Genomic DNA, 57,671 nt, shown 5'->3' with positions numbered 1-57,671 from the left:
CGCCGCGCTGCTCGCCAGGCGGGCCGTGCGCCGACGCGTCCGGAGCTCCCCGCTGTGGCCGCTGCCCGCGCTGGAGAACCCGGTCTCGGGCCACTCCGGCCGCCGCCCCACCACCACGCGCCGCCTGTTGATCAGCGAGCGGACCGCACCCGCCGACGGCGTGGTCCAACTCCGCCTGGAGGGGCCCGACCTGCCGGCCTGGCAGCCCGGCGCGCACCTGGATCTCCTGCTGCCGTCCGGTCTGGTCCGCCAGTACTCCCTCTGCGGGGACCCGGCCGATCCCGGCACGTACACCATCGCGACCCGCCTGGTGGAGGACGGCCGGGGCGGCTCCCGCGAGGTCCACGCGCAGCTCCACGAGGGCGCGGAGGTCGAGGTCCGCGCCCCCCGCAACCGCTTCCCCCTCGTCGAGGCGCCCGGGTACCTCTTCATCGCGGGCGGCATCGGCATCACTCCGATCCTGCCGATGCTGCGGTCGGTCGCCGCGTCGGGCGCCGACTGGCGGCTGCTGTACGGCGGACGGTCCCGCGTCTCGATGCCGTTTCTGGACGAGATCGAGAAGCTGGGCGCGGACGGCGACCGGGTGACCGTCGTCGCCGAGGACGAGGCGGGCCGTCCGGACCCGGCCGCGGCCCTGGCGGACACGGCGCAGGGCACGGCCGTCTACTGCTGCGGTCCCGGGCCCCTGATGGACGCGGTCGCCTCCGCCCTCCCGCCCGGCCGCACCCTGCACCTGGAACGCTTCACGGCGGCGGCCGCGTCATCGGCCGGCTCCGGCCCCTTCGAGGTCGAACTGCGCCGCTCCGGCCGCACGGTCCGGGTGGCGGCCGGCCAGTCGGTGCTGGCCGCGGTGCGCGAAGAGCTCCCGTACGTCTCGTACTCCTGCGAACAGGGATTCTGCGGTACCTGCCGACAACGTGTCCTGGAAGGCGAGATCGACCACCGCGACGATCTCCTGGCGGACGCGGAGCGGGAGGACTCGATGCTGATCTGTGTGTCGCGGTGCCGGGGGAAGCGGCTGGTGCTGGACCTGTAGCGGGGGTGGCCGGATGTCGCTCCATGACCCGGACGGCCCCGGCCCACCACCGCTCCCCCACCGCCGCACTCGGTACCCTGTCCACCATGACGACCGGGGTGCGGCGCAGGATGGGCGTCGAGGAACGCAGACAGCAGCTGATCGGTGTCGCGCTGGAGTTGTTCGGTCACCGCTCCCCGGACGAGGTGTCGATCGACGAGATCGCGGCCGCGGCCGGGATCTCACGGCCGTTGGTCTACCACTACTTCCCCGGGAAGCAGAGCCTGTACGAGGCGGCGCTGCGGCGGGCGGCCGACGAGTTGGCGGCGCGGTTCGTGGAGCCATGCGAAGGACCGCTCGGGGAACGGCTGTTGAGGGTGATGGGGCGGTTCTTCGACTTCGTCGACGAGCACGGTCCGGGGTTCTCGGCGCTGATGCGGGGCGGGCCCGCCGTCGGGTCGTCGACGGCGAACGCGATGATCGACGGGGTCCGGCAGGCGGCGTACGAGCAGATTCTGGCCCATCTGGGGGTCGAAATCCCCCCGGCGCGGCTGGAGTTGGTTGTGCGGTCGTGGGTGTCGCTGGCCGAGTCGACGGCGCTGATCTGGCTGGACGGGCGGCGGATTCCGCGCGAGGAGCTGGAGACGCAGCTGGTGCACGACTTCGCGGCGCTGGCCGCGGTGAGTGCCGCGTACGACACCGAGATGGCGGGCATCGTGCTGCGGGTCCTCTCGCAGGAGCCGGCGGACGGGCCGTTCGGGGAGCTGTTGAACCGGCTCTCCGCGCTGGCACCCGCCGTACCGGCCGTTCCCGCGCAACGGCCGGCGTGAGCGCCGGCGCGGCTCGCCGCGCGCGGGACAGGCGGGACTCTCCCCACACGCCCTGGCGCCGTTCGGTCGTACGGGGCCGGGGCTCGCTCCGCCTCGCGCCGCAGAGCGATCCGGAGGTGTGCGCCGCACGGCCGGCGCAGGAGTTGCTGGATTCCGAGGACGGTGGCGGCCCCGCCGACGAGGACGGCCGTGGCGCTCGCCGCCGCGGCGGAGCGGGCCGCGTTCTGTCCGGACGGCGTCCGGCGGGGCCCCGGGGAGGCGTGCGCCGTGTGCACGGCCGCGTGGGTGCTGGGCTGTCGCGGCTGGTCGTTCCGGTGGGGCCGGCCACGCTCTACATGAGCAGTTCGCCCTGGAGCGCGGCCGCCAGGCCGACCTCGGCGTTGTCCGCCCGGCCCCGTTCGAAGGCGCGCTGGTAGGCGGCGTCGCCGACGGCCGCGCGGGCCTGGCGTTCGCAGGCCTCGCGCAGCGGGCCCAGTTCCGGGGTGCCGCGTTGCGGGTGGCCGACCATGCGCCAGTAGACCTGCCCCGTGCCGTAGACCCGGGCGGCGCGGGCACCCGCGCCCTGGGCCGCGATCGCCGCGGCCAGGATGTCCAGGCCGAGCGCGATGCCGAATCTGTCGCGCATGCGGTGCTTGCCCGCGAGCATCGAGCGGGCGTAGGTGGCGGAGGAGTCGGCGTCGCCCCGCAGCAGGGCGATCAGGGCGAGTTGGTAGTCGACGTAGCTACGGGTCCAGCACTCGTCCTGGGCTTCGCAGGCCGTGCGCAGGTCCATGGCCGCCTCCGCCGCCTCGTCCAGCCGGCCCAGGCTGGTGAGGGCGAAGACCGTGATGAGGTGGCAGCGCAGCCGGTAGGCCGATTCCAGCGGGGTGGCGGCGCCCGTGGAGCGCAGTACCCGGTCGACCTGGCGCAGGCTCGCCTCGGGGCGGCCCGTCATCAGATGGGTGAGGCCGCACAGATAGGCGGCGGCGAGGATCCCTTCGTCGGCCCCGTCGCGGGCCGCGGCCCTGGTGCACTCCCTGCCCAGGCGCCGGGCGGCCGGGTAGTCGCCCTGGAGCATGACGGTGATGCCCAGCACCCACAGGGCGCGGGTGCGGTGGGGGCCCTCGGCCGGTCCGACGTCCAGAGCGCGCTGCGCGTAGTCACGGGTCTGCGGCAGATGGCCGCAGCAGCACCAGAAGAAGCCGATCCGGCCCGCCATCTCCTGGGCGGCCGCGGTGTCGTGGGCCAGCAGGTGGTCGAGGGCGGCGCACAGGTCGGCGTGCGACTCGGCGATGCGGTGGTACCAGAAGATCTGGTCGTCACCGGTCCAGCCCGCGTGGGCGTGCCGGGCCAGGCTGAGGAAGCAGGCGGCGTGCCGGTCGGCGGCGGCCCGTTCCTCGCCGAGTTCGGCGAGCCACATCCGCCCGTACTCGCGGATGGTGTTGAGCATGCGGTGCCGTACGCCGTCCCGCCTGACGACGGACTTGGCGACCAGGCCCTTCAGCGCCTCGGCCACACCGTCCTCGGTGAGCGGCCCCTCGGCGCAGACCCGGCGGGCCGCGGCCTCGTCGAAGTCGCCGCGCAGGACGGTCAGCCGCGCCCAGAGCAGCCGTTCCAGCGGGGTGCACAGCTCGTGGCTCCAGCCGATGGCCGTGCGCAGGGTGCGGTGGCGCGGCGGCCAGAGCGAGTCGTCGGTCGGTACGTCGAAGCGGGAGCCGATCCGGGCGGCGACCTGTTCGACGGTGTCCCGGCCGAGGGCTCCCGCCGCGAGTTCGACGGCGAGCGGGATGCCTTCGAGGCGGCGGCAGATCTCGGCGGCGGCCTCGGCGTTGCCCGGCGCGTCGAGGTCGAGGTCGGGGGCCGCCGCGGCCGCCCGGTCCCGGAACAGGGTGAGGGCGTCGCCCGCGCCCTCGACAGGCAGCGGTTCCACCTCGACGAGCTGCTCGCCCCTGAGACCCAGGGGCTGCCGGCCGGTGGCCAGCACGGTGAGGCCGGGTGACGTGGTGAGGATCTCGCCGAGCAGATGGGCGCACGCGGAGCGCAGATGCTCGCACGAGTCGAGGACCAGCAGCAGTTCCTTGTCGACGAGCCACTCGCACAGGGCGTCGATGGGCATGCGCAGGGTGTGGTCGGAGAGCCCGACCGCGTCGGAGACGGTCGCGAGGAGCAGCCCGTCGTCGTGGAGCGGTGACAGATCGGCCCACCACGTTCCGTCGCGGTACGCGTGCGCCGCCTGCCGGGCCGCGCGGACCGCGAGCCTGGTCTTGCCGACACCGCCGCTGCCGGTGAGGGTGGTCAGCCGGTACGTGGCGAGGGCGTGTTCGAGCCGGGCAAGTTCCGCTTTCCGTCCGACAAAGCTCGTTGTCTCCTCGGGGATGTTGCTCGCCATGGTCACCGTCGCTGAAACAGGTGGACCGGCCGGTCCCGGCCCCTGGTTCCGTACGGCTCAGGCATGGGAGAGCACCTGGCGTACCGGAAAGGGGCCGGGACCGGCCGGGGGTGGGAGGGCGCGCCCGGAAGTGCGGTACTGCTGGCACTGCCTGGCGGCTACTGCCTTCCCACGTTAGACCCATTGCGGCTCAGCTGAGGGAGAACACCGCCACTGTACGTCCCGGGACGGTGAAGCTTCCTGAACTCCGCGCGTACGTGGACTCCTTGACGGTAGGATCCGCGCCCGCAGCCTGGACGGGGTGCAGGGCGTACCGCTTCCCCGCCAGGCCGGCGATCGTCTGGGTCTCGGTGCCGGGGGCCGCGTTGAGGACGACCACCAGCTTTCCGAGCCGCATGGTGATCACTCCCGGTGTCTCGTCCTTCCCGGAGAGCGGGAAGGACAGGGCGGACTGCACCTGCCCGGTGGTGGAGAGGCCGAAGTCCTTCTCCGTGGACCGGATGGTGAGCAGGTCGCGGTACGCGGCGGAGGCGCCGTCGATCTGCGCGCAGCCGGGGCTGAGCGCGGCATCGGCCAGCAGCGGCTTCGCATGGGACCACATGGACCCGTTGTCGGCCGCCGGGGGCAGTCCGCGACCGAAGCCGTTGCCGTCGCGGCAGTCCCAGTGCAGGGCGTTGAACCAGTCGCCGCTGTCGTAGGAGTTGCGGTCCAGGGACTTGGAACGCAGCAGGTCGGTGCCCGCCTGGGAGAGCGAGGGCCCCTGCGAGAGGGTGGCCGTCGCCATCGCCAGGACCTGCATACGGGCCCGGGCCGCCGCCGAGGTGCCCGCCGGGAGCTTGAAGGCGAGCGCGTCGTACAGCGATTCGTTGTCGTGGGCGTCCGCGTAGGCGAGGGCGTCACCGGGGGCCGCCGCGTATCCGGCCGGGGCCCCGTTGTAGTCGACGCCGGAGCCCTTGACCGCGGTGCCGGACGAGTCGGTGAAGGTGAAGTCGGCGAGGTTGCCGGTGAGACCGACCTTGATCAGGTCCTGGTAGTGGAGCAGCCGGGCCTTCTGTTCGGCCTTCGTGCCGTTGGCGGCCGAGGTGTTCGGGTCGGTGTAGAGGCCGCTGGCGAAGCCCTGCACGCGCGGGTCCTCGTCGAAGGGGCTGCCGCCGCGGACGGCGTCGCGGGACCGGTCGGAGAAGGTGGCGATGCCGGTGCCGGCCATGTTCTTCTGGGTGGCCTGGACGAAGCGGGCGTCGTCGGCGATCTCGCCGAAGTTCCAGCCCTCCCCGTACAGGATGATCTTCTTCCCGTCGACGCCGTCCTTCGCCACGGTCAGCGCGTCCAGCGCCCTGCGGACCGCGAGGATGTTGGCCTTGGGGTGGTGGCCCATCAGGTCGAAGCGGAAGCCGTCGACCTTGTACTCCTTGGCCCAGGTGACGACCGAGTCCACGACGAGCCTGCCCATCATGGTGTTCTCGGGCGCGGTGTTGGCGCAGCAGGTGGAGGTGGCGACGGTGCCGTCCTCCAGCAGCCGCTGGTAGTAGCCGGGGACGATCCGGTCGAGCACGGACTTGCCGTCCTGGCCGGAGGCGACGGTGTGGTTGTAGACGACGTCCATGACGGTCCGCAGACCCGCGCCGTTCAGCCCCTGCACCATCTGCCGGAACTCGACGGTGCGCCGGGTGCCGTTGGGGTCGGAGGCGTAGGAGCCCTCGGGGACGGTGTAGTGCAGCGGGTCGTAGCCCCAGTTGAAGCCGTCCTTCGCGGCGGCTTTCGCCACGCAGGCCTGCTGCTCCTCGGAGTCGGGGGCGTACACGGCAAGGTCGCAGGCCGGTTTCTGCTGCGCCGACTTCTTCTCGGGAATGGTGCCGATGTCGAAGGCGGGCAGCAGATGGACGTAACCGGTGCCGGAGTCGGCGAGCCGCCTGAGGTGTTTCATCCCGTCGGAGCGGGTGTCGGTGAAGGCGAGGTACTCGCCGGGGTGCTTCGACGTGCGGTCCGCGATCGAGAAGTCGCGGATGTGCAGTTCCTGGATCTGGGCGTCACGCAGCGGGACGGCGGCGGGCTTCCGCAGCCCGGACCAGCCGCGCGGCGCCAGCTTCGGGTCGTCGAGGTCGACGACGAGGCTGCGGGCGGAGTCGGTGGTCAGGGCGGTGGAGTAGGGGTCCGTGACCTTGTTGGTGACGATTTTCTGGACGGTGGGTGCCCAGACGTCCACCGCGTAGCGGTAGGGCTTGCCGGCCCACTTCGCCGTGCCCGTGACGGACCACACGCCGGTGCGGTCGTCGCGGCGCATCGGGACGCTCCGGCCGTCGAGTTCCAGGGCGACGGTACGGGCAGTGGGCGCCCAGACGGACAGCGTGGGGCGGCCGTGGTGGAAGACCGGGCCGAGCGGGGCGGTGGCCGCGTTCTTCCCGTAGAGGTCGTCGAGCACGCCCGCGCTCTGCACGCCGGTGGCGGCGAGCAGGGCGCCGTTGGCGGCGCGCTGGGTGGCGATCAGCTGGCCGCGCAGCGCCTCGCGGACCCGGTCCCGGTCCCGGACGTCGACGGTGAACGCCGGATAGTCCTTGAGGTGCGGGTACTTCGCCTTCTGCGCGTCGGTCAGCGCGGACGGTGCGAGCCGCAGCCACTGTCCCTCGTCGGAGAGCGCCCCGTCGACGACGGAGATGCCGCCGCCCGGTGCGTAGACGAGCTGCTGGCTGGTGGCTCCGGTGGCCTTCACCTTCCATACGACGGTGCCGGAGTCGATCCACTGCGCCTCGGCCCTGGTGAGGTCGGGCGCGGGTACACCGCCGGTCTGCGGCAGCAGGTAGCCGGGCGTGGCGCCGAGCATCCAGACCTCGTGCCCGTAGGTGGCGAGGTCGAGGGACTGGTCGCTGGGGAGGTCCTTCTCGTCGCCCTTGTGCAGGATGTAGCCGAGCGAGGTGGCACCGTCGGTGAGCGGTACCTCGAAGGTGGCGCCGGAGGCGTCCTTCTTCACCGGCCGGAGCGGCTCGGCCCAGTCGGTGGGGTTCTTGGCGCCGGTCCAGGTGTGCAGCCCCCAGCCGTCGTAGTCGCCGTCGGCCCGGTAGTAGTGCAGGACGGCCTTGGTGGTGTCCTGCGGCGGGTAGGCGCCGTCGGGTGCCGTGTCGGCCTGGCCGTCCTTGTCCTGCTCGATCCAGACCTGACCGGTCTTCCCGAGGTCGACGGTGCGCGGCGGCCCGTCGGCGGTGCCGGACTTCTCCACGGTGTACGGGAACGAGGAGGCGCCCTCGTCGAGCTTGATCCATGCGAAGGCGCCGTAGGCGTCCCGTCCGGTGAACCCGGCCGACGTGCCGCCCGCCTTGAGCTGCCATCCGTCGTAGTCGCCGTCCGCACGCCGGTAGTGGACGACGGCGTAGTCGCGTGCGACCGCGACGGGCTTCTCGGGCGCGGGTGCCTGGCCCGCGGTGGACGAGGCGAGGGCACTCGCCGTGCGGCCGGCGCGGTCGACGGCAACCGCCTTGTACCGCAAGGGGGTTCCGGCGGCCACCGTGTCGCCCACGGTCTGCGTGACCTTGTACGGGGCGTGGTCGGCGGAACCGAGAGTGACCCACTTTCCGTTGCCGGTCTGGGCGGCGAAGACGACCCGGTTCAGCTGTCCGCCGTCGACGTCGGCGGAGATCTCGACGGTGCCGGTGGCTCCGGCGGCCGGGGCCTTCAGGGTGATCGAGGGCTTGGCGGCGGGTTCGCCCATCGCCTTCTCGGCGCGCAGCACGATGGTGGACAGGGCGGGCACGGTGACGGTGACCTTCCTGTCGGCGCCGCTGCGGAGGGTTCCCGAACCTCCGTACAGCGTACGGAAGTTCATGCCGGCCGATGCGGTGGACAGCTCGACGGTCCTCGGCTCGTCCCCGTTGTTCGCGGCGACTACGTACTCGCGGCCCTGCTCGGGATCCGTACGGGAGAACGCGTACACGGAGCCCTGTGCGTAGCGCTGGGTCTGGACGCCGTCGCGCAGGGCCGGGTTCTTCCGGGTCAGCTCGGAGAGCGCGGCGATGTTCCGGTAGAGCGGGTGGGCCGTGTCGTAGGCGTCCGAGGCGTGGGTGCGGTCGGTGCCCAGTTCGTCGTCGTCGAGGTAGTCGGCGGTCCTGGACGCGAACATGGTCTGGCGGGCGTCCTTGTCGCCGCCCGCGCCGGTGAAGCCCTGCTCGTCGCCGTAGTAGACGACGGGGTTGCCGCGGCTGAGGAACATCAGCTCGTTGGCGAGCCGTGCGCGCTTGACGAGTTCCGCGTCGCCGGCCTTCGGGTTGTCCTGCTTCAGGAACGATCCGATGCGTCCCATGTCGTGGTTGCCGAGGAAGGTGACCTGCTCGTAGGCGTTGGCCTTGTCGGTGGTGTACCGGTAGTCGTCGCCGAAGACGGCGGCGAGTTCCGGGGCCGGGGCTCCCTGCGAGGCGTACTTCCTGGCCGCTTCCTGGAACGGGAAGTCGAGCGTCGCGTCGAGCCGGCCCCGGGTGACGTAGGGCGAGGTGATCGCGGTGTCGGCGGAGTACACCTCGCCGAACATGAAGAAGTCCTTGCGCCCGCGCTTGGCCGCGTAGGCGTCCAGCGCTGTCGCCCACTGGGTCCAGAAGTCCAGGTCGACGTGTTTGACGGTGTCGATCCGGAAGCCGTCGATGCCGAAGTCCCGGACCCACTTCTCGTAGATCTTCTCCATGCCGGAGACGACCTCGGGCCGCTCGGTCCACAGGTCGTCGAGCCCGGAGAAGTCGCCGTACGTGGTGGACTCGCCGGCGTAGGTCGAGTCGCCGCGGTTGTGGTACATCGCCGGGTCGTTGAGCCAGGCCGGGACCTTGCTCCCGGTGTTCTTCGGTGTGTACGGGAACGAGTCCGCGTCCACCTTCGCCAGGCCCTTGCTGTCGTCGAACGGGCGGCCGTCCCTGTCGAGGTACGGGTAGGCGCCCTTCGGCCGGTAGCCGTAGCTCTTCTCGGCGTAGTCGACGGTGTCCGCGGTGTGGTTGGTGATGACGTCGAAGAAGACCTTCATGCCCTTGCCATGGGCCCTGTCGATCAGTTTCGACAGGTCGGCGTTGGTGCCGAAGTGCGGGTCGACCTGGGTGAAGTCGGTGATCCAGTAGCCGTGGTAGCCGGCCGACGCGTCCTTGCCGGTGCCCTGGACGGGGCGGTTCTTGAAGATCGGGGCGAGCCAGATGGCGGTGGTGCCGAGGCCCTTGATGTAGTCGAGCCGCTCGGTCAGGCCCTTGAGGTCACCGCCCTGGTAGAAGCCCTTGTCCGCGGGGTCGTAGCCGGTCTCCAGACGTGAACCGGTGAGCCCGCCGCGGTCGTTGGAGGTGTCGCCGTTCGCGAACCGGTCGGGCATGACGAAGTAGAACTGCTCACGCGTCAGATCGTGACGGGCGGGCTCGGCCGCCAGCCGGGCGTCCGAGGGCGGGCCCGGAGGTCTCGGCGCGGCGGACGCGGATGCCGCCGGGACGACGGGGAGGAGCGCGGCGCAGAGTGCGGCGACGGCTCCCCGTCTCAGGGTGGAACGGGACACGGTCGGGGTCTCCTTGTGTGCGGGGTGGGGTTCTCGGGGCGGGCGGACAGGCCGCCTGCCGGACCGGGGCGCCTGGGCCGGCCCCGGTCCGGCCACCGAGGTCAGCTGCGCCAGACGTCGCTCGTCAGCGTGGCCTTCCCCGACGGCGGCACGGTGGCGGTGCGGTTCGCGCCGCTCTCCCAGGTGACGTTGCCGCTCGCGTCCTTGCGGAGGTACTTGTACGCGAACGGGGTTCCCGCGGGCATGGCCGCGTCGAGCTTCCAGACCGGGTACGCCGCCGGGTCCAGCTTCAGCGCGCTGCCGGTGTTCCAGTCGCCGAGGGCGGGCTGGTCGCCGGTGACGTAGATGTTCTCGCCGAGCCGGGTCGTGGCGTCGACGCCGAAGGAGGCGCCGGAGGAGCCCGCACCGGGGTCGGTGCCACCGCCGCCGCCCGAGCAGGTGCGCGCACCCGTGTGCAGCGCCACGGCGGTGTTCGCGCCGAGGGTCGCGGTGAACCGGCCGGAGCCGTCGACGGTGACGCCGTTGCCGGACTGGACGTCGCAGTAGTCACCGGCGGGCAGCGACGTCTGGAACGTACGGGTCAGCGAGGAGCCCTCGTGGTTGATCGCGACATACGCCTTGGAGCCGCGGCCGAACGCGATCTGGTCGCCGCCGTTGTCCCACCAGTCGGTGACGGCCTCGCCCCGCGCGGTGTTGCGGAAGCCGACCATGGAGGAGATCTCGCGCCAGGCGTGCTGGCACTTCCAGCCGTCGCTGTAACAGGCGTTCACCGTACCGCCGTTGGGCGGTCCGGCGTCCTTGTCGGTCCACTCGTAGCCGGAGTGGACGTCGGGCGAGCCGTACGGCCAGGCCAGCATGAAGACGCTGGCGAGGGTGTAGTCGGCGCCGTCCTTGTAGTTCAGTGTGTCGCCGCCGCGCTCGGTGTCGTGGTTGTCGACGAAGACCGCGGCCTTCGACGACGGCATGAAGCCCCAGCCCTCGCCGAAGTTCTTCAGGTGGGCGAGGTTCTCGTTCTTGAAGACCTGCTTGAGGCTGCGGGCATAGCGGAACTCCTGGACGTCCCCGGTCCCGGTGTACTCGTCCGGCTGGACGGCCTCTCCGGCCCCGTAGATCGCCTCCTGCTTCCAGTAGGCGCCGGGGTTGCTCAGCCGGGACTTGATGTCGGCGAGATCGGCCGCGGGCATGTGCTTGGCGGCGTCGATGCGGAAGCCGTCGACGCCGAGGGAGAGCAGGTCGTCGAGGTATCCGGCGATCCTGCCGCGGACGTATTCCTCGCCGGTGTCGAGGTCGGCCAGGCCGACGAGTTCGCAGTTCTGGACGTTGGCCCGGTCCTGGTAGTTGCTGATCTGTGCCGTGCAGTCGTCCATGTCGGGCGCGGAGTACAGGCCGGGGTAGTCGTACTTGGTGTACGAGGAGCCGCCGGTGCCGGTGCCCGATCCCGACGACATGTGGTTGATGACGGAGTCGGCGACGACCTTGACGCCCGCGCTGTGGCAGGTGCCGACCATGGCGGCGAAGGAGGCGCGGTCGCCGAGCCGTCCGGCGATCTTGTAGCTGACCGGCTGGTACGAGGTCCACCACTGGCCGCCCTGGATGTGTTCCTGGGGCGGCGAGACCTGTACGTAGCCGTAGCCGGCCGGGCCGAGGGAGTCCGTGCAGGCCTTGGCCACGGAGTCGAACTTCCACTCGAAGAGGACGGCGGTGACGTCCTTGCCGCCCGGCGTGGATGCCTGGGCGGTCGCGGTGGGGGTCACGAGGGCGGCGGCGCCGGCCATCAGGGCGAGCGCCGCGGACAGTGGTCTGCGTGCCATGTTTCCTCCTGCTGTGGGGGGAAATGCGGGTGACGGTGCAGCCTCACGTGGCAACGCGCCATGCCCTCAAGGCTCCTGAAGGTTCTTGCTGCAAGAATGCAAACCTTGCCGCAGCCGAGACCGTACGAGCCTGTCCGGCCCCGGTCAACCCTCTGGACACCACCCGCTCACATCCGCGAAATCCAGCAGCTTTCTTCCTGCAAGGACTTACGCAAAACATTGCAGCGCTGTTAGGTTTCTCCCGACTCCGGTCCGGTCGGCCGGGGGTTCGGCGACCCCGGACCCCACGCGCCCGGCCGGCCGGGCCGGTCACGACAGGAGAGGCGCCGGGAGTCGCTCACTCCCCGCCGGCCCGTTCAGGGCCGACTCCGGGCGCCTCTCCGGTACGCCCTGCCCCCTTCGGGCCTGACCTCTTCGGGCCTGACCTCTTCGGGCCTGACCTCAGACACCGCGGACCGGGGCGGTGGACCCCCGTACCACCAGCTCCGGCTGGAACACGTACTCCGTACGCTGCACGGGGCTCCCGCCGACCTCCTCCAGCAGGGCGCCCACCGCGGCCGCCGCCATCGCCTGCACGGGCTGGCGCACCGTCGTCAGCGGCGGATCGGTGAAGGCGATCAGCTGCGAGTCGTCGAAGCCCACCACCGACACGTCGCGCGGCACGTCGAGCCCGCGCTCCCGGGCCGCGCGCACCACGCCCAGCGCCATCAGGTCGCTGCCGCAGACGATGCCCGTGCACCCCCGGTCGAGCAGCGCACCGGCCGCGACCTGGCCGCCCTCGACGCCGAACAGCGCGGAGCAGACCAGGAGTTCGGCCTCGGCCCGGTCCAGGGCCAGCAGGTTCACGGCGGCCTCGACGAAACCTTCCCGCTTGCGGCGGGACGGCACATAGCGCTGCGGCCCGATGGCCAGGCCGACCCTGCGGTGGCCGAGATCGGCGAGGTGGCCGACGGCCATCCGCGCGGCGGCGGAGTCGTCGGGCGAGACGAACGGGGCGCTGATCCGTTCGTTGTAGCCGTTGATCAGAACGAACGGAACGCCGCGCTCGGTGAGCGCGGCGTACCGGGCCGGGTCGGCCGACATGTCGGCGTGCAGCCCGGAGAGGAAGACGATCCCGCCGACGCCCCGTTCGACGAGCTGCTCGACGAGCTCGTCCTCGGTGGCGCCACCGGGCGTCTGGGTGCAGAGCACGGGGGTGTAACCGTGCCCGGCCAGTATCTGCTCGACGGACTGCGCGAACGCCGGGAAGATCGGGTTGGTGAGTTCGGGTGTCACCAGTCCGATCAGCCCGGCGCTGCGCTGCCGCAGCCGTACGGGGCGTTCGTAGCCGAGGATGTCCAGCGCCGCGAGCACCCGCTGCCGCGTGGTGTCCGCGACGCCCGGTTTCCCGTTGAGCACCCGGCTGACGGTCGCCTCGCTGACCGCTGCCTGGCCGGCGATGTCCGAAAGCCTCGGTGCACCGCCGGTTCTGGGCAGAGGGACGGTCACACCGTCCACCACACCGTGGTGTCCGCGGGCAGCTCGAACTCGGCGCCGTCGGTGACGACCGGGGTGCTGGACAGCAGGACGGTGCCGCGTACGGGGATGCGTACCGGGCGGGCCGTCGTGTTGACGGTGCAGACGAAGCCGGGGCGGGCGAAGATCAGCAGCCCCTCGGGGGCCTGGAGCCACTCCACCGCGGTACCGGCGCCGAGCCCCGGGTGCACCCGGCGGGAGGCGATCGCGGCCCGGTACAGCTCCAGCGTGGAGTGCGCGTCGCCGGTCTGCGCCTCGACGCTCAGCGCGCCCCAGCTGTCGGGCTGGGGCAGCCAGCTGCCACCGCTGCCGAAGCCGTACGAGCTGCCGTCGCGGGTCCACGGGATCGGCACCCGGCAGCCGTCGCGGAAGCCGTCCTGCCCCTCCGCGCGGAAGAACGACGGGTCCTGGCGGACCTCGTCGGGCAGGTCGGTGACGTCGGGCAGGCCGAGTTCCTCGCCCTGGTAGACGTACGCGGAACCGGGCAGCGCCAGCATCAGCAGGGTCGCGGCGCGGGCGCGGCGCAGGCCCAGCTCGGGGTCGCCGGCCGTGCGGATCTGGGTGCCGAGGCCGGGCGGGTTGGCGAACCGGGTGGTGTGCCGGGTGACGTCGTGGTTGGAGAGCACCCAGGTGGTGGGGGCGCCGACCGGACGCATGGCGTCGAGCGAGGTGTCGATGACCTTGCGGAGCTCGGCGGCGTCCCAGGCGGTGGACAGGTACTGGAAGTTGAACGCCTGGTGCATCTCGTCGGAGCGCACGTAGTTGGCGGTGCGCTCGACGGTCGGGGTCCAGGCCTCGGCGACGGCGATGCGGTCGCCGGGGTACTCGTCGAGGATGGTGCGCCAGGAGCGGTAGATCGCGTGGACCCCGTCCTGGTCGAAGAACGGCATGACGTCGTTGCCGAGCAGCTTGAGCTGGTCGTGGCTGCCGAGGTCGGGCAGACCGGCGGCCTTGACGAGGCCGTGGGCCACGTCGACCCGGAAGCCGTCGACGCCCATGTCGAGCCAGAAGCGCAGGATCGAGCGGAACTCGTCGGCGACGGCCGGGTGTTCCCAGTTGAAGTCGGGCTGCTCGGGCGCGAAGAGGTGGAGGTACCAGTCGCCGGGGGCGCCGTCCGGGTCGGTGGTCCGGGTCCAGGCGGGGCCGCCGAAGATGGACTCCCAGTCGTTGGGCGGGAGTTCGCCGTCCGCGCCCTTGCCGGGGCGGAAGTGGTAGCGCTCGCGCAGCGCGGAGCCGGGCCCCTCGGCGAGGGCGCGCTTGAACCAGTCGTGCTGGTCGGAGGAGTGGTTGGGCACCAGGTCCACGATGATCCGCAGGCCCAGGTCGTGGGCGTCCCGGATCAGCGCGTCGGCGTCCAGCAGGGTGCCGAACATGGGGTCGATGGCGCGGTAGTCGGCGACGTCGTAGCCCGCGTCGGCCTGCGGGGACGCGTAGAACGGGCTGAGCCAGACCGCGTCCACACCGAGGTCCCTGAGGTACGGGAGTCTGGCGCGTACGCCGGCGAGATCGCCCATGCCGTCGCCGTTGCCGTCGGCGAAGCTCCGTGGATAGACCTGGTAGATCACCGCGTCCTGCCACCAGCCGGTCTGGTGGGCCGGAGCGTCGGCGGACGTGCCGGTGGAGGGGGCAGCGAGGTGCTGGGTCATGTCGTCCCTGGGGTGTCTGGGTGGGGAGCGTCGCCGGGACCGGTCGGGAATCCGGCGAGGCCGTGACTTGGTGCGTGCGGGGCGTAGGGGCGTGCCGCCAGAGCCTGTCGGGTGACCTTCGATCGGAGGTCACCCGGCAGGCTCTCAGCCCTTGACGGCTCCGGCGGACATGCCGGTGACCAGGTGGCGCTGGGCGAAGAGGAAGACCAGGGCCGCGGGTATCGCGATGAGCACGGACGCGGCGGTCATCGGACCCCACTGGGCTCCGTACTGGTTGACGAAGAGCTGGAGTCCGCCCGCGAGGGTGAGGTTGTCCTCTCCGACCATGAAGGCGGAGGCGTACGCCACTTCGCCCCACGCGGTGATGAAGGAGTAGAACGCGGTGACGGCGAGGCCCGGCTTGGCGAGCGGCAGGATGAGCCGCCAGAACGTGCCGAACGGGGTGAGGCCGTCGACCTGCCCGGACTCGTCGATCTCGCGCGGGATGGTGTCGAAGAAGCCCTTCATCATCCAGGCGCAGAACGGCACCGAGATGGTCAGGTAGGTGATGACGAGGCCGGCGGGCTGATTCAGCAGCCCCATGCCCGCCATGATGTTGTAGATCGGCACGATGAGGACGGCGACCGGGAACATCTGGGTGACCAGCAGCGTCCACATCAGCCCGCGCTTGCCCGGGAAGCGGAAGCGGCTCACGGCGTAGCCGGTGGAGGCGGAGATGATGACGCCGAGGAGTGTGGTGAGCCCCGCGACGAGCAGGGAGTTGCCGAACCAGGTGAGGAACTTCGTGTTCTGGATCAGGTTCGTGTAGTTCTCGAACGTGGTCTCTTTGAAGAAGTCCGTGGTGGTCGCGTAGGTGGCGGGCTTCAGCGAGGTGAGCAGGACCCACAGCACGGGGAAGACGGCGATCACGGACGCGACGACGAGCGTGAGGTGCAGCCCGGCGGAGGCGATCGGCGAACGCTCGCCGCGCAGCCGGACCTTGCGCGCGGAGTGCCGGGCGGAGGTCGCCGGGGCGGTGGTTGCGGGGGCGGTGGTCACCAGTCGTCTCCCTGGGTGCGCAGGACTCGCCGGTACACGGCCGCGAAGATCAGCAGGAGTACGAGGATCAGCACGCCCCAGGTGGAGGACTGCGCGAAGTCGCGCGGGCTGATCTCGAAGGAGAACTTGTACGCCTGGGTCACCAGGATCTGGGTGGCTTCGCCGGGTCCGCCGCGGGTCAGCAGGTAGATCACCGGGAACATGTTGAAGGTCCAGATGGTGGAGAGCAGGATCACCGTGGTGGAGACCGGCCGCAGTCCGGGCAGGGTGATGTGGCGGAACCGCTGCCAGGCGGTGGCGCCGTCCATCTCGGCGGCCTCGTAGTGCTCGCTGGGGATCGACTGCAGTCCGCCGAGCAGGGCGACCATCATGAACGGCACGCCGAGCCAGACGTTGACGGCGATGACGGAGAACTTCGCCCACGTCGGGTCGTTCAGCCACGGTATGCCGTCGATCCCGCCGCCGGAGAGGATCTTGTTGAGCAGCCCGCGGTCCTCGTTGTAGAGGAAGCGCCAGGCGAAGACGGAGACGAAGCCGGGGATGGCCCAGGGCAGGATGAGCGCCATCCGGTACGCGGAGCGTCCGGCGATCTTGCGGTTGAGGATGTTGGCGAGGGCCATGCCGAGGGAGAAGGTGATGGCCACGCAGGAGACCGTCCACACCAGGGTCCAGCCGAGCGTGCCGAGGAACTGATTGCCGGTGAGGGCCTCGGTGTAGTTGTCCAGGCCCACGAACTTGTACGTGGCGGGCATGTGGTTGACACCGATGGACCGCTCGACGTTGCGCTCGTTGGCATCGGTCATCGACAGGTAGATGCCGCGGACCAGCGGATAGCCGATGATCACGCCGATGACGACGACGACCGGGGCGACCATGGTCCAGGCGTACCAGTGGGTCGACAGGGCCCGCCGGAGCCTGCTCGGCGGCGGGGGGTTGCCAGTACCGCGGCCCCGGCCGCGGGCGACGTCGTCGCCCGCGGCCTTCGCCACCGACTGGCTGGTGTGGACAGCCATCAGCCGGCCTGCCTTCCTGTTACTTCCAGCCCTTGAGGAGCTTGCGGTAGGAGTCGCCGGTCGTCTTGACGGCCTTCTCCGGCGGGGTCTGACCGGTGAGCACCTTGGTGTACTCGGTGACGAGCGGCGCGAAGAGGCTGCCGGTCTCCGGGATCCAGGGGCGCTCGACGGCGGTCTCGACGACGGGCTTGAAGAAGCCGACGATCTCGTTGTCGACGACGTCCTGCTTGGCGTAGGCGGAGGTACGGGTGGGCAGGAGGCTCAGCTCCTTGGTGACCTTCGCCTGGGTGTCCGCGGACGTCATGTAGTCGACGAACGCGTAGGAGGCGTCGAGGTTCTTGGAGCCCGCGTACACGGCCAGGTTGTGACCGCCCTGCGGAGCACCCTGCGCGGCGGAGCCGGCCGGGACCGGGGCGATGCCCAGGTTGGCCTTGTCCTTGAACTCCTTGCCGGCGAAGGTGTCGGCGACGGCCCACGGGCCGTTGATCATCATGGCGACCTTGCCGTCCTTGAAGGACGCCTGCATGTTCTCCCAGCCGTCCGTGGCATCGGTCTTGGCGGCACCGGAGTCGACGAGGTCCTTGACGACCTTCATCGCCTTGACGCCCTCGGGGTTGTCGATGGTGACGGACTTGGTGGAGGCGTCGACCATGTCGCCGCCCTCGCCGTAGAGGAAGGAGAGGAACCAGTACGCGTCGTCGCCGCGCAGGTACATGCCGGTCTTGCCGGTCTTGTCCTTGATCTTCTTGGAGACGGTCTTCAGCTCGTCGACGGTCTTGGGGACCTCGACGCCGGCGTCCTTGAAGATCTTCTTGTTGTAGAAGATGCCCATGGAGTCGATGACCTGCGGCACCGCGTACGTCTTGCCGTTGTACTTGGTGGACGCGGCGGCCTGCTTCAGGAAGTCGTCCGGCTTCTGCAGGGCGGAGGTGCCGTCGAGCGGGGCCAGGTAGCCGAGGTCCGCGAACTCGGGGGTCCAGGCGACCTCGGAGCGGATGACGTCGGGGGCGTCGGAGCCGGACTGCGCCGCGTTCTTGAACTTGTTCTGCGCGTCACCGAAGGGCACGTTGACGTACTTGATGCGGACCTTCGGGTGCTGCTTGGTGAAGTCCTCGGCGATCTTCTTGAAGACCTTGTCCTCGCTGCCCGCGGTGGAGGTGTCCCACCACGTCACCGTTCCGGAGAGCTCGCCCGAGCCCTTGCTCGTGCCGTCGGACTCGCTGTCGCTGCCGCAGGCGGTCGCCGCGAGCGCCAGGGCCGCGACCAGGGCGGTGGCCGTTATGCCACGTCGCATCTGAACTCCTTCAACTGCCGTACCGCTCCGTCGCGGCGCCGGGTCGACGTGAACGTAACAAGGATGAAAGAACGCCGAAAGAGTTTGCGGAAGATTTCTGCAAGCCCCGGCGATCGTTACATTCGCGTGTCCTCACGGTTGCCGTCAAGCCTCTTGACGGAAGGCATTGATCCCTGGCAGGGGCAGGTGACAGCCCGCAACCCCGCAGTGCGACGATCCGACCGCGATCCGCAAACCGGGCCCGCAAGGCTTTGCAAGAAGTTGCCGCGACGCCCCCTCGGACCCTCTCGCAGGCACGGTCGCCCGATTCCTGCGGATGGTGGGCAATCCGACATACGCCCGGTACAGTCCACTTCCATGACCGCACGGCTTGCCGATATCGCAACTCAGGCGGGGGTCAGTGAAGCTACGGTCAGCCGCGTACTGAACGGCAAGCCCGGTGTCGCAGCGGCCACCCGTGAATCCGTTCTCGCCGCGCTCGACGTTCTCGGCTACGAACGCCCCGTACGGCTGCGCAGGCGCAGCGCGGGACTGGTCGGGCTGATCACGCCCGAGCTGGAGAACCCCATCTTCCCGGCGCTGGCGCAGGTCATCGGCCAGGCGCTGACCCGGCAGGGCTACACCCCGGTGCTGGCGACCCAGACCCCCGGCGGCTCCACCGAGGACGAGTTGACCGAGATGCTGGTCGACCGCGGCGTCTCGGGCATCATCTTCGTGTCCGGGCTGCACGCCGACACCTCGGCCGACATGCAGCGCTACGAGCAACTGCGCGCCCAGGGCGTCCCGTTCGTCCTGGTCAACGGCTTCTCGCCCAAGGTCCGAGCGCCGTTCATCTCGCCGGACGACCGGGCCGCGATGCGGCTCGCCGTGACGCATCTGGTGTCGCTGGGGCATCAGCGGATCGGCCTGGCGGTCGGGCCCAAGCGGTTCGTGCCGGTCCTGCGCAAGATCGAGGGCTTCCGCGCCACCGTGCAGGAGCAGTTGAACCTCGCGCCGGACGAGGTGGAGGGGCTGATCCAGCACTCGCTGTTCACCCTGGAGGGCGGACAGGCCGCCGCGTCGGCGCTGATGGAGCGAGGGTGCACGGCGGTGGTGTGCGCGAGCGACATGATGGCGCTCGGCGCGATCAGGGCCGCCCGCCGGCTGTCGATGGACGTGCCGCGCGATCTGTCGGTGGTCGGTTACGACGATTCGCCGCTCATAGCGTTCACCGATCCCCCGCTGACGACGATCCGTCAGCCGGTGACGGCCATGGGCCAGGCCGCCGTCCGCACCCTCCTGGAGGAGATCGGCGGTACCCCCGCGCCGCACAGCGAGTTCGTCTTCATGCCCGAACTGGTCGTCCGTGGTTCGACGGCCGCGGGTCCCGGGCCCGCTCCGGCCTCCGCGGCCGGGCCCCATCCGGGTTCGCACGCCCGCGCCTAGCCAGGACGCGTCCGGTCGATCAGGCGACTGGTCGAGGCCCACCTGCGGCCACTCGGCGGACGGAGACCCACGCGCGGCGGCCCGGTCGGCCCGGTGGCCGGATCACCGGCCCGGAAGTGATTCGGCCGGGCCGCTTCCGGATGGGCATGGCGGTGGGGTGTATCCGCGGGTGTGGACGAGGTCGTGGGCGAGCTGGGTGAAGGCGCGGGTGGCGGCGCTGCGGTAGGCGGATTGCCGGTGCAGGAGGGTGACGGTCCGGGCGGGCAGGGGCGGGTCGAGGGGGATGGGAGCGAGGTGGGGGTGGTCGTGGGTGATGGCGTCGGGCAGCACGGTGGTCAGATCGGTGCGTCGGACGATTTCGGTGAGGGCCTGAATGGAGTTGGCCTCGACCGTGATGCGGGGAGCGATGCGGTGGTCGGCGAAGTAGACGTCGATATGGCCGCGGGTGGCGAAGTCGGTGCTGAGCAACGCCAGTTGGTGGTCCTTCAGGGCGTGGGCCGGTAGGGGGTGCGGCGTCGTCGGGGCGTGCTGGGCGGCGGCGACGAGGCTGAGGGTTTCGGTGAACAGCGGGGTGGGGGTGATGCCGGGCAGGTGGGTCTGGGCGAAGGCGATGCCGAGGTCGAGGTCGTCGGCGAGCAGGGCGGCTTCGATGCGGTCCTGGGTTGTCTCGGTGAGGGTCAGGCTGACGCCCGGGTGGCGGGTGTGGAGCTCGGCGGTGAGCGGGCCGACGAGGTAGGCGGTGAAGGTGGGGGTGACGCCCAGGCGCAGGTGGCCGCGGGAGAGGTCCTGGACGTCGTGGACGGCGCGTTCGGCGGCGGCCAGGTCGCGCAGTGCGCGCCGGGCGTGGTCGGTGTAGACAGCGCCGGCGTCGGTGAGCCGTACCGTGCGGCCGGTGCGGTCCAGCAGCTGCACTCCCAGGGTCCGCTCCAGTTGCTTGATCTGCTGGGACAGCGTGGGCTGGGAGATATGCAGGTCTTCGGCGGCGCGGGTGAAGTTGCCGTGTTCGGCGACGGCGAGCAGATAGCGCAGGTGACGCAGTTCGAGAACGGCCATGGCCGCAACTATAGATGTGACCACTAGCTTCTATGCCTGACAACTCTTGGACACTATAGATACAGGTCATGCATGGTGGATCTCACCAGCCCACAGGGGCCGACAGCCACCGAAGGGAGTGACCCGTGCAGGACCTCACCGAGGGCGTCGCCCGTTTCCAGCGGAACGTCTTCCCGGCCAAGGCGGACCTCTTCGCCCACCTGGCCACCCACCACACCCCGCACACCCTGTTCATCAGCTGCTCCGACGCCCGCGTCGTCCCCGAGCTGATCACCGGTACCGAGCCGGGCGACCTGTTCGTCATCCGTACCGCCGGCAACCTGGTGCCCGCCTACGCCCCCGAGGCCGACGGTGTGGCGGCGAGCATCGAGTACGCCGTCGCCGCACTGGGCGTGAGGGACATCGTCGTCTGCGGCCACTCCGCCTGCGGCGCGATGACCGCCCTGGCAGAAGGCCACGACCTCAGCGGCGCCCCGGCGGTCGCCACCTGGCTGCGGCACGCCGACGCCTCCCGGGCCCGCACCGCCGCCCCGGGTGACGTGACGGCTCTGGTACGCGGGAACGTGCTCGCGCAGCTGGCGAACCTGGCGACCCACCCCTCGGTCGCCCGCGCCCTGGCGGAACGGAAGGTCGCCCTGCACGGCTGGGTCTTCGACATCGCCACCGGCCGCGTCGAGGAACTGCCCACCGCCGGCCCCGCGCTCGCGGCCTGACCCCCACCTGCCGGATCCGATCCGGTCTCCCGTCCGCGACACCGCGCCGGGAACCCATCGACCCGCCACTTCCTTTTCGGGAAGTGGTCCACTCGGAGAGAAGGAAGTACCGATCATGGTGCACGCCCAGCTCGACCCCACCGCCCGCCAGGCTCTGGCCAACGCCGCTGTCGAGGCCAAGAGCCGCAAGAACCTGTCCTGGCAGCAGATCGCCGACGCCGCCGGCCTGTCCGTCGCGTTCGTCACCGCCGCGGTCCTCGGCCAGCACGCCCTGCCGGAGAAGTCCGCCGAGGCCGTGGCCGAGCTGCTGGGCCTGGACGAGGACGCGGCGATGCTGCTGCAGACGGTCCCGACCCGCGGTTCGATCCCCGGCGGCATCCCCACCGACCCGACCATCTACCGCTTCTACGAGATGCTCCAGGTCTACGGCACCACTCTCAAGGCCCTGGTCCACGAGCAGTTCGGCGACGGCATCATCTCCGCGATCAACTTCAAGCTCGACGTGAAGAAGGTCGCCGACCCCGAGGGCGGCGAACGCGCCGTCATCACCCTGGACGGCAAGTACCTGCCGACCAAGCCCTTCTGACCCGGGGCCGCGTCACACGCCGGGCAGTGCGGCGGGGCGGGTCCGGACCACCCGTCCGACCGGCCCGCCCCCGCGCCACCCGCCCCCGCGCCACCCTGCGGGACGGCCCGTACCCTCTTTCACCTCCGGAGGACCCCCATGGACTTCGTCCAGCGCACCATCGACATGGCCCGCCAGAACGTCGCCGAGGGCGGCCGCCCGTTCGCGACCGTCATCGCCAAGGACGGCGAGATCCTCGCCGAGAGCCCGAACAGGGTCGCCCAGACCGGCGACCCCACCGCGCACGCGGAGATCCTCGCCATCCGCGACGCCTGCACGAAGCTGGGCACCGAGCACCTGACCGGGACCACCATCTACGTCCTGGCCCACCCCTGCCCGATGTGCCTGGGCTCGCTGTACTACTGCTCGCCGGACGAGGTCGTCTTCCTCACCACCCGCGACGCCTACGAGCCCTACTACGTCGACGACCGCAAGTACTTCGAACTGAACACCTTCTACGACGAGTTCGCCAAGCCCTGGCAGGAACGCCGGCTGCCCATGCGCCACGAGCCGCGCGAGGACGCCGTCGAGGTCTACCGGTTCTGGCAGGAGAACAACGGCGGCGAACGCCGGGTCGCCGGAGCCCCCACCGCCTGAGCCCGCCGCACCCGATGTGGTCGGGAAGGCGGCCTGGACCCACCTGGACGCCCACCGGGTGGCGGGACCACCGGCAGGCGCCTGTTGCGGACCGGCAGGAACGGCCGCAGCCGTTCCCACCCGGCACCTGCGCGATCGCCCCGCCCCGCACCCGGAGCACGTCCCGGGCACGGGACAGACACGTGATCGCCCGGACAACTCCCGGCCCGCGGTCCGGCACACAGATGTGCGACCCCGATCCGATCGGCGATTGATCGGGCAGGGAGGACATTTCTGGCAGACTCTGCGCCTATGGGTGAATTGAGCGTGACGACACAGGAAGGCCGATGGGAGGCCGCCCCGTCACCCATCGCGGACGAGGCGGCCTCCGCGGCTGACACGGAGCGGAACGCCGGGCAGCGCGACGGCGGCCCGGCGAGAGCTCGTCCCCCGCGTTCCCTGCGGTCCTTGCGGTCCCCTCGCCGGCCACGCATCTGGTTCGAAATCCTGCTGGTCGCAGCCAGTTACTGGGTGTACTCGCTGGTGCGCAACGCGGTCCCGGAGCAGAAGGCCGAGGCCCTGCACAACGCCGACCGGATCTGGTCGGTCGAGACCCAGCTGGGCATCGCCGTCGAACAGGCGGTCAACCACGCCGCGAATTCCGTGACATGGCTGATCGTGTCGATGAACTACTACTACGCGACGCTGCACTTCGTCGTCACCGTCTGCGTGCTGGCGTGGCTGTTCCACCGTCATCCCGGCCGCTACGCGGCAGCCCGCCTGGCCCTGTTCGCCACCACGGCCGTGGCACTGCTCGGTTACTACCTGTATCCGCTGGCACCACCGCGGCTGATGACCGGCGGCCACTTCATCGACACGGTCCTGGTCCATCAGACCTGGGGTTCGATGGCCTCGGGCAACTTCAAGAACATGTCGAACCAGTACGCGGCCATGCCCTCGATGCACATCGGCTGGTCGCTCTGGTGCGGCCTGACCGTCTTCGCCCTGGCCTCCGCCCCGTGGGCCCGCGTCCTGGGCCTGCTCTACCCGGCGGCCACCCTGCTCGTGATCGTGTCGACCGCCAACCACTTCTGGCTGGACGCGCTGGGCGGCATGACGTGCCTGGCCATCGGGTACGCGGTGTCGTACGCCTGGTACGGCTCGCTGCCGCACCACCTCGCCAAGCGGGTGCCGCTGCCGTGGGAGGGGCCGCGGCTGGCCGCCCTGTCCGCCGGCGCGCCGGGACCCCACTGAGCGGCTCCGCCCCCGACCGCCGGACGGACATGGCGTCAGCCCGCCGCTACCCCCGGTGCACCACACGCCCCCCGCACACCGTGGCCCGCACCGGCGCCTCCCCCACCTCGTCCGCCGGGGCCGTCACCGGGTCCACCCCCAGCGCCGTCAGGTCGGCCCGGTATCCCACGGCGATCCGGCCCGCGACCCGCTGCTCCCCGGCGGCGACCGCCGCGTGCGAGGTGCAGCCCTCCAGCGCCATCAGCCCCGTCAGCGCCTGCTCGGCGGTGACCGGCTCGGTGTCGTACGCCCCGGGCAGCCGCCGCAGCCGGGCCGTGGCCAGCACCTGCCGTACGTCGTAGTGGGCGATCGGCCAGTCCGAGCCCAGCGCCAGGTACGCCCCGGCGTCCCGCAGGTCCCGGCAGCGCCAGGCCCGCCCGGCCCGCTCGTCCCCGAGCCGCTTCGACCACTCGTCGGTGTGGTCGGCGCGGGTGTACGCGGAATGCGTGGGCTGCATCGACGCGATCACCCCGAGCGAGGCGAACCGGGCGGCCACCTCCCCGGGCACGGTCTCGATGTGCTCGATGCGGTGGCGGAGCCGGCCGCTCTCCCCCAGCGCCTCGACCGTGTCCAGCACATGCCGCACGGCCGCGTCCCCGATGGCGTGCGTGGCGGTCCCCACCCCGGCGCGGTGCAGATGGTGGACGGCGGCGGTGTACGCCTCCGGGTCCGGCCAGAACGCCTCGGTGCCCTCCCCGTGGCAGTCGGCGTGGTCCAGCCAGGCGGTGCCGCCCTCGACGGTGCCGTCCATGAAGAACTTCACGCCGCCGACCCGCCAGAGCCTGCCCGCCTCGCTCTGCACCCGCACCAACTCGTCCAGGACCTGCCTGTCGGCGCCCGGCATGCACCAGGGTGCCAGCCGGAGCCGTACGGGCAGCTCCGTCTCCTCCTCCACCGCGGCCAGCAGCGCGGGCACGGAACCGTCGCCGAGGTCCATCACATGGGCGCCGGTGAGACCGGTGGCGGCCATGCCGGAGAGGAGTTCCACGAGGCGGGCGCGGCGCTCCGCGTACGAGGGCTTGGGCAGCCGTTCGGCGACCAGGTCCATCGCGGCGTGCTCGACGAGGTGGCCGGTGGGGCGCCCGTCGGGGTCGCAGACGACGGCGGAGCGCTGGACGAAGGTCCGGGGGCCCGTGATCCCGGCACGTTCCAGGGCGGCGCCGCTGGCCAGGGCGGAGTGTCCGTCGTAGAGCCGGATGAAGGCGGGGGCGCCGCCGATGGCGTCCTCGACGAGGGCCCGGTCGACGGGACGGCCGCCGAAGGCGTTGTGGTCCAGGCCCCAGGCGGTGATCCAGCCCTCGGTCCGGGCGGCCCCGGCGAGTGCGGTGCGCAGCTGGTCGAGGTCGCGGACGGCGGTGAGGTCCGTGCCGGTGGCCATTTCCAGCCCCCACACGGGGTGGCTGTGCGCGTCGACCAGGCCGGGCGTGAGGGTGGCCCCGGCCAGGTCGATGCGCTCGGTGCCGGTCCCGCGCCACTCGCGCAGCCCGGCCTCGTCGCCGACGGCGGTGATCACCCCGTCCTTGACCGCCACGGCGGTGGCTGCGGGCCGGGCCGGGTCGAGGGTGCGGACACGGGCTCCGGTGAGGAGGAGGTCGGCTGCGGGCACGGGGTGCTCCTTAGACGGTGGTGGGGTCGGGGGCGGTGAGGGCGGGGGCGGTGGGGCCGGGGGCGGTCGTGTCCCCGGTCTCCTCCTGCGGCGGCGGCTCGGCCGCGAACCGGGCGTACACCTCGGGTCTGGTGCGCTTGAGCCGGTACGCGAGTACGAGTCCGATCAGGAAGACCGCGGGCACCAGCGAGACGAGCACGATGTTCACGCCGGTCGAGGCCCCGGAGAACAGGCCGACGTTGTCCGTGACCAGGACGATCGCGGTGGCGAGCAGCACAGCCGCGACGATCGGTGCGACGACGGTGCGGATTCTGCCCTCGCCGTGGTCGAACCGCCGGAAGAAGAGCGGTACGGCGATCGCGGCGAGCAGTTGGAGCACCATCAGGCCGATCATTCCCGGGGTGTTGACCCAGAGCAGCAGCTGCGCGTACGGATCGGCGCCGGCCGCCGCGAAGCCGATGACGATCACGGCGCCGAGCACGATCTGGGCGGCGCCGGCCACGTACGGGGAACGGTGCCGGGGGTGGACGCGGCCGAGGGCGGCGGGCAGCACTCCCTCCTCGGAGAGCGCGAGTCCGTACCGGTTGATGGCGTTGTGGAAGGCGAGCAGCGAGGCGAGCACGCTGGTGACGATGAGGATGTGCATCAGGTCCGCGGCCCAGGCACCGACGTAGTGGGTGATGGCGGAGAAGAACAGCCCGCCCGGGTCGGTGGCGGCGGCCTCGACGACCTGTGCGTCGCCGAAGGCCTGGATGACGGTCCAGACGATGAAGGAGTAGAAGAGCCCGAGGAAGGCGACGGCGATGTAGGTGGCGCGCGGGACGGTACGGTCCGGGTTCCGTGCTTCGCGCCGGTAGATCACCGTGGACTCGAAGCCGGTGAACGCCGCGAAGGCGCAGGCCAGTACGGCCGCCATGCCGGGGACGAGGACATTGCCGGGCGCGAACGAGGCGAGCGAGATCCCGTCGGCCCCGCCGTCCAGCAGCACGCCGCCCGCGAGCAGCAGGAGGATGCCGGTCTCGGCGACGAGCAGCACGCCGAGCACCTTGGCGCCGAAGTCGATGGAACGGAATCCTCCGTACCAGATGAGCAGCAGCCCGGCGAGGGAGATCGGCAGCCAGGGGATGTCGATGCCCCACAGGGCCTGGGCGGTGTCGGCGGTGGCCGAGCCGAGGAGCCCGTAGACGCCGATCTCCATTCCGTTGTAGCCGAGCATGGCGAGCAGGGCGGCGGCGATGCCCAGGGGGCGGCCCATTCCCCGGGTGATGAACGCGTAGAACGCACCGCCACTGCGGACATGGCGGCTCATCGTGGTGAACCCGACGGCGAAGACGGCGAGGGTGATGCCTGCCAGCAGATAGCCGACGGGGGCGCCGATGCCGCCGAGCAGGAGGGCGACGGGGGCGACTCCGGCCATCACCGTGAGCGGGGCGGCGGCCGAGATGACGAAGAAGGCGATGTCGGCGGTGCCGAGGGTGCCTCTCCTGAGGGTGGGCGCGGACATGCGAAAGAGGAGCCCTTCTGCGACGGGCGGGGCAGGGACCGGGAACCAGAAACCTAAAGGCTTTCGGTTTCCGCAATGTAGCCTCGCTCCCGGGCATCCGGGAAGACCTCCCGGCAGACTCACATGCCTACACACATCGGGAGAACCGCACATGGGACGGCCGCGAACAGCGCTGCTCGACCGGGAGCGCATCACCACCACGGCGCTCGAACTCATCGACGAGCAGGGCGAGTTCAGCGTTCCGCAGATAGCCCGGCGGCTCGGGGTGCAGACCGGGTCGCTCTACCACCATGTGGACGGAAGGGGCGGAGTCGTCGAACTCGTCCGGGAACGCGTCTGCGCGGCGATCGACTCCGCGACCCTCGACGTGGAACCGTGGGACGCGGCCATGACGGCCTGGGCCCGCTCCTACCGCGCCGCGTTCGCCGCCCACCCGCAGGTGATCCCGCTGCTGACGACGTCACCGGTGCGCGCCCCGAAGGTCCTGGAGCAGTACGAGCGCGCGGTACGGCTGCTGCTGGGCGTCGGCTTCGCCATGGCGGAGGTGATGACGGTGATCACCGCCCTGGAGAACCTGGTCCTGGGCTCGGCGCTGGACCTGGCGGCCCCGGAGACCATGTGGGAACTCCCCGACGCCCTCACGACACCCCGCCTCGCGGAGGCACTGGCCGCGGTGGGCACTCACCGGGCGGACGCGGCGTTCGAACTGGCACTGGAGGCGTTCATCGGCCACTGCCGCGCACTGCTGGACGCGGAGGACAACGCGGAGGACGGCGCGAAGGACAGCCGGGAGAACCCGGACGCGTCCCGTTGACGAACCGGCCGACCGGACCCGCCCGTCCGGCCGGTGACGACCGATGCACCGCGGGACCGGATCGAGCCCGAGCCCCGACGCGCCGCGGGACCGGATCGAGCCGTCGGGCCCCGGCCGGTCCGGCCGGGGGCGACAGCGCCCCTTCCGGACCACCCATGAACGCCGCTACCGGAAGACGGCCCCCCGGCTCCGGCCAAGCCCGGTCGACGGCGCACCCTTCGGGAATCAGCCCGGCCGACGGCACGCCCTCCACGAACCAGCCCGGTCGGCTGCGCACCCCTCACGAACCAGCCCGGCCCACTGCGCACCCCTCACGAACCAGCCCGATCGACGCCCCGCCCCTCACGGATCAGCCCTGGTCGACAGCGTGCTCCCTCAGGAAGATGCCCGCGTAGGCGGCAGCCGTCTCCTTCGTGCCGAAGGAGACGGAGCCGTCGGCTTCGCCGTGCGTCCCGTCGGCTCCCCGACCGGTCCACCGCCAGCCGCCCAGCGTCGGCGCCCAGAACAATTCGGCGCTCCCGCCGAACAGTTCGACGGCACTCGGCTCCAGCCCCGCTGCCGCCGACCTGTTGATCGCGTCGGGCCACTTCTTGCGGGCACCCTGCCGGGTTATCCCCCAAGCGGCCCCCATCTGCTCGTAGCTCGCGCCATAGGATCCGGCGGTCCGTGCGGCTCCCGCCGTCAACCGCTCGACCTCCGCGTCCACCACCTTCCAGGCGGCAAGGATCGACAAGGTGACCTCGACGGGGTCCGCCTCCCACATCCGGTCCTCGGGGAGCCCGGTCGCTCGGGCACGCAGGGCCGAGGCGAGCGGAGTCAGGGCGTCCAGGAGGGACTTGTCGAGGGCTGCCAGTTCGGCTTCGGTGGCCTCAATCTGCGTCATACCGACAACCATAGTTACCGAATCGCGAGAGCGGTAACAAAAGTTGTCGATTGGCATATGCCAATATCGATCCGCCCGCAGCACGGGAGCCGCCCACCGCTTCATCAGGACCCGGGGCCCGCCGCCACCGACCGGAGCGCGCTCCACCTCGCCGCGGCCCCACCCGGAGCGGAGCCCCGAATGAACGGCCCCGCACACCGGAGAACGACCCCGCGCGCCGGCGGCACCCCCGCAGACCGACGGGCCCTCGCACACCGGCGGCACCCCCGCAAACCGGCGGGCCTTCGCACACCGGCGGGTCCCCGCGCGCCGGCGGGTCCTCGCGCGCCGACGGGAGCCCCCTCACGCCCCGTAGAAACGCTCCTCCACCACCGCCCGCGCCCGCCGGGTGATCCGCCGGTAGTCGTCCAGCATGTCCCCGACATGCCCCGGCTCGTATCCCAAATACCGTCCCACGGCGGTGAGTTCACGAGGCCCCGACGGAAACGTGTCACCCGGCCGCCCCCGTACCAGCATCACCGCGTTGCGGACCCGTGTGGCCAGCACCCACGCCTCGTCCAGCGTCTGCGCGTCCTCGCCCGAGATCAGCTCCGCCGCACACGCCGCGGCCAGCGCCTCGCGGGTGCGGGTCGTCCGCAGGCCCGGCTCGGCCCAGCCGTGCTGCATCTGCATCAGCTGGACCGTCCACTCGACATCGCTCAGTCCGCCGCGCCCCAGCTTGGCGTGGAGCGTCGGGTCCGCACCCCGCGGCAGCCGTTCGGACTCCATCCGGGCCTTCAGGCGGCGGATCTCGCGGACCGCGTCCTCCCCGAGGCCCTCCATCGGGTACCGCAGCGGGTCGATCAACTCGATGAAGGCACGGCCGAGTTCCGTGTCGCCCGCCACCGGCTCGGCGCGCAGCAGCGCCTGGCTCTCCCAGACCAGCGACCAGCGCCGGTAGTAGGCCTCGTACGACTTGAGCGTACGCACCAGCGGCCCGCTCTTGCCCTCCGGCCGCAGGTCCGCGTCGATGATCAACGGCGGGTCCGCGGTGGGCAGTTGCAGCAGTCGCCGCGTCTCCGCGACCACCGCGTTCGCGGCCCGTCCCGCCTCGTGCTCGTCGACGCCCTCGCGCGGCGAGTGGACGAACAGCACATCGGCGTCGGAGCCGTAGCCGAGCTCGTGTCCGCCGAACCGGCCCATGCCGATGACCGCGAACCGGGTGGGCAGGGTGTCCCCCCACTGTTCGCGGACGGCGGCGCGCAGGGCTCCCGCGATCGTGACGGCGTTCAGATCGGTGACCGCGTTGCCGACCCGGTCGACGAGGGCCCCGGGATCCTCCTCGGCGGGGCTCTCCTCCGTACCGTACGAGCCGATGAGGTCCGCGGCCGTGGTCCGGAACAGCTCGCGCCGCCGCACCCCGCGCACCACGGCGGCGGCGGGCTCGGCCCCCTTCGCACGCCCCACCGCGGCCAGCACCTCCTGCTCCAGGTGCTCCCGGCCGCGCGGCTTCAACCCCTGCGGATCGCCGAGGATCGCCACCGCCTCGGGTGCACGGAGCAGCAGGTCGGGGGCGAGCCGGCCGGCCGAGAGCACCCGGGCGAGGTTCTCCGCGGCCGCACCCTCGTCCCTCAGCAGCCGCAGGTACCAGGGGGTCTTGCCGAGTGCGTCGGACACCTTGCGGAAGCCGAGCAGCCCGGCGTCGGGGTCGGCGGAGTCCGCGAACCAGCCGAGCAGCACCGGCAGCAGGGTGCGCTGGATGGCCGCCTTGCGGGACACGCCGGACGACAGTGCCTCCAGGTGCCGCAGCGCGGCGGCCGGATCGGCGTATCCGAGGGCTTCGAGCCGGTGTCCGGCCGCCTTCGCGCTGAGCCGGGACTCGCCGGGCGCGAGCTGGGCGACGGCGTCGAGCAGCGGCCGGTAGAACAGCTTCTCGTGCAGCCGCCGCACCACGGAGGCATGCCGTTTCCAGGCCCGGTTGAGCTCGGTGACGGGATCGGTGCGCATCCCGAGGGAGCGCCCGATCCGCCGCAGGTCCGCCTCGCCCTCCGGGACGAGATGGGTGCGGCGCAGCCGGTAGAGCTGGATGCGGTGTTCCATGGCGCGCAGGAAGCGGTACGCGTCGTCCAGCTGCGCGGCGTCCACCCGCCCCACGTAGCCGCCCGCGGCGAGCGCCCGCAGGGCGTCCAGTGTGGAGCCGCTGCGCAGGGTCGCGTCGCTGCGGCCGTGCACCAACTGAAGGAGCTGCACGGCGAATTCGACGTCCCGCAGCCCGCCGGGGCCGAGCTTGATCTCGCGGTCGACGCGGTCGGCGGGGATGTTGTCGACGACGCGGCGGCGCATCTTCTGCACATCGGCGACGAAGTTCTCGCGGTCCGCGGCCTGCCACACGAGCGGCGAGACGGCCTCGACGTACTCCGCGCCCAGCTCGGGGTCGCCGGCCACCGGCCGGGCCTTGAGGAGCGCCTGGAACTCCCAGGTCTTGGCCCAGCGCTGGTAGTACGCGAGATGCGAGGACAGCGTCCGTACAAGGGGCCCGTTGCGGCCCTCGGGGCGGAGGTTGGCGTCGACGGGCCAGATGGTGCCCTCGACGGTCGTGTCGGAGCAGATCCGCATCATGTGCGCGGCCAGCCGGGTGGCGGCCTGGACGCCCGCGCTCTCCTCGACGCCGTCGGCCGGTTCCGCGACGAAGATGACGTCGACGTCGGAGACGTAGTTCAGCTCGTGCCCGCCGCACTTGCCCATCGCGATGACGGCGAGCCGGCACTGGGCGGCGTCGGCGGGTGCACCCGTTCGGGCGATGGCGAGCGCCGCGCGCAGGGTCGCCGTGGCCAGATCGGCCAGTTCGGCGGCGGCCTCGGCGACGTCCGTCGTACCGCACACATCCCGGGCCGCTATGGCCAGCAGGCACCGGCGGTAGGCGACGCGCAGCGAGTCCGGGTCGTCGGCCCCGGCGAGCCCCTGCTCGAATTCGGGCACCCCGGGGTGCAGATCGGTGGCCTCGTAGGTCACGAGCGCCTGCCAGTCGCGAGGGTGGCGGGCCAGATGGTCGCCGAGGGCCTCGGACGCCCCGAGCACCCCGAGCAGCCGGTCCCGCAGCGGTTTGGCGGTGACGAGGGTGTCCAGCAGGATCTGCCGCTCGTCCGGCTCCTCGGCCTCCACGAGGCGGACGACCCCGTGCAGGGCCAGATCGGGGTCGGCGGTGGCCCCGAGGGCGTCGAGGAGCACCGGATCCGAGCGTACGGACGACAGCTCGGGCAGGTCGAGGAGCTGCTCGGCGGCGGAAGGATCGATGAAACCGTGCCGCAGCAGTCGGGTGAATGTACTGCTCCTGCGCCCCGGCACCGTCGTCATTTCCGTGCTCTCCTGCTCGCCGTCCACACACAATCCAGCATTCCGAGCCTAGCCTCGCACCGATGAAGACGGCGCAGGTGCACGGTCCGCACGTCACCGGCACGATCGCTTCGAGGACCCGGCCGGGAGGCCCGCACCTCCGGATTCGAAGCCTCCGCCGAGCTGGATGCCCGCTACAGCCACGAGAGCGCCCCGGCCGGTCCGTGGTCGGCGGCGGCGGAACTGCTGACGGCCGCGGAGACCTGCGGGCCGAGTACGGTCCGTCCGGACGGCCGCCCGCATGTCGCCCCGCTGATCGGGGTGGCGTCGCAGGGCGCGCCGCACTTCAGTGCGGGACTTCACTGCGGGGGTGTCGGAACGCGAGGGCCGGAATCCGGCCGCCGGCCCGGAGGTGGCGCCGACGACCGGCAGGAACGCCGGCGCCCGCCCGAGCGGAGCCACGACGCCGCCGGTGGTCCCGCCGGACCGTGCGCGCAGCAGCTCGGCGCCGGCGATCACGCCCTCCGGGCAGTACGGCATCCGGCGCCCCCGCTCATGCGCGCACGGCGCCCGTATCCACCCGGTCCATCCGGAGCGGGCGGCCGTGTGTGCTCAGCCCCCGGCCGGAGCCGACGGCCCGTCAGGGACGACCGGGCCGGGCCGGGTCGCGACGACGACGGTCGCGTACAGCTCGTCTGAGGTGACGACGCGCGGGATCAGACCGCTGCGGGCGACGGTCTCCTCGGCCCGGCCCGCCTGCCGTTCGCTCGTCTCGACCAGCAAATGCCCGCCCGGTGCCAGCCATCGCGGAGCCTCGGCGGTGACCCGCCGCAGGACGTCGAGGCCGTCCGTGCCGCCGTCGAGTGCGACGCGCGGTTCGTGGATACGGGCCTCCGGGGGAAGCAGCTCGACGTCCTCCGTCGGTACGTACGGCACGTTGGCGAGCAGAATCTCCACCCGGCCGCGCAACGAGCCGGGGAGCGGCTCGAAGAGGTCGCCCTCGTACACCCGGCCCGCGTCGGCGATGTTGCGGCGGGCACACCGTACGGCTGCGGGTTCGACGTCGGCGGCGTGCAGTTCGATCCGGTCCAGCGTCGCGGCGAGCGCGGCGCCGAGGGCACCCGATCCGCAGCAGAGGTCGACGACGACCGCCCCGGGCCCGGCGAGGGCGGCGGCCTGCCGGACCAGGAACTCGGTGCGGCGACGGGGTACGAACACGCCGGGGTCCACGGCGATCCGGAGGCCGCTGAACTCGGCCCAGCCGAGGACGTGTTCCAGGGGCAGACCGGCGGCCCGCCGTTCGACCATGGCGGCGAGTTCGGCGGGGTCCGTGGTCGCGGAGAGAATCAACTCCGCTTCGTCCTCGGCGAATACGCAGCCGGCGGCGCGGAGTGTGGTGACGATGGAGGAGACGACGGACGGTGAGACGGAAACCGACATGAAGCGGAGCCTTTCGGGAAAGCCGATGGGCGCTCCGCGGTCGGTTATGTCGGGTCGACCACGCGATCGTGCGGAGTGAGCACCCAGCCTGATACAGCGGTAATGGGTCTCACCTCCTCGGTCGGTCCCCGGGTGGGGATGGGTCACACTACCTCAGTCGCGGCGTCGGGTCGCCGAGCTTCGCCAGGCCGGCCGCGAGGCTCGCGACGACGGCGAGCGGGGGTCGCGGCGGCGCACGGCGAGGTGCGGCGTACGGCTGAGCATCACGAGAGCGATCAGCGCGAACGGTACGGCGGTGAAAGAGCACCCCGGAAGGCCAGAAGCTGTCCAGCACATTCGCGACGAGGTTCGTCACTCCGTGCTTCACATGGCGCCAGCGGTTGCAGTACCGCTTCGGCCGCCACCAACTGCGTTGCTTCATCGGCTGTTTGCACCACTTGCACGGCTTCAGGCGCAGCTTGACGTCAAGTCCCCCCATGCCGCGACCCCAAGGGCTGCCGTCCGAGAATCGCCATGGGTCCGCCGGCGGTCCGCATCCGGGTCGTCCGGCTTCAGGGCGACGCCCGCATCCTTCACCAGCACGTCCGCCGGGCCGCACGCGATCCGGCGCAGAGGCGGCGGCGCCTCTGCCCCGAAACCCTCGGCCGCAGTGCGGCGACCCGCGCCTACAGCACCGGCAGCAGGGCCTTCAGCTCGAAGGCGGTGACCTCGCTGCGGTACTCCTCCCACTCCTGCTTCTTGTTGCGCAGGAAGAAGTCGAAGACGTGCTCGCCGAGGGTCTCGGCGACCAGCTCGCTCTTCTCCATCAGCGAGATCGCCTCGCCCAGGTTCTGGGGCAGCGGCTCGATGCCCATGGCGCGGCGTTCCGCGTCGGACAGGGCCCAGACGTCGTCGTCGGCGCCGGCCGGGAGTTCGTAGCCCTCCTCTATGCCCTTGAGGCCCGCGGCCAGCAGCACCGCGTAGGTCAGGTAGGGGTTGGCGCCGGAGTCGATGGAGCGGACCTCGACCCGGGCGGAGCCGGTCTTGCCGGGCTTGTACATGGGGACGCGGATGAGCGCGGAGCGGTTGTTGTGACCCCAGCAGATGTACGAGGGGGCCTCGCCGCCGGCGCCCGCGGCGCGGGACGAGCCGCCCCAGATGCGCTTGTAGGAGTTGACCCACTGGTTGGTCACGGCGGAGATCTCCGCGGCGTGGGTGAGCAGACCGGCGATGAAGGAGCGGCCGACCTTGGACAGCTGGTACTCGGCGCCCGACTCGTAGAAGGCGTTGCGGTCGCCCTCGAAGAGGGAGAGGTGGGTGTGCATGCCCGAGCCGGGGTATTCGGAGAACGGCTTCGGCATGAACGTGGCCTGCACGCCCTGCTCCAGTGCCACCTGCTTCATCACCAGGCGGAAGGTCATGATGTTGTCGGCGGTGGAGAGCGCGTCGGCGTAGCGCAGGTCGATCTCCTGCTGGCCGGGGGCGCCCTCGTGGTGGCTGAACTCGACCGAGATGCCCATGGATTCGAGCATGGTGATCGCCTGGCGGCGGAAGTCCATGCCGACGTTCTGCGGGGTGTGGTCGAAGTAGCCCGAGCTGTCGGCGGGGGTGGGGCGGCTGCCGTCGACCGGCTTGTCCTTCAGCAGGAAGAACTCGATCTCCGGGTGGGTGTAGAAGGTGAAGCCCAGGTCCGAGGTCTTGGCGAGGATGCGCTTGAGGACGTAGCGCGGGTCGGCGAAGGACGGCGAGCCGTCGGGCATCAGGATGTCGCAGAACATCCGGGCCGTGCCCGGGGCCTCCGCGCGCCACGGCAGGATCTGGAACGTGCCCGGGTCCGGTTTGGCGATCATGTCGGACTCGTACACCCGGGCGAAGCCCTCGATGGCCGAGCCGTCGAAGCCGATGCCCTCGTCAAACGCCTGCTCCAGCTCGGCGGGGGCCACGGCAACGGATTTGAGGTAGCCGAGGACATCGGTGAACCACAGCCGTACGAAGCGGATGTCGCGCTCCTCAAGCGTCCTGAGGACGAATTCCTGCTGCTTGTCCATAGCCACATCCTTGCAGTTCAGACGGTCTGTGCACCACCGCCCGGGGTAGGGGAGATGCTCCAGTATCACGACCCGGGATTTCACCCAGATTACGCACACGACGTGAGATGGAGCACCCGGCCACCCACTACGATCGGCGCCCACGGTGCGCAAGGGGTGGAGCGGTTTCGCGACGGTCCCGTGCGTGCCTGTTCTCCCGTCCGCTTCCTGTCCCTCACCTCCTCTCTCCTCCCCTTCGCAGAAGGACCTGACGACATGAGCTTCGACCGCAGGACCCGCATAGAGCACATGCGCACCGCCGACCGCTCGCGTGAGCGCCGCAACCGTGTCCTGGCCATAAGCCTGAGCGTCCTCGTCGTCGCGGGCCTGGTCGGTTTCGGCTCGTACCTGGTGCTGGACAAGTCCGAGGCGTCGGCGAAGGCGAAGGAGCCGGACGTGCAGGCGGAGGACGCCAAGGCACCCGAGCCGGACCGGAAGAAGCCCGCCGACGGGCCGATCGAGGGGCTGGAGACGTGGGACGCGAAGAAGCTGACCCGCAACCACGTCACCACGCCGGTCACGTACCCGATGAAGCCCCCGGTCGGCGGTGACCACAACCCCGTGTGGATGAACTGCGACGGCGAGGTGTACAAGAAGGCGATCCCCGACGTGAACGCCGTGCACTCGCTGGAGCACGGATCGGTATGGGTGACGTACACGGACAAGGCGTCGGACGCCGATGTGGCCGCGCTCGCCGAGCGGGTCGGCAGGACGCCGTACTCGCTGATGAGCCCCTACGAGGGCCAGGCCGGGGCGATCATGCTGAGTGCCTGGGGCAATCAGGTGACGGTGGACGGCGCCGAGGACCCGCGGGTCGACCAGTTCTTCACCAAGTTCGTGCAGGGGGCGCAGACGCCCGAGCCCGGTGCGGCGTGCACGGGCGGGCTGGGGGCCTCATGACCGCGGTACGGCGCCGTCGGCGCGCCGAGTGGGCGGCGGGCTCCGCCGTCGCGCTCGCGCTGCTCCTCGCGGGGGTGGCGACGGTCGCCTCCGCGCGAGGCGACGACACGGACCGCGCCACCGCACCCGCCCCGCGCACGCCCGCGGTGGACTCCGCGGACGCCGGTTTCGCCCGCGACATGGCGGTCCACCATCAGCAGGCCGTGGAGATGTCCTTCATCGTGCGCGACCGTACGCAGGACGAGGAGGTCCGCCGCCTCGCGTACGACATCGCCAATACGCAGGCCAACCAGCGGGGCATGATGCTCGGCTGGCTGGACCTGTGGGAGCTGCCGAAGGCCGCCGCCGGGCAGGAGCCGATGGCCTGGATGGCTGGAGGGCACGGGGGACACACCATGGACGGCATGGACGGCATGGCGGGCACGGACGGGACGGGGGCGGGGTCCGGATACCGGGCCCACGACGGCTCCCTGATGCCCGGCATGGCCACCCGGACCGAGCTGGACCGGCTCCGCGGGGCGAGCGGCCGAGAGGCCGAGGTCCTGTACCTCCAGCTGATGACCGACCACCACAAGGGCGGCGTCGACATGGCCCTGGGCTGCGCCCGGCTGTGCACGGTGAAGGTGGAGAAGCGCCTCGCCCGGGGGATGGCCGAGGCCCAGCAGTCCGAGCTGGACACGATGGCCGGCATGCTGGCGGCACGAGGGGCGAAGCCCCGGTCCTGAGAGATTCCCGCCGGCCCGCATCTGCACCCGAACGGGTGATAGCGGTCGCGTACCCCGAACGGGCCCATGACGATGGGTTCGCTCGGGGTCGAACAGCATGCCCGCCGGCACGCAGGAGGAATCCCCCATGACCACCGCCAAGGACATCATGCACACCGGGGCCACATGGATCCCCGCGCACGAGACGCTCGACCGCGCCGCGCAGCTGATGCGCGACCACAAGGTGGGCGCGCTGCCCATCTCGGCCAACGGCGAACAGGACCGGATGATCGGCATCCTCACGGACCGCGACATCGTGATCGGCTGTGTGGCGATGGGACACGATCCGTCGAAGATGACCGCGGGCGAGCTCGCCCACGGCACCCCTCGCTGGATCGACTCCGGGGCGAACGTGGAGATGGTTCTGGAGGAGATGCAGACCCATCGGATCCGCAGGCTTCCGGTGGTCGAGAACAAGAAGCTGATCGGCATGATCAGCGAAGCCGATCTGGCGCAGCACCTCACCGACGAGCAGATCGCCCACTGGGTGGAGAAGGTCTACTCCCCCAGCGGCTGACCGGCTCGCGAACACCCGGATCGAAGAGCCCGGTACCCCATGCGCACGTGGGGGACCGGGCTCTTCGCGCTGTGCGCCCGGGGAGCCCGCGCGCGTCCCGCGGATCTTCCGAAAAGCCCTGGAGAGCTGTGGCGATACGTTTCCGCGCGCGCCCGATACCCAGCGGGGGTAGGGTGCTCGACATGACTCTGAGTAGATGTGCGACCTACGGACAGTCGTTTCTGTTCGTCGCGCTGCTCATCGGGATCGTCCACCTCCTCGGGGGTGGCGGGGGGCGGCTCCTCCCGGTGCCGTGGCCGGCTTCGCGGCCGGGCCGGATCCGCCGTGCCCCGTTGTCGGTGCTGTGCATATAGGAGGGGCGCCTCCCCCTCCCCCAGCAGACCTAAATACCGACGACACCCCGAGGTGCTCTCCGTCATGCGCACTCCACCCACCCGACGCGCCGTGCTCGGCGCCGCCGTCGCCACGGCCGGTACGGCGGCTCTGGCCTCGTGCTCCGGCGAATCCGACACCGACCGCAGCGGTACGAAGTCCGGCAGCGCGAACCCCGGCGGCACGAACCACGGCGGCGCGGACCACGGGACCTCTCCCCGCGGGAGGTCCCGGGGCGAGTACGTCTCCCCCGACGGCGAGGAGGTCGCCGCGGCCGAGGCCAAGCGGCCCTCCGGCCCCGTACGGAAGATCGACCTCACCGCCACCCCGTCCCGGCTCGATCTGGGCGGCGGGCTCGTCGTCAGCTCCTGGGCCTACGACGCCCGGGTGCCCGGACAGGAGCTGCGGCTCTCGGTGGGCGACACCGTCGCGCTCAACCTCGCCAACCACCTTCCGGCGGCGACCACCCTGCACTGGCACGGCCTCAACGTGCGCAACGACATGGACGGCGTGCCCGGCCTGACCCAGAAGCCCATCCGGCCGGGAGCCGAATTCGCGTACCGCTTCAAGGTGTCGCACCCCGGGACGTACTGGTTCCACCCGCACACGGGCGTCCAGCAGGACCGGGGGCTGTACGCGCCACTGATCGTCGATGACCCGAAGGAGACCCTCAAGTACGACAAGGAGTGGGTCGTCGTCCTCGACGACTGGGTCGACGGGGTGGACGGCTCCACTCCCGACTCCGTGCTCGACGAGCTCAGCGGAGGCAGGGGCGGCATGGACCATGGCGGCATGGACCACGGCGGGATGGACGACAAGGGCGATACGGGGGGCAGCGGGCACGGCGGGTCTCCCAAGGACCCCGGGTCCCGGAGGAACCCCGGCACCGCCAAGAAGCGTTCCGGCCCCTCGCGGATCGCGAGGAATTCCTACAGCGAACTGCTCAAGAGCCACGGGGGCAATGTCGCCTACCCGTACTACCTGATCAACGGCCGCATCCCGAAGTCCCCCACCTCCTTCACCGCCCGGCCCGGCGACCGCATCCGCCTGCGCATCATCAACGCGGGCGGGGACACCCCTTTCCGTGTCGCGCTCGGCGGCCACCGGATGACGATCACCCACACCGACGGCTATCCCGTCCGGCACACCACGACGGACGCCCTGCTGCTGGGCATGGGCGAGCGGTACGACGTGCTCGTCACCGCCGGGGACGGGGTGTTCCCGCTGACCGCGCTCGCCGAGGGCAAGCGGGCGTCGGCGCTGGCCCTGCTCCGTACCGGAAAGGGCGCGGCGCCCACCGCGTCCGTACGGCCCAAGGAGCTGGACGGCAGGCTGGTGGAGGCGCGCGAGCTGGCGCCGGACGAGTCCGTGGCACTGTCCGTGCGCGAGCCCGACCGGACCATCCGGTTCCGGATGACCGGCACCATGGCGGCGTACGACTGGGCCTTCGACCACAAGCCGTACAACCCCCGCCAGCGGCATCCGGTCGAGGCGGGCGAGCGGGTCAGGCTGGAGTTCTACAACGTCACGGAGATGTGGCACCCCATCCATCTGCACGGGCACTCGTTCGGCCTCGTGGGAGCGGCGGGGCCGAGACACCGGGCCACTCGGCGCGGGCAGGCCGCCTGGGCACGCAAGGACACCGCGATCATCCGGCCGAACAGCTCACTGGCCGTGGAGTTCAACGCGGACAACCCGGGGCTGTGGATGCTCCACTGCCACAACATCTACCACTCGGACGTGGGCATGATGACGGTCGTCGGCTACCGCCGCTGACCCGTTCCCGGCGGGCGGCCGGTCGGTTGCGCGGCCCGCCAGGACATCGCGTCAGTCAGACGATTACACTGGGCGGCGTGCCTCAACTACGCCTCGCACTGAATCAGATCGACTCGACCGTCGGTGATCTCTCCGGCAACGCCGAGGCGATCGTCCACTGGACCCGGCACTCCGCCGAACAGGGCGCCCACCTGGTGGCGTTCCCCGAGATGATGCTGACCGGCTACCCCGTCGAGGACCTGGCCCTGCGGCCGTCCTTCGTCGATGCCTCGCGTCGGGCGCTGCGCGCGCTCGCCGCCCGTCTCGACGCGGAGGGCCTCGGGGAGCTGCCGGTCGTCGTCGGTTTCCTCGACCGGTCCGAGACGGCCCAGCCGCGCTACGGCCAGCCCGCCGGCGCCCCGCAGAACGCCGGCGCGGTGCTGCACCGGGGGCAGGTCGCGCTGGCCTTCGCCAAGCATCACCTCCCCAACTACGGCGTCTTCGACGAGTTCCGGTACTTCGTGCCGGGCGACTCGATGCCGGTCGTGCGGGTCCACGGCGTCGACGTGGCGCTCGCGATCTGCGAGGACCTCTGGCAGGACGGCGGCCGGGTGCCCGCCGCACGGGCCGCCGGTGCCGGACTGCTGCTGTCGATCAACGCCTCGCCGTACGAGCGGGACAAGGACGACACCCGGCTGGAACTGGTCCGCAAGCGGGCCCAGGAGGCCGGCTGCACCACCGCGTATCTGGCGATGATCGGCGGCCAGGACGAGCTGGTCTTCGACGGCGACTCGATCGTCGTCGACCGGAACGGCGACGTGATCGCCCGTGCCCCGCAGTTCGCCGAGGGCTGCGTCGTCCTCGATCTGGACCTGCCGGCCGCCGCCGCCGAGCCGCCGTCCGGTGTGGTGAACGACGGGCTGCGGATCGAGCACGTGGTGCTCTCCGAGGAGCCCGTCCCGGCGTACGAGCCGGAGCTGGCCGGTGGTTACGCGGAGCGGCTCGACGACGACGAGGAGCTGTACTCGGCGCTGGTCGTGGGTCTGCGGGCGTACGCGGCCAAGAACGGCTTCAGCAGTGTGCTGATCGGGCTCTCCGGCGGGATCGACTCGGCGCTGGTCGCCGCGATCGCCTGCGACGCGCTGGGCGCGCAGAACGTGTACGGCATCTCGATGCCGTCGAAGTACTCCTCGGACCACTCCAAGGGCGACGCGGCCGAGCTGGCCCGCCGCACCGGGCTGAACTTCCGCACCGTACCGATCGAGCCGATGTTCGACGCGTACATGGGCTCGCTCGGGCTCAGCGGCCTCGCCGAGGAGAACCTCCAGTCCCGGCTGCGCGGCACGATGCTGATGGCCGTCTCCAACCAGGAGGGCCAGATCGTCCTCGCGCCGGGCAACAAGTCCGAGCTGGCGGTCGGCTACTCGACGCTGTACGGCGACTCGGTCGGGGCGTACGGACCGATCAAGGACGTCTACAAGACGTCGGTCTTCCGCCTCGCGAAGTGGCGCAACCGCGCCGCCGAGGAGCGCGGGCAGACGCCGCCGATCCCGGAGGCGTCCATCACCAAGCCGCCCAGCGCCGAACTGCGCCCGGGACAGGTCGACACGGACTCGCTGCCCGACTACGACGTACTGGACCGGATCCTGGAGCTGTACGTCGACCGGGACCGGGGTCTGGACGAGATCGTCGCGGCCGGGTTCGACGCCGCGCTGGTGGCGAAGACGCTGCGGATGGTGGACACGGCGGAGTACAAGCGGCGGCAGTACCCGCCGGGCACGAAGATCTCCCCGAAGGGCTTCGGCAAGGACCGGCGGCTGCCGATCACCAATCGGTGGCGCGAGTCGGTCTGAGCGGCCGGCCGCGCATGCTCCGGGCGCGGCGCGCCCGGAGCATGCGCGGCCGTCCTCGGCACGTCCCGATTCGGCGTGCCCCCGCTTCCGTGCGGCCCCCTGCTTCAGTGCTTTCAGCGCGGCCCCCGCTTCAACGCGGCGCGGCCCCTCCCCCGCGGGCGAACGGGCCGTTTCGTCAGAGTTCCACGCGCGCGGCGATCGGAAGGTGGTCGCTGCCCGTCGCCGGGAGCGTCCACGACGACATCGGCTCGACGCCCTTCACCATGATCTGGTCGATCCTCGCCATCGGGAACGACGCCGGCCAGCTGAAGCCGAAGCCGTCACCGGCCGCGCCCTGGGTGGACCGCAACTGCGAGGTGACCGCGTTGAGCGAACGGTCGTTCATCGTGCCGTTGAGGTCACCGAGCAGGATCACCTTGCCGAGCCGTTCGTCGGCGATGGCCTCGCCCAGGGCGTCCGCGCTGTCGTCGCGCTGGTTGGCGGTGAAACCGGCGTGCAGCTTGACCCGTACGGACGGCAGGTGGGCCACGTAGACGGCGACCTCGCCCTTGGGTGTCTTCACCGTGGAGCGCATCGCCCGGGTCCAGCCCATCTTGATGTCGACCGGCCGGGTGCCGCTCATCGGGTACTTGCTCCACAGGCCGACGGTCCCCTGCACCGAGTGGTACGGGAAGCGGTCGGCGAGCGCCGCCTCGTACGCCGGTACCCGGCCGCTCGGCAGCTCCTCCAGGGCGATGATGTCGGCGCCGGAGTCGGCGACCTTCCGGGCGGTGCCCGCGGGGTCGGCGTTGTCGGCGTTGACGTTGTGGGTGGCCACGGTGAGCTCGCCACCACTGCCGGACTTGTCGGTGAGCAGGAGCCCGCCGAAGAAGTTGAACCAGACCACGACCGGCAGCAGCAGGGCGATCAGCGCGGTCGCCGAGCGGCGTACCAGGCCCAGGATCAGCAGCACCGGGAGGCACACGCCGAACCACGGCAGGAACGTCTCGGTGAGGCTGCCCAGGTTGCCGATGGTGTTCGGGATCTCCGCGTGGAAGGCCATCACCAGGGTGAGGAGGACCGCGCAGACGGCGAGGACGATCCCGCGCCGCCAGATGCCCGTGTCGCGCCTCCATCTTTCGAGCAGGTCCCGGAAGCGGGATCCGGTTCCGGTACGCCGCGGCTCCGCACGGTCGTTCCCGGTGTCCGCTCCGTACTCCTGCACCATCGCGCTGTCCTCACTGCCTTGCCTTGCGTGTCGCCGCGCCCTCGACCCTAGGCGATGTGCGGCGCGTTTCCCGCCGTCCACGGCGGCTGTACTGCCACGAGGACGAAGGGCGGGGCCCGGAAGGTTCCTGCCGGGAGGGGTCTGCGGGGGCTTGTGACAGAACGATCACACTCGGGCGGGTCCGGGCAGGTCTGCCGCCTGCGGCGGGTCGCGGCCGGTCGCCGGGCCAGGTCCGGGCAGGGGCGGCAGCAGCCGGCGGGCAGGAGCCGGCCGCCAGGGCAGGGGGCGGCCGTCGGCGGGCCGGAGTCAGCCGCCGGGGGCGGGCCGGGGGGCGAGGCCCTCCGTCAGGGCCTGGATGATGCGGTCGGCGAGGTCCTCGGGCAGCGGCGCTTCGGGCCGGTGGACGGTGCGTACGAGCATGGGCGCCAGGAACAGGTCGTCCATCAGTTCCACGTCCAGGTCCGCGCGGAGCTCGCCCGCGTCGACCGCCCGTCGCACGGCGGCCAGCACGGCGGCGCGGCGGGGCTCGATGACGGTGCAGTGGTATTCGTTCCACAGCATCGGATGGCTCTTCATCTGCGCGTAGACGTTGTGGAGCAGGGCGGAGGAGCGCTGGGCGAGACCGCGTCCGCGCATCGACTCCAGCAGCAGCCGCAGATCGGCGAGACCGGCGCTGCCGGAGACAGCGGGCTCCGGGGGTTCGATGGCGCGCAGGACGTCGACGAAGAGCTCCTCCTTGCCGCTCCACCGCCGGTAGATGGTCGCCTTGCCGACGCCCGCGGTCCGGGCGATCCGCTCGATGGACAGGCCCGCGAGGGGCTCACCGGCCTCCAGGAGTCCGACGACGGCGTCCAGGATCGCCCGTTCGGCCGCCGCACTGCGCGGCCGGCCCCTTCGCGGTTCCGGATCCTGCCGGACCGGATGGTTCCGGTTCTGCGTCTGTGCCTGTACCCGCACGTGAATCCACCTCTCGCCGCACCGTCCCCCGTCCGATTCTCGCCGACGGCGGCGGTGCCTCCGTGGGCCGCCCCGGGGTTCCGGCGATCTGCCCGGAACCCTGGGCGGCACGTTTCAGCTCGGCCGGGCCGTCACCGGTCCGCCCGGACACGCGGCTGCCGTTCGCCCGTGCCGGACCCGCCGGCCCTGTCCCCGGCGGGCGCCTTCCCCGGCAGGAACAGCGCCACCACGACCATGCCCGCCAGGGCGATGGCCGCCGAACCGACGGCCGTGACGTGCATGGCCTTCAGGAACGCGTCGTTCGCGGCGGCGACCAGCGGAGCGCCCGCCGGGCCCAGCTTGTCCGCGATGCCGAGCGTCGCCTCGATCGACTCCCCCGCCGCCTCCCTGGCACCGGCCGGGAGCGCGCCGAGGTGCCCCTCGATGCTGCCGCGGTAGACGGTGGACAGTACCGAGCCGAGCACGGCGACCCCGAGCGCCCCGCCGACCTGCCGGAACGTGTTGTTGACGGCCGATCCGGAACCGGCCTTCTCCCTGGGCAGCGACTGCATCACGGAGACCGTGACCGGTGTCATCACATGGGCCATGCCCGTGCCCTGGACGAAGAAGATCACGCACAGCACCCAGATCGGCGTGGTGGCGTCGAACAGTGCGAACGAGGCCAGGCCGACCGCGACCAGCAGCATCCCGGCGGTGCAGACCGCACGGGCGCCGAACCGGTCGACGACCAGCCGGGCGCGCGGCGCGAAGATCATCTGGGCGGCGGCCAGCGGCAGGATCAGCAGACCGGCCTGGAGCGCGCTCCAGCCACGCACGCTCTGCATGTAGAAGGCGGAGAAGAAGGTCACGCCCATCAGCGCGAAGAAGACCAGTGCTATGGAGGCGACGGCCGCGGAGAACGACGGCTCCCTGAAGTAGGAGATGTCGAGGGCCGGATGGCTGCTGCGCTTCTCGTACCAGACGAACCCGGCGAGCACGACCAGGCCGCCGATGGTCGCGGCCAGCACGCCGGGGTCGGTGAAGTCGGCGAGCTGGCCGCCGCGGATGATGCCGTACACCAGCAGGACCAGGCCGACGACGGACAGCAGGACACCGAGCGGGTCGGTCCGGCCCGGCTTCGGGTCCTTCGAGTCCGGCACCAGCGCCACCATCGCGATCAGCGCGACAACCACCACGGGCACGTTGACCAGGAAGATCGAGCCCCACCAGAAGTGTTCGAGCAGCAGTCCGCCGGTGATCGGTCCGATCGCGATGGCGAGGCCGACGCTGCCGGCCCATATCCCGATGGCCTTGGGCTGCTCGTCGCGCTCGAAGACGTTCATCAGGACGGCGAGCGTGGCCGGCATGACGAACGCCGCGCCGAAGCCCATCACGGCACGCCAGGTGATCAGCTCCCCGGGCGAGTCGGACATGGCCGCCAGGGCGGAGCCGACACCGAAGAGGAGGATGCCGAAGAGCAGGACCTTCTTGCGGCCGACGCGGTCGCCGAGCAGGCCCGCGGTGAAGAGGAGGCCGGCGAAGACGAGCGTGTAGGCGTTGATCGCCCATTCCAGCTCGCTCTGGGTGGCACCGAGGCCGGTGGGTGCGGGGCTGGCGATGACCTTGACCGCGACGTTCAGGATCGAGTTGTCCAGCACCACGATGAGCAGGCTGAACATCAGAACGACGAGGATCGCCCATCGACGGCGGTGGACCGCCTCGGGGACCTGGGGCAGGGCGGGGCGAGCGCCCGACGGTATTGACATGTCAGGAGCCTATCCACTTTCCGATACGAGACCGTCTCGTATCGGAAAGTCTTTACCGGCCCACTTCCCGTGGACGGCCGCGGGATGCCACCATGGAACCGGTCCGGGGACGCCGACAGGGCGCCTCGAGATGACGAAGGAGCCGTTGGCACATGTCGCTGCAGGCTGCGCAGAACAAGTCCGCCGCAACCCCCGCGGGTACCCCCACCGACAGCAGCAAGGCGCTGTACGGAGGCAAGAGCACCCGCCGTATCTCCATCCACGACATCGCCGCCGCCACCGGGCGCGGCGAGAAGTGGCCCATGCTCACCGCCTACGACGCGATGACCGCGTCCGTCTTCGACGAGGCCGGCATCCCGGTCATGCTCGTCGGCGACTCCATGGGCAACTGCCACCTCGGCTACGAAACCACCGTGCCCGTCACGATGGACGAGATCGCGATCCTCTCCGCCGCCGTCGTCCGGGGCACCAAGCGCGCCCTGGTCGTCGCCGACCTGCCCTTCGGGGCGTACCAGGAAGGCCCCGTCCAGGCCCTGCGCAACGCCACCCGGCTGATCAAGGAGTCCGGCGTCGGTGCGGTCAAGCTGGAGGGCGGTGAGCGCAGCCACGAGCAGATCCGGCTGCTGGTCGACGCCGGTATCCCGGTCATGGCCCACATCGGCCTGACCCCGCAGTCCGTCAACGCGATGGGCTACCGGGTGCAGGGCCGCGGCGAGGAGGCGGCCCAGCAGATGCTGCGCGACGCCAAGGCCGTGCAGGACGCGGGCGCGTTCGCCGTGGTCCTGGAGCTCGTGCCGGCCGAGCTGGCCGCCGAGATCACCCGCACCCTGCACATCCCGACCGTCGGCATCGGCGCCGGTCCGGACACGGATGCCCAGGTGCTGGTCTACACCGACATGGTCGGGCTCACCGGCGGCAAGGTGCCGCGCTTCACCAAGCAGTACGCGAACCTGCGCAAGGTACTGGGTGACGCGGCGAAGGAGTTCGCCGAGGAGGTCGTGGGCGGCGGTTTCCCGGCCGCCGAGCACACCTTCCACTGATCCCATCAGGGCCCGGCCGTCCGGACAGGCCCTGACACGGACCACTGCCCGCACCACCGACAGCCCGCCGACATCCCCCATCGGCGGGCTGTCGGCCCGCTGTCGGCGGAGTGTCGGCGGCGCCTGGTCCCATGGTGGGCATGACGCGAATCGACAAGAACCCCAGGAGCGGCTCGAACGCCGTCGAGGTCCGGGGGCTGGTCAAGCACTACGGCTCGACCAAGGCTCTGGACGGCGTGGACCTCGATGTCCGCGAGGGCACCGTGCTCGGTGTGCTCGGCCCCAACGGAGCCGGCAAGACCACGCTCGTACGCTGCCTGTCCACCCTGATCCTCCCCGACGCCGGACACGCCACCGTGGCGGGCTACGACGTGGTGAAGCAGCCCCGGCAGCTGCGCCGCACCATCGGCCTGACCGGGCAGTACGCCTCGGTCGACGAGAAGCTCTCCGGCTGGGAGAACCTCTACATGATCGGGCGGCTGCTCGATCTGCCGCGCAAGACCGCCCGGTCCCGGGCCGACGAGCTCCTGGAGCGGTTCTCGCTCACCGACGCGGCCAGGCGTGCCGCGATGGACTACTCCGGCGGCATGCGGCGCCGGCTCGACCTGGCCGCCTCCATGATCGGCAGCCCGGCCGTCCTGTATCTGGACGAGCCGACCACGGGGCTCGACCCCCGGACCCGCAACGAGGTCTGGGACGAGGTGCAGCGGATGGTCGCGGAGGGGGCGACCGTGCTGCTCACCACCCAGTACATGGAAGAGGCCGAGCAGCTCGCGAACGAGCTGACCGTCATCGACAAGGGCAGGATCATCGCCCGCGGCGGGGTGGACGAGCTGAAGGCCAAGGTCGGCGGCCGCACCCTGCAGATCCGGCCGTCGGACCCGGCGCAGCTGCCCGCGATGGCGCAGGCGATCCGGGAAGCGGGACTGGACGGGGTCTCGGGCGCGCAGGCCGTCCCGGACGAGGGACTGCTGTACGTACCGATCCTCAGTGACGGGCAGCTGACCGCCGTCATCGGCCTGCTCGGCGCCCGGGGCTTCTCGCTGGCGCACGTCGCCACCGCGCTGCCCAGCCTGGACGAGGTGTTCCTCGCCATCACCGGCGAGAAGAGCGTTTCCGCCACCGACATGATCCCCGAGGAGGTCGCGGCATGAGCACGGCGACTCTGACGCCCACGCCCACCGAGCCCGCGCGTGTGAAGCCGGTCCACGACGAGGGCCGGATCGGGCTGCGCAGCAATCTGCGCCACATCGGTGCGCTGGCGCGGCGCAATCTGCTCCAGATCAAGAAGGATCCGGAGTCGATGTTCGACGCGCTCATGATGCCGGTCGTCTTCACGCTGCTGTTCGTGTACGTGTTCGGCGGCTCGGTCGGCGGCAGCATGGGCGGCGGCCGGCAGGAGTATCTGAACTACCTGATACCCGGTCTGATGGCGATGATGGGCATGAACATCGCCTCGGCGGTCGGCTCCGGTGTCAACGACGACTTCCGCAAGGGCGTCATGGACCGGTTCCGGACGATGCCGATCGCCCGCTCCTCCGTCCTCATCGCGAAGATCGTGGTCGAGCTCGGCCGGATGATGGTCGCCACCCTGATCCTGCTGGGCATGGGCTTCGCGCTCGGCATGGAGCTCCAGTCCTCGGTGTTCGGGCTGATCGAGGCGATCGCGCTGTCGGCGGTGTTCGGCGCCGCCATCATGTGGATCTTCATCCTGCTCGGGCTGACCATGAAGACGGCCCAGGCGGTTCAGGGGACGGGGATGCTCGTACTGATGCCGCTCCAGTTCGGCTCCTCGATCTTCGCCCCGACCAAGACGATGCCCGGCTGGCTCCAGACGTTCACCGAGTACAACCCGCTGTCCAACCTGGCGGACGCGGTGCGCGGTCTGATGATGGGCGGTCCGATCGCCCACTCGGTGTGGGTGACGCTCGGCTGGGCCGCGGTGATCACCGCGGTGGCGGCACCGCTCGCGGTCGCCAAGTTCCGCAAGAAGTCCTGAGGCGCGGCCCCGCCGCGGTTCATTCCCGGTACGCGTCGACGAGGGCGGTGGCCTCCTCCAGGGTGAGGCCGCCGCCCTCGGCGTACGCGGCGTCGTAGGCGGCCCGGCCGAGGACGGCGACGGCCAGTTCTTCCGTCTGGGCGCAGTCGTGCCGCTCCATCGACGTCGGCACATGCCCCTGGGGCAGCAGCTCCTTGCCGGACCCCAGCAGCCGGGCGGCGAGCGCGGCCCGTTCCTCGCCGCCGATTCCGGCCAGCGACCGGGCGAGGGAGAGGAGATGGATGGCCGACATGTGCGGCGCCACCATCTGCGACAGCCGGTCCTGGGACCGCTCCAGCGCTTCCAGGCCCCGGTGCAGGGCTTCGGCGTACAACCCGTCCTGGTTGTCCAGCCAGGCCAGCCCGCCCACCACGAACCCCTCGAAGATCGCCACCGTCTCGGACTTGAACTCCTCGCGCAGCACGGTCAGTTGCTCGCGCGCCTCGTCGGTACGGCCACTGCGGCCCAGCCACATGGAGAGGTAGAGCCGGGCGGCCGGCCGCGCCTCGTGCCTCGCCCGGTGATCCTCGGCGAGCACCTCGCGCAGGATCTTCTCGCCCTCGTCGCCCCGGCCCATCTCGGTGAGGACGGACGCGTATCTGGCGCGCAGGACCGCCACCTGGGACTGGGCGCCGAGCCTCTCCGCGTAGCCGATGGCGGCCCGGAAGTCCTCCGCCGCGCGCGCGTACTCGCCCCGTCTCTCGCTGGCCTCGCCCCGGCAGGAGAGCGATTCGGCGGCGCCCCAGTCGTCGCCGAGCCGGCTGAAGATCTCCAGGCTCTCGTCGGCGTCCCGCTGGGCGTCGCCCGCCCAGTCGGGCCGGTTGGCGAGCACGGTCGCCCGCATCTGGAGGGCCCCGGCCAGCTCCCACTCGTAGCCGTACTCCCGGCCGGCGCGGACCGTCTCGTCCAGCAGCTCGCGCAGTTCACCGACGTGCCCGGTGATCATGACCGCGAAGAACCAGAGCGACCCGGGGGTGCGGCAGGTCTGCGGCTGGCCCGCCCGGTAGGTTTCCGCGATGACCCGGAGCCGGGCCATGCCCTTCTCGTCGACCCACACGTCCTTGGCGTGGTCCATGCTGACCAGCTGGACCAGGGCGACCTCGCGCCGCGCCTCCTGGAGCAGTTCGGGCGACATGGGCGGCGGCGCGTCGATGCACCGCTCGTGGAGGGACGGCGCGGGCTCGGCGGGTGGGGCGAAGGGGTCGGGGCCCAGCGCGGCGGCCGCGTCGGCCCACTGCAGGGCGTCGCTGCGCAGATCGCGCATCTGCCAGTACCAGCACAGCGACAGCACCATGCAGAGCACCTCCTGCTCGTCGCGGGCGGCGACGGCACGGCGCAGGGCGGTGCGGAGGTTCTCGTACTCGCGCTCGAAAAGTTCGATGACGGACCGCTGTCCGGCGCCGCGGAGCCGGGGTTCCGCGGTACGGGCCAGCTCCCGGAAGAACACCAGGTGGCGCCGTTCCACGGTGTTCCGCTCCGCCGCCGCGTCGAGCCGTTCGGCGGCGTACTCGCCGACGGTCTCCAGCAGCCGGTAGCGCATCTCGCCGTCGTCGGCGGGCGCGGCGACGACGAGGGACTTGTCGACGAGCGAGCCGAGCAGCCCCGCGACCTCGCGCGCGTCCCGCGGTCCGTCCGCGCAGACGGCCTCGGCGGCGGCCAGGGTGCAGCCGCCCGAGAAGACCGACAGGCGGCGCAGGACGGCGCGTTCGGAGGCGTCGAGCAGGTCCCAGGACCAGTCGACGACGGCGCGCAGGGTCTGCTGACGGGGCAGTACGGTACGGGCCCCGCTGGTGAGCAGGCGGAACCGGTCGTCGAGCCGGTCGGCGATCTGGCGCGGGGTGAGCATCCGCAGCCGGGCGGCGGCGAGTTCGATGGCGAGCGGCAGTCCGTCGAGGCGGCGGCAGATCTCGGCGGCGGCGGCCGCGGTCTCCTCGTCGGCGTCGGTCCGGAAGCCGGGCCGTGCGGCGGCGCCGCGGTCGGCGAGCAGCCGGAGCGCCATCGGGTCGGGCAGCGGGTCGACGGGGCGGACGAACTCGCCCGGAACACCGAGGGGTTCGCGGCTGGTCGCGAGCACGGTCAGTTCCGGGCAGTGGGAGAGCAGATGATCGGCGAGGGCGGCGGCGGCCCCGACGAGGTGCTCGCAGTTGTCCAGGAGCAGCAGCATGCGGCGCCGGGAGCAGTACTCGGTGAGGCGTACGAGGGGGTCGCCCGCGTGCCCCTCGGCGACCCGGAGTTCCTCGGCGCCCGCCCCGCGCAGCACGGTCTCGCGGGCGCCGAGCGCGGTGAGCACGGCCTCCGGTACGGCCTCGGGGTCGTCGACGGGGGCGAGTTCGGCCAGCCAGACACCGTCCGGCCAGGCGGAGGCGACGGATTCGGCGGCCTCCTGGGAGAGCCGGGTCTTGCCCGCGCCGCCGGGGCCCAGGAGGGTGACCAGCCGGGCGTGCGAGAGGTCGGCGCGCAGGGCGTCGATGTCCCCCTCGCGCCCGACGAAGCTGGTGAGCCTGGCCCGGAGGTTTCCCTGCGGGGCGGGGGCCGGGGGCCGGGGACGGGAGGGCCGGTGCGGGTGGACCGCGGTGGCGGTCGTGGCGGCCGGGGCGGCGGGCGCTTCCTCCGCGGCAGGCGCGGCCTCCGCGGCCGTCGTGGCGGCTGCCGCGGCCGGGCCCGTCGGGCTCGTCCGGACCGCCGGTTCCTGGCGGAGCAACTCGGCGTGCAGGGAGCGCAGTTCGGGTCCGGGGTCGGCGCCGAGCCGGTCGGCGAGCACCGTACGCACCTCGTCGTACGCGGCCAGCGCCTGCGCCGTGCGCCCGGCATCGCGCAGGGCCCGCAGCCGCAGCGCCTGGAGGGGCTCGTCGAGCGGGTGCTCGGTGCACAGGGCGACCAGTTCGGGCAGGGCCTCGTCCGCGCGGCCGAGGGCGAGCGCCGCGGTGAGCCTGCCGCGGCGGGCGTCCAGCCGCCGGGTCGCCCAGCGGGCCGCGAGAGCGCCGCGGTCGGGCAGATCGGCCAGGGCCGGTCCGCGCCACAGGGCGAGGGCGTCGTCGAGCACGGTCACGGCCTTCGCCGCGTCGCCCTCCTCCAGCGCCCGCGCCCCCTCCCCCGCGAGCCGCTCGAAGCGGTGGAGGTCGACCGCGTCCGGCTCGGCGGCGAGCCGGTAGCCGCTCTCCGCCGAGGTGATCGCCGCGTGGCCGAGGGCCCGCCGGAGCCGTCCGACGAGCGCCTGCAGGGCGCCCACCGCGTCGGCCGGCGGGTCGCCGTCCCACACCTCGTCGACGAGCACGGCGGCCGGAACGGTGCGGCCGGGGCGCAGTGCGAGGACGGTGAGCAGGGCACGCAGCCGTGCCCCGCCGAGGGTGACGGCCGTGCCGTCGTCGCGGAGTGCCTGGGTGGTCCCGAGGATGCAGTAGCGCACGCGCCTATTCTCCGTGACCGGGATCGGGAAGTGGACATACGTGCGGCCGCACCCGTGTGGACCCTGTGCGCGGGGTCCGCCGTGTGCCGGGATCGCTCTTCATGGCCCCACCCTTCACGGAACCACTGCCCCGACGCGAGACGTTCGTGACGTGTCGCCTGTACGGTCGCTCTCGCCGCGCATCTCCCCGTCCCCCTTCCGGCCAGCCACCAGGAGTTCGCCGATGACCACCGCAGCAGCCCGCAGCGACCGGCGGATCAGCCCGGTCTTCCTCGGAATCGCCGCCGTGGCGGCGGTGTCGGGCTGGGCGGTGTGGACGGATTTCGCACAGCAGCCGGGAGTCGCCGTCTTCCTCTTCGTGACGGCGGCCTGGGTGGTGTCGCTCTGTCTGCACGAGTACGCGCACGCCCGGACCGCGCTACACAGCGGGGACATCTCCATCGGATCGAAGGGCTATCTGACCCTGAATCCACTGAAATACACGCATGCCCTGCTGAGCATCGTCCTGCCGGTGCTGTTCGTGATCATGGGCGGTATCGGTCTGCCCGGCGGTGCGGTCTTCATCGAGCGGGGCCGGATCAGGGGGCGTTGGAAGCACAGCCTGATCTCGGCGGCGGGCCCGCTGATGAATGTGCTGTTCGCGTTCGTCTGCACGGCGCCGTTCTGGCTGCACGCGCTGGACGGCGTCCCGGTCCCCTTCCGGTACGCGCTGGGGTTCCTGGCACTGCTCCAGGTCACCGCGGCGATCCTCAATTTCGCCCCGGTACCGGGGCTGGACGGCTACGGCGTGATCGAGCCCTGGCTCTCGTACCGGATCCGCCGGCAGGTCGAGCCGTTCGCCCCGTTCGGGCTGATCGCGGTCTTCGGCATCCTGTGGATTCCCGAGGCCAACCACGCGTTCTTCGACGCGATCCACTCCCTGTTGCGGGCGCTGGGCGTCAGCGATCTCACGACGTACTGCGGATTCGACACCTACCGCTTCTGGCAGACGGCCGACCCGGTCTGCGCGGTCGGCGGCTGAGCCGCGCCGGTCCCCGGCCTCCCAGAACAGAACACCTAGCCCGCGGCGCTCTCCGCGCGCCGTCGGCGCAGGTAGAACCACGCCATGTTGGACGAGAGCCCGGCCAGCAGCACCCAGACGATCCCGAGCCAGCTGCCCTGGACGAACGAGAGCACGGCCGCGACGACGGCCAGGACGCAGACGGCGAGGGCGTAGAGAGCGAGGCGGGGCATGGGGAGCGGCTCCTGTCCGGGGTGGTGCACGGTCCCGTCCAGTGTCCCTCATGCCCCGTTCCGCTCACCGCAGGGTGCGCCGGGAACGCCCTCAGACGTCGGTGGTACGCAGACCGGCGTGCGCCTTGTAGCGGCGGTTGACCGAGATCAGGTTGGCGACCAGCGACTCGACCTGGTGGGCGTTGCGCAGCCGCCCGGCGAAGATGCCGCGCATGCCGGGGATCCGGCCCGCCAGTGCCTGTACGAGGTCGGTGTCGGCGCGGGCCTCGCCGAGCACCAGCACATCGGTGTCGATCTCCTCGATGGCCTCGTCCTGGAGCAGCACCGCCGAGAGGTGGTGGAAGGCCGCGGTGACCCGGGACTCCGGCAGCAGGGCGGCGGCCTGCTCGGCGGCGCTCCCCTCCTCGGGCTTCAGGGCGTAGGCGCCCTTCTTGTCGAAGCCGAGCGGGTTGACGCAGTCGACGACGAGCTTGCCCGCGAGCTCGCCGCGCAGCGACTCCAGGGTCTTGGCGTGGCCGTCCCACGGCACGGCGACGATCACGACGTCGCTGCGCCGTGCGCACTCCGCGTTGTCGGCGCCCTCGATGCCGTGGCCCAGCTCGTCGGCGGCGGCCTGTGCGCGGTCGGCGGCGCGGGAGCCGATGATCACCTTCTGCCCGGCGCGGGCGAACCGGTAGGCGAGTCCGCGGCCCTGCGGCCCGGTGCCACCGAGCACACCGACGGTCAGCCCGGACACGTCGGGGAGGTCCCAGGGATCCTTGGCGGGGGGCTTGGGTGCGCTGCCGCTGTCGTTCGTAGTCATGGCCCCGACACTACTGCGCGCCATGGAGGGGAACGCAGCGTCGCTCCCCTGCGACATCCGTCACGGCACCTGCCCCCGTTCGGCCGGTCCGGTGCCGCCCACCGGTGCGGGGGACGGGTCCCGCACCATGGAGCCCGGCCGCGGACGCCGTACGCGCAGCCCTGCCGCCGGACGGTCCCCCGCCGGGTTCCTCCGGGCCGCCGGGCCCCCTGCCGTCGGGGAAAACCTGTTGCAGGAAGCATCTGCGGCGCCGGACCATGAGCCCCCGTGACCTCAGCTCCCTCACCGGCAGGCCAGCTCGCCGCGCTGCTGCCCGATCTCTCGCCCCTGCGTTCCTCGGCCGATTTCCGGCTGCTGTGGATCCAGGGCCTGGTGACCTACTTCGGCAGCTTCATGGCGCTGATCGCGCTGCCGCTCCAGATCAAGGAACTGACCGGCTCGCCCCTGGCCGTCGGTGCGATGGGGGCGGTCGAGCTGGTGCCGCTCGTCGTGTTCGGTCTGTACGGCGGGGCGCTCGCGGACTCCGCGGACCGCCGCAAGGTGATCCTGGGCACCGAGGCGGGGCTGGGGCTGCTGGCTCTGGTGCTCCTGGTGAACGCCGCGCTGCCCGACCCGATGCTCTGGCCGCTCTACCTCGTCGCGGGCGGGGTCTCCGCGCTGTCCGGGCTCCAGCGGCCGGCCCTGGACTCGCTGATGGCCCGGATCGTGCCGCACGAGCAGCAGACCGCGGCGGCCACGCTGAATTCGCTGCGCTGGCAGTTCGGCGCGATCACCGGCCCGGCGGTGGCCGGGCTGGTGGTGGCCTACGCCGGGCACGCCACGGCGTACACGGTCACGGTGGTCACGTTCGCCGTGTCCGTGCTGCTGTGTCTGCGGCTGGCACCCGCGCCGCCCGCACAGGACAACGGAAAGCCCTCGCTGCGCGGCATAGCCGAGGGGGCGAGGTACGCCTGGAGCCGGCCGGTGCTGCTGGGGACGTACGCGGTCGATCTCGCGGCGATGTTCTTCGCCTTCCCGAACACGATCTTCCCGTTCCTCGCGGACGAGCTGGACGCCGACTGGTCACTGGGGCTGATGTACGCGGCGGGGTCGGTCGGCTCGCTGGTCCTGGGCCTGACCAGCGGCTGGACGTCACGGGTGCGGCGGCACGGGCTGTTCGTCGTGTTCGGCGCGGCGGCCTGGGGGCTGGCGATCGCGGCGGCCGGATGGTTCACCGACGTATGGCTCGTGCTGGTCTGCCTGGCGGTGGCGGGCGCGGGGGACATGCTCAGCGGCCTCGGCCGCTCCACGATCTGGAACCAGACCATCCCGGAGGAACTGCGCGGCCGGCTGGCGGGCATCGAGGTGCTCTCGTACGGCGTCGGCCCGCAGCTGGGCCAGGTGCGGGCCGGCGCGATGGCGGGCTGGACGGGGACCCGCTCCGCGATCTGGGGCGGGGGCGTGGCGTGCCTGGCCTCGGTCGCGCTGCTCACGGCGGCGCTGCCGAAGCTGCTGACGTACGACTCCGAGACGGACGAGGACGCGGTGCGCAGGCGCGAGGCCGGAGAGGCCAGCCCCTCCGGGGTCTGAGGAGCGGGGGCGCCGCCCCCGCTCCTCGGTCCTCAGTCGCCGGACGGGCCGGATTCCCCCCGGTCGTGCCATTTGGGGTCCGTCTCCCATTCGAGATTCCGTTCCTGCGCCGTCTCCATCGCGTGCCGCGCCTCCTCCGGGGAGGCATACGGCCCGAAGCGGTCCTTGGCCGGGCACTCGGGGCCCTCCTCGACCTTCCGGTGCTGCAGGCAGTAGTACCACTCGCCCGGCTTGCCGACCGTGCGCTTCTTGAACAGGGCCATCTCCTGCTCCTTCCCTCGGGGCCATGCTGCCCCACGCACGCTGGTTAGACTCGCTGACATGTCTGGCCAGTCGCTGCTCGTACCCGGGGAGATCACTCCCGTCCGTTCCGTACCCGGAAACATCCGGCGCCCCGAATACGTGGGCAAGCCGGCCCCCACCCCGTACACCGGTCCGGAGGTCCAGGACGCCGACACCGTCGAGCGCATGCGCATCGCGGGGCGGATCGCCGCGCAGGCGATGGCGGAGGCCGCCAAGCACATCGCCCCGGGCGTCACGACGGACGAACTCGACCGGGTCGCCCACGAGTTCATGTGCGATCACGGCGCCTACCCGTCGACGCTCGGCTACCGCGGATTTCCCAAGTCGCTCTGCTCCTCGCTCAACGAGGTGATCTGCCACGGCATCCCGGACTCCACGGTGCTGCGCGACGGCGACATCGTGAACCTCGATGTCACGGCGTACATCAACGGTGTGCACGGCGACAACAACGCCACGTACCTCTGCGGCGACGTGGACGAGGAGTCCCGGCTGCTCGTGGAGCGCACCGAGGAGTCGTTGAACCGGGCCGTCAAGGCGGTCCGCCCGGGGCGGCAGGTCAATGTGATCGGCCGGGTCATCGAGTCGTACGCGAAGCGCTTCGGGTACGGGGTGGTGCGGGACTTCACCGGGCACGGGATCAACGCGTCGTTCCACTCCGGGCTGATCATTCCGCACTACGACAGCCCGCACGCGACCACCGTGATGCAGCCGGGCATGACCTTCACCATCGAGCCGATGCTGACGCTGGGCACCCATGACTACGACATGTGGGACGACGGCTGGACCGTGGTGACGAAGGACCGCAAGCGCACCGCCCAGTTCGAGCACACGCTGGTGGTCACGGAGACGGGCGCCGAGATCCTGACGCTCCCGTAACCGCGCGGACAGCTCCACCGGTCACGCCGACAGCTCCACCGAAAGCGGCCGCCCGTTCCCGGGCGGCCGCTTTCGCGTACGCCCCTCCTCCCGCGCGGCGGCGGAAGCAGGCGTATCGTTTTTACCGACAGACCGTCGGGAAGTTGTTGACTTAGGTAAGCCTAAGTAGGAAGATCGGACATGTCGACAGCCGCTGCCGCACGCAGTCGCTGCCGACACTTCTGTCCCCGTTCCTGATCCTTTCTGGACTTCCCGTCCCCCTCGGTCCCCGGAGGCCCGCCTTGGACGCAACCGCCGCCACTCCCTTCTCGACGCTGATCCGCACCGCGTCGCACGAGCAGCACACCGAGGCGGAGACCTCGACCTTCATGAGCGACCTGCTCGGCGGACGCCTCGGTGTGGACGCGTACACGCGCTACACCGAGCAGCTGTGGTTCGTGTACCAGGCGCTGGAGGAGGGGGCCCAGGCGTTGCGGAGCGACCCGGTCGCCGGTCCGTTCATACAGCCCGAGCTGATGCGCACCGCCGAGCTGGAGCGCGATCTGGCCCATCTGCGGGGCGCCGGCTGGCGCGACGGCCTGGAGCCGCTGCCCGCCACGGCCGCGTACGCCGCCCGGGTGGAGGAGTGCGCCCGCACCTGGCCCGCCGGATACGTCGCGCACCACTACACCCGCTACCTCGGCGACCTCTCGGGCGGCCAGATCATCCGCGACAAGGCGGAGAAGACCTGGGGCTTCGCACGCAAGGGCGACGGGGTCCGGTTCTACGTCTTCGAGGAGATATCCAACCCCGCCTCGTTCAAGCGGGGCTACCGCGAGCTGCTGGACGCGGTGAACGCGGACGACCTGGAGAAGCAGCGCGTCGTCGACGAGTGCAAGCGGGCGTTCGCGCTGAACACGGCGGTGTTCCGGGAGCTGGGCGACGTGTTCCCGCTCAGCGCGTAGCGCCCCGGCGGAGCGGCGGGAGGGCCGACCGGAGGTGCCGGTCGGCC

Annotated in this window: 43 protein-coding genes (1 of these 43 running past the window's edge); 21 read left to right on the top strand and 22 right to left on the bottom strand. The window is 71.4% G+C overall.

Annotation, left to right across the window (positions count from 1 at the left end; translation table 11 throughout):
• Together ACFVT1_RS20010 and ACFVT1_RS20005 are read left to right on the top strand one after the other, a co-directional pair.
• Positions 1-1,036 carry the 3' portion of a PDR/VanB family oxidoreductase gene (locus ACFVT1_RS20010; RefSeq protein ID WP_389797098.1) on the top strand. Its footprint begins 47 nt before the window's first position, so 1,036 of the gene's 1,083 nt are visible here — the last part of the coding sequence; its start codon lies off the left edge, out of view; it ends in the stop codon at positions 1,034-1,036.
• A gap of 86 nt (positions 1,037-1,122) precedes the next feature.
• Positions 1,123-1,845 (top strand): TetR/AcrR family transcriptional regulator, encoded by a 723-nt coding sequence (locus ACFVT1_RS20005; RefSeq protein ID WP_389797734.1) that lies wholly within the window; start codon positions 1,123-1,125, stop codon positions 1,843-1,845.
• 331 nt (positions 1,846-2,176) lie between these two features.
• On the opposite strand, the gene ACFVT1_RS20000 is transcribed toward ACFVT1_RS20005, so the two are convergent.
• The 8 genes from ACFVT1_RS20000 to ACFVT1_RS19965 form a co-directional block, all read right to left on the bottom strand.
• On the bottom strand, positions 2,177-4,213 hold the full coding sequence (locus ACFVT1_RS20000) for an ATP-binding protein (protein ID WP_389797095.1): 2,037 nt from the start codon (positions 4,211-4,213) through the stop codon (positions 2,177-2,179).
• A 190-nt stretch (positions 4,214-4,403) separates the two neighbouring features.
• Positions 4,404-9,716: a pullulanase-type alpha-1,6-glucosidase gene (gene pulA / locus ACFVT1_RS19995; protein ID WP_389797092.1), complete on the bottom strand. Its 5,313-nt coding sequence runs from the start codon at positions 9,714-9,716 to the stop codon at positions 4,404-4,406.
• A gap of 101 nt (positions 9,717-9,817) precedes the next feature.
• Positions 9,818-11,527 (bottom strand): carbohydrate-binding module family 20 domain-containing protein, encoded by a 1,710-nt coding sequence (locus tag ACFVT1_RS19990; RefSeq protein WP_389797090.1) that lies wholly within the window; start codon positions 11,525-11,527, stop codon positions 9,818-9,820.
• A gap of 441 nt (positions 11,528-11,968) precedes the next feature.
• Positions 11,969-13,027, bottom strand: a complete 1,059-nt coding sequence (locus ACFVT1_RS19985) for a LacI family DNA-binding transcriptional regulator (protein ID WP_389797088.1) — start codon at positions 13,025-13,027, stop codon at positions 11,969-11,971.
• Positions 13,012-14,688, bottom strand: coding sequence for an alpha-amylase family glycosyl hydrolase (locus ACFVT1_RS19980; RefSeq protein ID WP_389797086.1), 1,677 nt, complete (start codon positions 14,686-14,688; stop codon positions 13,012-13,014). The genes ACFVT1_RS19985 and ACFVT1_RS19980 overlap by 16 nt, the downstream gene beginning before the upstream one ends.
• Positions 14,689-14,832: 144 nt before the next feature.
• Entirely contained in the window at positions 14,833-15,726 is an 894-nt protein-coding gene (locus ACFVT1_RS19975) for a carbohydrate ABC transporter permease (protein WP_362204189.1), read from the bottom strand.
• Positions 15,723-16,739 carry a carbohydrate ABC transporter permease gene (locus ACFVT1_RS19970; RefSeq protein ID WP_389797083.1) on the bottom strand — a complete coding sequence of 339 codons (1,017 nt, stop codon included), beginning with the start codon at positions 16,737-16,739 and terminating at the stop codon, positions 15,723-15,725. The genes ACFVT1_RS19975 and ACFVT1_RS19970 overlap by 4 nt, the downstream gene beginning before the upstream one ends.
• Before the next feature lie 19 nt (positions 16,740-16,758).
• Positions 16,759-18,033, bottom strand: a complete 1,275-nt coding sequence (locus ACFVT1_RS19965; RefSeq protein WP_362204183.1) for an extracellular solute-binding protein — start codon at positions 18,031-18,033, stop codon at positions 16,759-16,761.
• A 357-nt stretch (positions 18,034-18,390) separates the two neighbouring features.
• Here ACFVT1_RS19965 and ACFVT1_RS19960 point away from each other — a divergent pair, with 357 nt between their 5' ends.
• Positions 18,391-19,458 carry a LacI family DNA-binding transcriptional regulator gene (locus ACFVT1_RS19960; RefSeq protein WP_389797080.1) on the top strand — a complete coding sequence of 356 codons (1,068 nt, stop codon included), beginning with the start codon at positions 18,391-18,393 and terminating at the stop codon, positions 19,456-19,458.
• Between the two features lie 102 nt (positions 19,459-19,560).
• On the opposite strand, the gene cynR is transcribed toward ACFVT1_RS19960, so the two are convergent.
• Complete coding sequence (gene cynR / locus ACFVT1_RS19955; RefSeq protein ID WP_389797078.1) at positions 19,561-20,511, bottom strand: transcriptional regulator CynR; 951 nt, start codon at positions 20,509-20,511, stop codon at positions 19,561-19,563.
• A gap of 125 nt (positions 20,512-20,636) precedes the next feature.
• Between cynR and ACFVT1_RS19950 the strand changes: the two genes are divergently transcribed.
• From ACFVT1_RS19950 to ACFVT1_RS19935, 4 genes are all read left to right on the top strand, one after another.
• On the top strand, positions 20,637-21,224 hold the full coding sequence (locus tag ACFVT1_RS19950; RefSeq protein ID WP_389797075.1) for a carbonic anhydrase: 588 nt from the start codon (positions 20,637-20,639) through the stop codon (positions 21,222-21,224).
• Between the two features lie 115 nt (positions 21,225-21,339).
• Positions 21,340-21,810, top strand: coding sequence for a cyanase (cynS, locus tag ACFVT1_RS19945; protein WP_389797073.1), 471 nt, complete (start codon positions 21,340-21,342; stop codon positions 21,808-21,810).
• A 138-nt stretch (positions 21,811-21,948) separates the two neighbouring features.
• The gene (locus tag ACFVT1_RS19940; protein WP_389797070.1) at positions 21,949-22,446 is read left to right on the top strand and encodes a nucleoside deaminase; all 498 of its coding nucleotides are present in this window, start codon (positions 21,949-21,951) and stop codon (positions 22,444-22,446) included.
• Between the two features lie 291 nt (positions 22,447-22,737).
• Positions 22,738-23,679, top strand: a complete 942-nt coding sequence (locus ACFVT1_RS19935; protein ID WP_389797067.1) for a phosphatase PAP2 family protein — start codon at positions 22,738-22,740, stop codon at positions 23,677-23,679.
• Positions 23,680-23,725: 46 nt separating this feature from the next.
• Here ACFVT1_RS19935 and ACFVT1_RS19930 read toward each other — a convergent pair whose 3' ends face one another.
• Together ACFVT1_RS19930 and ACFVT1_RS19925 are read right to left on the bottom strand one after the other, a co-directional pair.
• A complete protein-coding gene (locus ACFVT1_RS19930; RefSeq protein WP_389797065.1) occupies positions 23,726-25,324 on the bottom strand; it encodes an amidohydrolase in 1,599 nt (532 codons plus the stop codon).
• Positions 25,325-25,334: 10 nt separating this feature from the next.
• Entirely contained in the window at positions 25,335-26,828 is a 1,494-nt protein-coding gene (locus tag ACFVT1_RS19925; RefSeq protein ID WP_389797063.1) for an APC family permease, read from the bottom strand.
• A gap of 151 nt (positions 26,829-26,979) precedes the next feature.
• Between ACFVT1_RS19925 and ACFVT1_RS19920 the strand changes: the two genes are divergently transcribed.
• A complete protein-coding gene (locus ACFVT1_RS19920; protein ID WP_389797061.1) occupies positions 26,980-27,642 on the top strand; it encodes a TetR/AcrR family transcriptional regulator C-terminal domain-containing protein in 663 nt (220 codons plus the stop codon).
• Positions 27,643-27,991: 349 nt separating this feature from the next.
• On the opposite strand, the gene ACFVT1_RS19915 is transcribed toward ACFVT1_RS19920, so the two are convergent.
• From ACFVT1_RS19915 to glnA, 4 genes are all read right to left on the bottom strand, one after another.
• Entirely contained in the window at positions 27,992-28,525 is a 534-nt protein-coding gene (locus ACFVT1_RS19915) for a hypothetical protein (protein WP_389797059.1), read from the bottom strand.
• A gap of 342 nt (positions 28,526-28,867) precedes the next feature.
• A complete protein-coding gene (locus ACFVT1_RS19910) occupies positions 28,868-31,858 on the bottom strand; it encodes a bifunctional [glutamine synthetase] adenylyltransferase/[glutamine synthetase]-adenylyl-L-tyrosine phosphorylase (protein WP_389797056.1) in 2,991 nt (996 codons plus the stop codon).
• Between the two features lie 591 nt (positions 31,859-32,449).
• A complete protein-coding gene (locus tag ACFVT1_RS19905; protein WP_389797053.1) occupies positions 32,450-33,277 on the bottom strand; it encodes a putative protein N(5)-glutamine methyltransferase in 828 nt (275 codons plus the stop codon).
• Between the two features lie 665 nt (positions 33,278-33,942).
• Complete coding sequence (gene glnA / locus ACFVT1_RS19900; protein ID WP_093897617.1) at positions 33,943-35,304, bottom strand: type I glutamate--ammonia ligase; 1,362 nt, start codon at positions 35,302-35,304, stop codon at positions 33,943-33,945.
• A 255-nt stretch (positions 35,305-35,559) separates the two neighbouring features.
• Between glnA and ACFVT1_RS19895 the strand changes: the two genes are divergently transcribed.
• The 6 genes from ACFVT1_RS19895 (at position 35,560) to ACFVT1_RS19870 (ending at position 41,504) form a co-directional block, all read left to right on the top strand.
• The gene (locus ACFVT1_RS19895) at positions 35,560-36,243 is read left to right on the top strand and encodes a DUF3105 domain-containing protein (RefSeq protein ID WP_389797050.1); all 684 of its coding nucleotides are present in this window, start codon (positions 35,560-35,562) and stop codon (positions 36,241-36,243) included.
• Positions 36,240-36,968 carry a DUF305 domain-containing protein gene (locus ACFVT1_RS19890; protein WP_389797048.1) on the top strand — a complete coding sequence of 243 codons (729 nt, stop codon included), beginning with the start codon at positions 36,240-36,242 and terminating at the stop codon, positions 36,966-36,968. The genes ACFVT1_RS19895 and ACFVT1_RS19890 overlap by 4 nt, the downstream gene beginning before the upstream one ends.
• A gap of 127 nt (positions 36,969-37,095) precedes the next feature.
• Complete coding sequence (locus ACFVT1_RS19885) at positions 37,096-37,524, top strand: CBS domain-containing protein (protein WP_389797046.1); 429 nt, start codon at positions 37,096-37,098, stop codon at positions 37,522-37,524.
• A 182-nt stretch (positions 37,525-37,706) separates the two neighbouring features.
• Positions 37,707-37,877 (top strand): hypothetical protein, encoded by a 171-nt coding sequence (locus ACFVT1_RS19880; RefSeq protein ID WP_389797044.1) that lies wholly within the window; start codon positions 37,707-37,709, stop codon positions 37,875-37,877.
• A 64-nt stretch (positions 37,878-37,941) separates the two neighbouring features.
• On the top strand, positions 37,942-39,672 hold the full coding sequence (locus ACFVT1_RS19875) for a multicopper oxidase family protein (protein ID WP_389797041.1): 1,731 nt from the start codon (positions 37,942-37,944) through the stop codon (positions 39,670-39,672).
• Positions 39,673-39,749: 77 nt separating this feature from the next.
• Positions 39,750-41,504: an NAD+ synthase gene (locus tag ACFVT1_RS19870; protein WP_389797039.1), complete on the top strand. Its 1,755-nt coding sequence runs from the start codon at positions 39,750-39,752 to the stop codon at positions 41,502-41,504.
• A 175-nt stretch (positions 41,505-41,679) separates the two neighbouring features.
• Here ACFVT1_RS19870 and ACFVT1_RS19865 read toward each other — a convergent pair whose 3' ends face one another.
• The 3 genes from ACFVT1_RS19865 to ACFVT1_RS19855 all read right to left on the bottom strand — a co-directional run bounded on the left by ACFVT1_RS19865 (position 41,680) and on the right by ACFVT1_RS19855 (position 45,413).
• Positions 41,680-42,711: an endonuclease/exonuclease/phosphatase family protein gene (locus tag ACFVT1_RS19865; protein ID WP_389797036.1), complete on the bottom strand. Its 1,032-nt coding sequence runs from the start codon at positions 42,709-42,711 to the stop codon at positions 41,680-41,682.
• Positions 42,712-43,017: 306 nt separating this feature from the next.
• The gene (locus tag ACFVT1_RS19860) at positions 43,018-43,668 is read right to left on the bottom strand and encodes a TetR/AcrR family transcriptional regulator (RefSeq protein ID WP_389797033.1); all 651 of its coding nucleotides are present in this window, start codon (positions 43,666-43,668) and stop codon (positions 43,018-43,020) included.
• Positions 43,669-43,799: 131 nt separating this feature from the next.
• Positions 43,800-45,413 carry an MFS transporter gene (locus ACFVT1_RS19855; RefSeq protein WP_389797030.1) on the bottom strand — a complete coding sequence of 538 codons (1,614 nt, stop codon included), beginning with the start codon at positions 45,411-45,413 and terminating at the stop codon, positions 43,800-43,802.
• Between the two features lie 152 nt (positions 45,414-45,565).
• Here ACFVT1_RS19855 and panB point away from each other — a divergent pair, with 152 nt between their 5' ends.
• The 3 genes from panB (at position 45,566) to ACFVT1_RS19840 (ending at position 48,452) form a co-directional block, all read left to right on the top strand.
• Positions 45,566-46,453 (top strand): 3-methyl-2-oxobutanoate hydroxymethyltransferase, encoded by an 888-nt coding sequence (gene panB / locus ACFVT1_RS19850; protein WP_389797027.1) that lies wholly within the window; start codon positions 45,566-45,568, stop codon positions 46,451-46,453.
• 131 nt (positions 46,454-46,584) lie between these two features.
• Complete coding sequence (locus ACFVT1_RS19845; protein ID WP_389797025.1) at positions 46,585-47,607, top strand: ATP-binding cassette domain-containing protein; 1,023 nt, start codon at positions 46,585-46,587, stop codon at positions 47,605-47,607.
• Positions 47,604-48,452, top strand: a complete 849-nt coding sequence (locus ACFVT1_RS19840; RefSeq protein WP_389797022.1) for an ABC transporter permease — start codon at positions 47,604-47,606, stop codon at positions 48,450-48,452. Before ACFVT1_RS19845 ends, ACFVT1_RS19840 begins: the two co-directional genes overlap by 4 nt.
• Before the next feature lie 19 nt (positions 48,453-48,471).
• On the opposite strand, the gene ACFVT1_RS19835 is transcribed toward ACFVT1_RS19840, so the two are convergent.
• A complete protein-coding gene (locus tag ACFVT1_RS19835; RefSeq protein ID WP_389797020.1) occupies positions 48,472-51,897 on the bottom strand; it encodes a BTAD domain-containing putative transcriptional regulator in 3,426 nt (1,141 codons plus the stop codon).
• A 223-nt stretch (positions 51,898-52,120) separates the two neighbouring features.
• On the opposite strand from ACFVT1_RS19835, the gene ACFVT1_RS19830 reads away from it, so the two are divergent.
• On the top strand, positions 52,121-52,918 hold the full coding sequence (locus tag ACFVT1_RS19830) for a site-2 protease family protein (RefSeq protein WP_389797019.1): 798 nt from the start codon (positions 52,121-52,123) through the stop codon (positions 52,916-52,918).
• 35 nt (positions 52,919-52,953) lie between these two features.
• Here the strand turns inward: ACFVT1_RS19830 and ACFVT1_RS19825 are convergent, their stop codons facing one another.
• Both ACFVT1_RS19825 and npdG read right to left on the bottom strand, forming a co-directional pair.
• Complete coding sequence (locus ACFVT1_RS19825; RefSeq protein ID WP_389797016.1) at positions 52,954-53,130, bottom strand: hypothetical protein; 177 nt, start codon at positions 53,128-53,130, stop codon at positions 52,954-52,956.
• 91 nt (positions 53,131-53,221) lie between these two features.
• Positions 53,222-53,932 (bottom strand): NADPH-dependent F420 reductase, encoded by a 711-nt coding sequence (gene npdG / locus ACFVT1_RS19820; RefSeq protein WP_389797014.1) that lies wholly within the window; start codon positions 53,930-53,932, stop codon positions 53,222-53,224.
• Positions 53,933-54,199: 267 nt separating this feature from the next.
• On the opposite strand from npdG, the gene ACFVT1_RS19815 reads away from it, so the two are divergent.
• Positions 54,200-55,501: an MFS transporter gene (locus tag ACFVT1_RS19815; RefSeq protein ID WP_389797011.1), complete on the top strand. Its 1,302-nt coding sequence runs from the start codon at positions 54,200-54,202 to the stop codon at positions 55,499-55,501.
• Positions 55,502-55,533: 32 nt separating this feature from the next.
• Here ACFVT1_RS19815 and ACFVT1_RS19810 read toward each other — a convergent pair whose 3' ends face one another.
• The gene (locus ACFVT1_RS19810) at positions 55,534-55,764 is read right to left on the bottom strand and encodes a hypothetical protein (protein WP_389797010.1); all 231 of its coding nucleotides are present in this window, start codon (positions 55,762-55,764) and stop codon (positions 55,534-55,536) included.
• Between the two features lie 58 nt (positions 55,765-55,822).
• On the opposite strand from ACFVT1_RS19810, the gene map reads away from it, so the two are divergent.
• Both map and ACFVT1_RS19800 read left to right on the top strand, forming a co-directional pair.
• A complete protein-coding gene (map, locus tag ACFVT1_RS19805) occupies positions 55,823-56,680 on the top strand; it encodes a type I methionyl aminopeptidase (protein ID WP_389797007.1) in 858 nt (285 codons plus the stop codon).
• Between the two features lie 281 nt (positions 56,681-56,961).
• Positions 56,962-57,624 carry a heme oxygenase (biliverdin-producing) gene (locus ACFVT1_RS19800; RefSeq protein ID WP_389797004.1) on the top strand — a complete coding sequence of 221 codons (663 nt, stop codon included), beginning with the start codon at positions 56,962-56,964 and terminating at the stop codon, positions 57,622-57,624.
• Positions 57,625-57,671 lie beyond the last annotated feature (47 nt).

The organism is Streptomyces sp. NPDC057963 (genome assembly GCF_042887155.1).
In the GTDB taxonomy this organism is placed as follows: domain Bacteria; phylum Actinomycetota; class Actinomycetes; order Streptomycetales; family Streptomycetaceae; genus Streptomyces.
Note: the sequence above shows the minus strand (reverse complement) of the source record. Positions and strands in the feature narration are given on the sequence as shown.

Bases quoted from the DNA above. Each gene is read 5' to 3' on its own strand.
- ACFVT1_RS19840 (WP_389797022.1), top strand. From the start codon at position 47,604: ATGAGCACGGCGACTCTGACGCCCACGCCCACCGAGCCCGCGCGTGTG.
- ACFVT1_RS19880 (WP_389797044.1), top strand. From the start codon at position 37,707: ATGACTCTGAGTAGATGTGCGACCTACGGACAGTCGTTTCTGTTCGTC.
- cynS (WP_389797073.1), top strand. From the start codon at position 21,340: ATGGTGCACGCCCAGCTCGACCCCACCGCCCGCCAGGCTCTGGCCAAC.
- ACFVT1_RS19980 (WP_389797086.1), bottom strand. From the start codon at position 14,688: ATGACCCAGCACCTCGCTGCCCCCTCCACCGGCACGTCCGCCGACGCT.
- ACFVT1_RS19940 (WP_389797070.1), top strand. From the start codon at position 21,949: ATGGACTTCGTCCAGCGCACCATCGACATGGCCCGCCAGAACGTCGCC.
- map (WP_389797007.1), top strand. From the start codon at position 55,823: ATGTCTGGCCAGTCGCTGCTCGTACCCGGGGAGATCACTCCCGTCCGT.
- ACFVT1_RS20005 (WP_389797734.1), top strand. From the start codon at position 1,123: ATGACGACCGGGGTGCGGCGCAGGATGGGCGTCGAGGAACGCAGACAG.
- ACFVT1_RS19960 (WP_389797080.1), top strand. From the start codon at position 18,391: ATGACCGCACGGCTTGCCGATATCGCAACTCAGGCGGGGGTCAGTGAA.
- ACFVT1_RS19935 (WP_389797067.1), top strand. From the start codon at position 22,738: ATGGGTGAATTGAGCGTGACGACACAGGAAGGCCGATGGGAGGCCGCC.
- ACFVT1_RS20000 (WP_389797095.1), bottom strand. From the start codon at position 4,213: ATGGCGAGCAACATCCCCGAGGAGACAACGAGCTTTGTCGGACGGAAA.
- npdG (WP_389797014.1), bottom strand. From the start codon at position 53,932: ATGACTACGAACGACAGCGGCAGCGCACCCAAGCCCCCCGCCAAGGAT.
- ACFVT1_RS19855 (WP_389797030.1), bottom strand. From the start codon at position 45,413: ATGTCAATACCGTCGGGCGCTCGCCCCGCCCTGCCCCAGGTCCCCGAG.
- ACFVT1_RS19810 (WP_389797010.1), bottom strand. From the start codon at position 55,764: ATGGCCCTGTTCAAGAAGCGCACGGTCGGCAAGCCGGGCGAGTGGTAC.
- ACFVT1_RS19885 (WP_389797046.1), top strand. From the start codon at position 37,096: ATGACCACCGCCAAGGACATCATGCACACCGGGGCCACATGGATCCCC.
- ACFVT1_RS19965 (WP_362204183.1), bottom strand. From the start codon at position 18,033: ATGCGACGTGGCATAACGGCCACCGCCCTGGTCGCGGCCCTGGCGCTC.
- cynR (WP_389797078.1), bottom strand. From the start codon at position 20,511: ATGGCCGTTCTCGAACTGCGTCACCTGCGCTATCTGCTCGCCGTCGCC.
- ACFVT1_RS19875 (WP_389797041.1), top strand. From the start codon at position 37,942: ATGCGCACTCCACCCACCCGACGCGCCGTGCTCGGCGCCGCCGTCGCC.
- ACFVT1_RS19895 (WP_389797050.1), top strand. From the start codon at position 35,560: ATGAGCTTCGACCGCAGGACCCGCATAGAGCACATGCGCACCGCCGAC.
- ACFVT1_RS19845 (WP_389797025.1), top strand. From the start codon at position 46,585: ATGGTGGGCATGACGCGAATCGACAAGAACCCCAGGAGCGGCTCGAAC.
- glnA (WP_093897617.1), bottom strand. From the start codon at position 35,304: ATGGACAAGCAGCAGGAATTCGTCCTCAGGACGCTTGAGGAGCGCGAC.
- ACFVT1_RS19865 (WP_389797036.1), bottom strand. From the start codon at position 42,711: ATGGTGCAGGAGTACGGAGCGGACACCGGGAACGACCGTGCGGAGCCG.
- ACFVT1_RS19990 (WP_389797090.1), bottom strand. From the start codon at position 11,527: ATGGCACGCAGACCACTGTCCGCGGCGCTCGCCCTGATGGCCGGCGCC.
- ACFVT1_RS19915 (WP_389797059.1), bottom strand. From the start codon at position 28,525: ATGACGCAGATTGAGGCCACCGAAGCCGAACTGGCAGCCCTCGACAAG.
- panB (WP_389797027.1), top strand. From the start codon at position 45,566: ATGTCGCTGCAGGCTGCGCAGAACAAGTCCGCCGCAACCCCCGCGGGT.
- ACFVT1_RS19925 (WP_389797063.1), bottom strand. From the start codon at position 26,828: ATGTCCGCGCCCACCCTCAGGAGAGGCACCCTCGGCACCGCCGACATC.
- ACFVT1_RS19825 (WP_389797016.1), bottom strand. From the start codon at position 53,130: ATGCCCCGCCTCGCTCTCTACGCCCTCGCCGTCTGCGTCCTGGCCGTC.
- ACFVT1_RS19830 (WP_389797019.1), top strand. From the start codon at position 52,121: ATGACCACCGCAGCAGCCCGCAGCGACCGGCGGATCAGCCCGGTCTTC.
- ACFVT1_RS19910 (WP_389797056.1), bottom strand. From the start codon at position 31,858: ATGACGACGGTGCCGGGGCGCAGGAGCAGTACATTCACCCGACTGCTG.
- ACFVT1_RS19905 (WP_389797053.1), bottom strand. From the start codon at position 33,277: ATGTCGGTTTCCGTCTCACCGTCCGTCGTCTCCTCCATCGTCACCACA.
- ACFVT1_RS19970 (WP_389797083.1), bottom strand. From the start codon at position 16,739: ATGGCTGTCCACACCAGCCAGTCGGTGGCGAAGGCCGCGGGCGACGAC.
- ACFVT1_RS19890 (WP_389797048.1), top strand. From the start codon at position 36,240: ATGACCGCGGTACGGCGCCGTCGGCGCGCCGAGTGGGCGGCGGGCTCC.
- ACFVT1_RS19920 (WP_389797061.1), top strand. From the start codon at position 26,980: ATGGGACGGCCGCGAACAGCGCTGCTCGACCGGGAGCGCATCACCACC.